The sequence below is a fragment of the Brevibacillus sp. DP1.3A genome, from assembly GCF_013284245.2.
In the GTDB taxonomy this organism is placed as follows: Bacteria; Bacillota; Bacilli; order Brevibacillales; family Brevibacillaceae; genus Brevibacillus.
In genome coordinates this window covers 4,660,645-4,718,315 of record NZ_CP085876.1, presented here as the reverse complement: position 1 = coordinate 4,718,315, position 57,671 = coordinate 4,660,645, and the positions used below count along the sequence as shown (strand labels likewise).

Genomic DNA, 57,671 nt, shown 5'->3' with positions numbered 1-57,671 from the left:
GGCTACACGCGAGAAACAACAGCTTTTGGCAGAGAGCATGGTAATTGCTCTTTTGTCAGTTGAGGCGAATTACGGTAAATACGTAAAAGTAAATGATCGTAAATGGCAGGGAGGTGTCTGATATGAACATGCTGTTTAACTTGGACCTTCAGTTTTTCGCATCGAAAAAAGGGGTAGGTTCCACAAAGAACGGTCGCGATTCCATTTCCAAACGTCTGGGCGTGAAACGTGGCGACGGGCAATTCGTTACTGCTGGTAACATTCTCGTTCGTCAACGCGGAACAAAGATTTACCCAGGTGCGAACGTAATGAAAGGCGGAGACGACACTCTGTTTGCAACTGCAGATGGTGTTGTTCGTTTCAAGCGTCTGGGCCGTGATCGCAAACAAGTTGTGATCGAGCCAGTAGCTTCCGAAGCGTAAATATTTGTTAAGAAAAACCCAGCGATATAGCTGGGTTTTCTTTTTGTCTGGCTCTTTTTTATGGTACAATAGAGGGGAAAGATATTCTTATCGACTTGGGTGAATGTGATGGGGGACGAGCGGAGGCTGTTTACGCATCAGACAGACCAGTTGCTGACCGTTCTGAACAGGCAGCGGCATGACTGGTTGAACCACGTTCAGGTTCTGCTCGGCTATTTGCATTTGAACCGTACTGAACAAGGAGAGGCACACTTGAAGCGCATCGCTCAGATGGCGATGCAGGAATCGATGGTTGCCCGTTTGAATAGCTCCTTGTTGTCCGTCTTCTTCTTGACATTTAACGCACTGAACAAGGATTTGCTTTTAGAAGTAGACGTGTGCAATCATGTGGATCTCACGCGAATAGTTTTGGACGAGCAAGACTTGTTTCAGTTGGTGTCAGAGATATTATGCACAGTGAACGATCAAGTAGACCAAAGCGGGTACGAACCAGCCAGCATGCAGGTAAGCTTGCAGATGGATGAGCGTGGCGTTCATTTTCGTTTTGACCTGGCCGGTGTACTTCGTGCATCCGGAATGGAAGAATTGGAAAAGCTGATACGTAAAAGCGAACAGAGTACGGTGGAGGTCACCGAGTGGATACATACGGAAGAAGAATGGGTCCTGAAATTGGTGGTCCCATTCGCGGAATGAAAGAGGTGACACCATGTTTGTCGATCAGGTAAAAGTATATGTAAAAGGCGGGGACGGTGGTAACGGAGCTGTCTCCTTTCGCCGGGAGAAGTACGTACCGCTGGGTGGTCCAGCAGGTGGAGATGGCGGTCTAGGTGGAGATGTCGTGTTTGTCGTGGATGAAGGTCTGCGTACACTGGTAGATTTCCGCTATCAACGACATTTCAAAGCACCTCGCGGAGAGCATGGCCGCAACAAATCTCAGCACGGAGCAGGCGCGGAAGATATGGTCGTGCGCGTGCCACCGGGAACAACTGTCATTGATGATGATACCAAAGAAGTGATTGTCGATCTCGTAGAGCAGGGCCAACGTGCTGTGATCGCAAAAGGTGGACGTGGTGGACGAGGCAATATTCGTTTTGCCAACTCTTCGAATCCAGCCCCACACATCTCGGAGAACGGAGAGCCAGGTCAAGAGCGTTACATTGTCATGGAGCTCAAGCTGATTGCAGATGTGGGCTTGGTTGGTTATCCGAGTGTTGGAAAATCCACGTTGCTGTCCAGTGTAACAGCGGCGAAGCCAAAAATTGCGGCGTACCACTTTACGACGCTGACACCGAATCTGGGTGTTGTAGACTTGGGCGAGCAGAGCTTCGTAATGGCTGACTTGCCAGGATTGATTGAAGGCGCACATGAAGGTGTGGGTCTTGGTCACCAATTCCTGCGTCACGTAGAGCGTACGCGCTTGATCGTCCATGTGATTGACATGGCAGCGGTAGATGGACGCGATCCATACGAGGATTATTTGCAGATCAACCGCGAGCTGACTATGTATAACCTGAAGCTCGAAGATCGTCCGCAAATTGTAGTCGCGAACAAAATGGAACTGCCAGAAGCAGCGGAAAACCTGCGTATTTTCAAGGAAAAGGCTCCAGATGTAAAGGTGTATGAGATCTCTGCTGCAACCCGCAAAGGCGTACAGGAATTGATGTATGCAATCGGGGATATGTTGGCGACCATTCCGGACAAGCCTACTGTTGAAGAAGTTGTGGAAGTGGAAGAGCGTGTCGTCTTCCGTGCAGAAAAAGAACCAGACGAATTCGAGATTACGCGTGATAACGATGTATTTGTTGTTAGCGGCGAAAAAATCGAGAAGCTCGTACGCATGACCAACCTCACCAGCTATGATGCAGCCCAACGTTTTGCAAGACAAATGCGCAGCATGGGTGTAGATGAGGCCCTGCGTAAGCAAGGAGCAAAAGACGGGGATACCGTTCGGATCGGCAAATTAGAGTTTGACTTTGTGGAGTGACAAAAACCATGATTGATATCCCATCACTGAACCCATTTATGGGGGATAAACGACTCCAACGCGGTGCGACGCTGCCGCTAATCATCTCCAAGCAGGTGAAGACACCTGTCCAAGTTTTGGTTGAACATGCAAAGGGCAATTATCTCGTAGTTTCCTATGAGGTGAAGCCTGAAACGAAAGCAGAGCTTCTCGGATCAACTGTACGCATTCGTTGGGAGACGGATGCGGCAGTGAATACCATTGATTTGGAAGTAGTTTCGGAGCAAACGGTTTGGCCGATCAAGCTTTTAGGGATGATTCCGATTAGTGTAGGGGTAGAAATTACACAAAAGCGCAAGCAGGATCCCATCTCTCCAGATCTCGGTATTTCTGTCCCTTACAAGGTGATGGGAGCTAGACCGATCGAAGAAAAAGGCGAGGCAGTGTTGCTGAAATTCTCTCCTACCCGTCTTGTATTGGGTACAGACGGTTATGTGTCGAAGGGCGATTTTCTCCACTTGTCTTTCAAGATACCCAAGCAAGCGCAGGAGATCGTCATGATGGCGAAAATCGTGGAAAAAACGTTCCAAGACAAGCAATCGATCATTGAATTAATCTTTACGGATATCAATGAAAAGCACCATGAACTCATCAAAGATTACTATAAAAAGCTCTCAACTACCGCTTCTTCCTAAGGAAGCGGTTTTTTTCCTTTGATGTTCCTGTGAAGAAGGTATATAGTAGGGTACATAGAGTTCTAAATCGAGCCTGTTCACTTCATGATTTGTTGTGTACGCTTTCCTGAATAAATACATGTGAAATCATTCACTTTTGATTATTCGAATCCGTTGTCTGCTTTATTTTGTGAAAAATGTTACAAACGATTTTTTACCGGATTTTCAGGGAGAATAGCGGCCGTTACTCGTATGAACAGGCATCGAGAATGAAAGGCCTCTATTCCAAAGCAAAGGAGGACGTTTTTTTTATGTCTCAAACAACTACGCAACAAGCTCAAGCTGCTGCTGAAGTAGCAAGCACTGCAACTCTGGCACCAGCGCAGCAACAAGATGTACTCGATCAGTTGATGAAACCAGAAATTCAAGAGTCACTGAACGTATTGGTGGCGAACCTGCCTAAATTGGCAGAACTGACAACTCTTTTGACCAAAACCTATGATTTGGTACAAACAGTAGCAAATGATCATGTGTTGATCGACGACATCAAAGGCGGAATGGAAGAGTTCGTAAAACCGATCTCTGACAAAGCGAAAGGTATTGCGCAAGCAGCCATTGAAGCCAATGACCGTGTTCATGTAGAAGAGTCTACTATCGGATTGTTCGGTATTCTCAAAATGCTCAAGGATCCGCAAGTACAAAAAACATTGCGTTTCGCACAAGCATTCCTGGAAGTATCAGCAGAACGTCAACAACAAAAACGCTAGTATTTTTTATTATTGATTGTAAGACATGGACGGAGGATTGGGCATGGCGAAGCATATTCTGATTCTAGGCGGCGGTTATGGCGGTTTGCTCAGCGCATTGACTGCACGTAAATACATGACGGCTGAAGAAGCGTCGATCACGGTGGTAAACCGTTTTCCTACTCACCAAATTATTACGGAACTGCACCGCTTGGCAGTAGGAAACCTGTCTGAACAAAACGTGGCGCTCCCTCTGGAAAGATTGCTGCGTGGCAAAGAGATTAACCTTGTAGTAGACTCGGTAGAAAATATTGGTCTCGATTCCCAACGCGTAACATTGGCGAGCGGCGAGTCCATCAAATACGATGCTTTGGTAATTGCGCTGGGTAGTGAAACCGCATTCTTTGGAATCCCAGGTCTGCAAGAGTACAGCTTCACACTGAAGTCTGTAGAAGAAGCAAACCGTCTGCGTGCACACCTCGAAGAGCGTGTGATTGAATACAAGACGAGCAAAAATAAAGCAGATGCTACCTTCGTTGTAGGTGGTGGCGGTCTGACAGGTATCGAGCTGGTTGGGGAATTCGCTGATATGTTGCCAAATCTGTGCCACAAACACGGCGTAGACTTTGCAGACGTATCCATCTACTGCGTAGAAGCAGGTCCATCCATTTTGGCTGGTTTTGCTCCTGACCTGGTTGAGCGTGCGAAAACGAGCTTGGAAAAACGCGGCGTTCAGTTCCTGACAGGCGTACCTGTAACGGAAATGAAAGAAACCACGGTTTGCCTGAAAGATGGCGCTACCATTGAAACCAAAACAATGGTATGGACAGGTGGCGTACAAGGAAATCGCGTAGTAGCTGAGTGCGGCGTGGAAGTAAACCGCGGGCGTGCAACTGTTACAGAATTCCTGCAATCCACTTCTCACCCTGATGTATTCCTCGCAGGTGACAGTGCGGTCGTAATGGGGCCAGAAGGTCGTCCATTCCCTCCAACTGCGCAACTGGCATGGCAAATGGGTGAAGTAGTGGGACACAATCTCTTCGCACACTTCAACGGCACCAAAATGGATACCTTCAAACCGGTATTCTCCGGTACATTGGGTAGCCTGGGCCGTAAAGACGCGATCGGAACAATCGGTGCGAGCCAGCTGAAGCTGAAAGGCTTGCCAGCAACTTTGATGAAAGAGGCGAGTAACGTTCGCTACTTGACTCATATTAACGGTCTGTCCTCTTTGGCATACTAATCGAATCAGGAAAACCCGGGATCAAGAGGTCCCGGGTTTTTTGTGCTTGTTTATCCGTTTCCGCTCGGATCTTCAATCACGTTTGGGGATTGAGCCATCTTTTTGCCCCGCATGTCATTGCCAAACTGTTCGAGACTGCTTGGCTTACCCGCTGGGTGATTGTTACGGCGCTCCGATTTATCTGATTTTCCACGTCCGGCCATTTGCCTTTCACCTCCTCCATACGATACGCATTATTGTGCGCGAAGAAGCTCCCCCTCATGTAATCAAAGTAAACCAAATATGATCCGATGAAAAAAAGTGACGGATAAGGATTGTCACATTACATGCTTTCCGTTATAATGTCCTCTATGAAGAAACAACTGTTTTTCTCAGGAGGACACAACGCATGAAAAAGGAAGAAAAATTCTACTTGATTCGATCTGACATCCTGCCAGAATCGATTGCCAAAACGATTGAAGCCAAGAAGATGCTGGAATCCGGCGAAGTGGATACCGTGAATGAAGCGGTTGAACGGGTGGGACTGAGCCGCAGTGCTTTTTATAAGTACAAGGATGGCGTTTTTCCGTTCAATGCGATGATGAGCGAAAAAATCATGACGTTTACTTTCTCTTTGGATCACATGTCAGGTTACTTGTCCAAAGTGCTCACATATGTAGCAGATCAAGGTGGAAACGTATTGACCATCAATCAGACGATACCACTTCAAGGGATTGCTACCATATCCATGTCAGTCGATATGGCTAATCTTCGCGTATCTAGCACGGAGTTTTTGGATAGCTTGCAGCTGATTCCGGGCGTTCGCAAAGCGATGATCGTCGGTAGAGGCTAAGCTAAAAAACAATCAAAGAAAAGGCAGGGGAGAGAGACATGGAGAAGAAGAACATTAAATTGGGATTAATGGGTTTTGGTACAGTCGGGACTGGTGTAGTACGCATTATTCAAGCGCATCAGGAGGATTTGCAAAAGCAAACAGGTCTCAGTATTGAGATTTCCCGTATTCTTGTTAAGGATGCGGAAAAATCTCGCAACATAATATCCATGGAGGGCGCGCTGACCACTGACCCTGCTAGTCTTTTGGATGATCCAGAAATTGAAGTCATCGTAGAAGTAATTGGTGGAATTCACCCTGCAAAGGAATACATTTTGGGTGCCCTCGAACGAGGCAAGCACGTAGTAACGGCCAACAAAGATCTGATGGCGTTGCACGGGGCCGAAATTTTAGCGAAGGCGCAAGAAAAGGGCTGTGACGTTTTTTACGAGGCAAGCGTGGCAGGTGGAATACCGATCTTGCGCGCATTAGTAGAAGGGTTCTCCTCAGACCGTATCGCGAAAATGATGGGGATTGTCAACGGGACGACCAATTACATTATGACCAAAATGAGTCAAGAGGGCGCAGAATATAGCGAGGTATTGAAAGAAGCGCAAGCACTGGGCTATGCGGAGCAGGACCCAACCTCCGATGTAGAGGGCTTTGATGCCGCCCGCAAAATGGCGATTCTGGCAACGCTGGGCTTCCGTGTGCCGATGAAGCTAGAAGATGTAGACGTAAAAGGGATCAGTTCCGTGAGCAAGGAAGATATCGCCTATGGCAAACAACTGGGCTATGAAATCAAGCTGCTCGGACTTGCTCGTCGTGACGAAGAGGCGATTGAGGTAAGTGTGCAGCCAACTCTGGTTCCGAAATCCCATCCACTCGCTTCCGTAAATGGCGTCTTTAATGCCGTGTACGTACATGGGGAAGCAGTAGGGGAGACCATGTTTTACGGGCCGGGCGCAGGTGAATTGCCGACTGCGACCGCCGTTGTGTCTGACCTGGTCACTGTCGTCAAAAACAGAAAGCTAGGAGTGAATGGACGCGGAATGGTTGCTCCATACAAAGAAAAAGTATTGAAAGAAGACAGCGAAAAATTCTCGAAATACTTCCTGCGTATCATAGTTGCCGATAAACGCGGTGTACTTGCTCAAATTACGCAGATGTTGGCAGACAAAAATATTTCCCTTGAGCAGGTCATCCAGCAACCGTTTAACAACGGATGTGAAGCGGAGATTATCATGGTTACACACCTGTCCTCAAAAAGTGATATGGATGCGGTACTGGCTTACATGGAGCAGATGGATATCGTATCAACTGTGCAGAGCTGCTACCGTGTAGAAGGGGGAGACAAATAATGGCTTCTGATCGACAGTCTGGCATCCTGGCACGTTACCGGGAATTTCTCCCGATCACAGAAAAAACTCCGCTGGTCAGCTTGCATGAAGGAAACACTCCTCTGATCCACGCCCCGAACCTCTCCCAACAATTGGGAGTGGAGCTGTATGTCAAGTACGAGGGGCTCAATCCGACCGGCTCTTTCAAAGATAGAGGGATGGTCATGGCTGTAGCCAAAGCGGTAGAAGAGGGAAGCAACACAATCATGTGCGCCTCGACGGGGAATACATCAGCAGCAGCTGCGGCGTATGCAGCACGCTCAGGATTGCGTTGCATCGTCCTGATCCCGAACGGCAATATCGCGTTGGGCAAGCTGGCACAGGCTATCGCCTATGGTGCAGAAGTCATCGCGATTGACGGTAATTTTGATGAAGCGTTGGATATCGTTCGTGAAATCACCGCGAAAGAGCCGATTACACTGGTGAATTCCGTGAACCCTTACCGGATCGAAGGACAAAAGACTGCGGCATTTGAAGTGTGCGATGCGCTGACAGACGCCCCTGACATTTTGGCCATTCCAGTTGGCAACGCAGGTAACATTACAGCATATTGGAAGGGCTTCGAGGAATATTTCGCAGCCAAAAAATCGAGTCGCTTACCTAAGATGTATGGATTCCAGGCAGCGGGAGCAGCTCCATTGGTTCATGGCGAACCAGTAGCCAACCCTGAAACGATTGCGACTGCTATTCGCATTGGAAACCCGGCGAGCAAGGATGGTGCTTTGAATGCCATTTCGAAATCAAGCGGTCTCGTCGATAGTGTAACGGACGAAGAAATTTTGCATGCGTATCATTTGCTGGCGAAGAGTGAAGGTGTGTTTTGTGAGCCTGCCTCGGCAGCATCGCTGGCTGGCATTATCAAGCTGCATGAGGCGGGAAGGCTTCAACCCGGCAGTCAGATCGTGTGCGTGCTGACTGGAAACGGACTAAAAGATCCAAATATCGCTTTGAAGCTGGTAAGTGAAGAGCCGCGCTCTGTTCCAGCGACACATGAAGCTGTGATGGAGCTGGTTGGTCAAAGTGGGAGAGAATTTGTATCATGAACGGGCGACGTGTAAAAGTAACCATACCGGCAACGACAGCGAATATGGGACCGGGATTCGATGCGCTGGGAATGGCTTTCCAGTTGTATTCTGTCGTAGAAATGGAAATTAGTGATCATACGACAGTAGAGATGATGGGCAAGGAGCTACAAGGAACACCGACGGACAAAAACAATCTTCTGTACAAGGTTGCGGCGAGATTGTTTCAAGAAGCAGGTCTCGCCATGCCTGAGCTCGCGATCCGTGCTTCTAGTGACGCTCCCCTGACGAGGGGCTTGGGGAGCAGTGCCGCTGCGATTGTAGGTGCACTTGTAGCGGCCAACCATCTCGCTGGCGAACCATTTACTCGTGAGCAATTGTTTGAAAAGGCAACACGCCTGGAAGGGCATCCGGATAATGCGGGAGCTTCGATGTTTGGCGGTATCATTGTTGCGACGATGCCCGAAGTACCAGGAGATCCCATTCCTTATGTGCGGTTTTCTGCCCCTGCGGGATTGCAAACTCTCGTCGTGATCCCAGAATTTATGCTCTCGACAGAAAAAGCGCGGAACGTCTTGCCACAGGTGTACAGCAGAGAGGATGTTGTATATAATGTGGGTCATAGTAGTTTGCTAGTTGCTGCACTGGCACAAGGCAGACTCGACCTGATGGGGCGGGCAATGTCGGATCGGTTGCATCAGCCGTATCGAGCAAAGCTTGTACCTGGCTTGAACGAAATCCTGGACAAAGCAACTGAACACGGGGCACTGGGGGCTGCTTTAAGCGGCGCTGGACCGACGATCCTCTGCTTTTTCTCTTCGGATGAAGAATTAGAGAAGCTGCGTGCATTTGTGGACAGAGTGATGAAAGGGCACGACATCTCGTACCGCGTGATGATCTTGCAACCGGACGAAAATGGCGTACAGGTAGAACTCCATCAGAGATAGACCATAGTGGATAGGAGTAGCCATGGAGAAGAAACTTGCTTTTCTAGGACCGCGTGGAACGTTTACCGAAGAAGCAGCGCGGATATTGTCGCTCGGACAAAAGCTATCTTTCGTTCCGTACCCAAGTATTATTGAAGTACTAAACGCTGTTTCCAAAAAGGAAGTGGCATACGGTGTCGTACCGATGGAAAACTCCATTGAAGGAACAGTCAATTCTACACTGGATTGGCTCATTCACGAAGTAGATCTGCCTATTTTAGCGGAGCTTGCACTGCCCATTACGCAAAACTTGCTGGTGGCAAAAAGAGAGCACCCCTTGCCTTTGTCCGCGATTACGCGAGTGCTGTCACATCCTCAAGCGATTGCACAAAGTCATAACTTTTTGCGTGAGAATGTGCCAGAAGCAGCAATTGAAACGGTAAACAGTACGGCATTGGCTGCAAAAATGGTGAGTGAGCATCCAGAAGAGCCGTGGGCTGCTGTTGGTACTCGATTGAATGTAGAGATTTATCCGTTGGAGTTTGCGCGTGAACAAATTCAAGATTATTCGAATAACTACACGCGCTTTGTTCTCGTCGGTCAGGAAAGTCTTGATCTACCGGTTTCCCGAAAGGAAAAGACGACGATACTGGTAACGCTGCCGGAAGATTTCCCGGGAGCATTGTATCAAGTACTGGCGGCTTTTGCTTGGAGAAAGGTCAACTTGTCTCGCATCGAATCACGTCCGACCAAGAAAGCACTCGGAAGCTATTATTTTGTCGTCGACATTGAGCAGAAAATGGACGACGTTTTGTTGCCAGGAGCGTTTGCGGAGATTGAAGCCATTGGTTGTCAAGTTCGTCAGCTCGGGACGTATCCATTTTATATGCATCAGACCAATTCCTAGAGGGATTGGTTTTTTCTTTTTCTGCTCCCTCCCAACAAAGGAGTGGCGTCAAGGAGCAAAACGCCCATGACTGCATACGATGTTAGGGAGCTTGGTGCAAGGGAGGAGAAAAACATTGAGAATACACATCGTCCAAAAAGGCGATACGATGTGGAAGATCGCCAAAAGATATGGCGTCGATTACAAAGAACTGTTACGCCTTAATAGTCAATTAAAAACTCCCGATACAATTTATCCTGGAGCGAGAATCAAGATTCCGGCGAAACAAGTTCCTGTCCGACCATCGCAAAGAACGACGCCCCCCCATCCAATGAGTGAGGCGGCCCCTTATGTGAAAGAAAGACCGATTACGGAAGAGGAAGAGATGGAGGTACCGCAACAAATCGAAAGGCGGCCCATTGAGCCGGAAGAATCAGGAGAGGTACAAATCGAATCTAGGGAGGAGACCAGGCCTACTCTACCGCCGGCTCCCATTCCTACGAGGCCACTCAAGGAGATGCCTAGACCTCCCAAAGAAATGCCAAGACCACCAGTCCCTTCTGTTTCACCAGAGGTAGTCAGGCCAACGGCCCCACCAACATTACCACCTCCACCACCAACACAGCCTATTCCAAAACCAACGGAGCCGATCGAAAAACCAATCGAAAAACCAATCGAAAAACCAATCGAGAAGCCAACACCGTATAAACCACCGAACATTTCAGGGAAGCCAAATGTCCTGCCTCCGGTTCCACCTGTTCCTATACGTCCACTCATACCAACTCCACCTCCAACGAGAGTGAGTCCGTATATTTATCCACCAGCGATTCCACCGAATCAAAATGTACCCAACATTCCATATAGACCACCGACTCAGGTCTTGCCATTACAGCCTACACGACCGCCAGCATATGTATGCCCACCTTGCCCACAGCCGAATTATCCACCGCCACGGGTAAGTCCATTGCAACCAATGCAACCAAACTATCCGCCGCCACGGGTAAGTCCGTTGCAACCGATGCAACCAAACTACCCACCACGGGTAAGTCCATTGCAACCAATGCAGCCAAACTACCCACCACGAGTAAGTCCATTGCAACCAATGCAGCCAAATTATCCACCGCCACGGGTGAGTCCGTTGCGGCCGCAGAAGCCGCCTTCAAAGGTGAGCCCACAACAGCAGCTCAAGCCACCTTCAAAAGTGAGCCCGCAACAGAAGCTGAAGCCATCGACGAGGGTAAGTCCAGAGCAAGAGCGCAGGCCAATGCCACAGGTACGTCCATTCCCGCCATTCTCACCGCCGTTCATGCCACCATTCCCAACACCATTCCCGCCATTTCCGCCTTGCCCACCGTTCGTGAATCCGTGGATTGGGCCGTTTTATCCAAATCGACGACCGATTGTGAGTCCAGAACAAATTCGACCAATCAATCCATTTCCAATCGTCCCACCACCGATTAGACCCATGCCGTTTCCTTATCCATGCCCACCACCATTTCCACCCATGCCATTAAAGCGGCCACGAGCGAAGAAGCCTGTGTGCCCGGAACCAGTGGAGTCATCATCATGTGAGTGTTCTTCTGAAGTCCCGGAGTACAGAGGCCGAAAAGGCAAGTACAATCGTTCTCCACAGGAGATTCACAATAACATGATGTTCCCGCCTTCCCCGTGTATGGCTTCCATGCCTGAACAAGGGGTTTGGCCGAACTGGGGAGATGGGCATGAAGATTCCTCTTCTTACTGAGAGGGTATGGGATGAACAAAGGAATCTTATCCACCATTGAAAAGGCTTTTCGCTGTCAAATCTACGGGGTGAAGCCGAAGCGAAACGTCAACCTGTTAAAAACAGACCGGGGCCACTGGATACTCAAAGGATATAAGCAGGTCGAAAAAGCTGTGTGGGTGACAGAGTTAGCGGATGCACTGCATGAGAAGGGCTTTTATCATACCGTGCAGTATGTGGCGAATCAGGAAGGGTCCAAAATTTTTGCATATGAAGACCGTCATTACACCATCATGAAAATGATTGATGGGCATGAAGCAGATAACGCTTCTCTTTTCGATGTTAAAAAAACAGCCGAAACATTGGCCCGTTTTCATGTTGCAGCTCAGGGTTTTCCTATTGCTCATACGTATGCGTATGAAGGAAAACCGGCTCTTTTAGATAAATGGGAGAGCCGCTTGGAATACTTTGAGCGGTTGATGTGGTCGATTGAACAGAAAGGACCCCAGACAAAACTGGAGCAACTCATTTCGCATCAGGCAGATCACGTTCTTCAAGATGGCAAGGAGCTGCTGCAATCTGCCTACAAGTTGCCTTTGACGCCAGAAATGTTTTTAGCCATGGAGAAGGGGACACTCGCGCACAGAGACGTGGCGAGTCATAACTTTTTGCTTACGGAGCGAGGCAATTGCTATTTGATTGACCTTGATACAGTAGGTCATGATCTTCAGCTTGTTGACCTGGTACAATTGATGTCGCGGATGCTATTGATGCAAGAGTACCGCATGGATTCCTTTGTGGAAGCGATGGAAGCCTATAGTAACGTCAACTATTTATCTGATACCCAGATTTGGGCTGTTCATCAATTGCTTCGGTATCCGGATAATTTCTTGCGGGAGGTAACGGGCTTGTATAGTCAGCGCCCAGGCTACCACATGAAGGGCGTCATGCAGCTGATCCAAATGGAAGGCAAAGTGATGGCGAATCGCCAACGCTTTTTAAACGATGGAGAACGAATTTTCCAGCACTCTCCATGGGGTCATTACCATTTTGTCGGATAGTCGGATAAAACAAAACATCCCTCTCGAAAGAGGGATGTTTGTGTTGTTGACAAGCTTACTTGGAAGCAGGCTTGGACAGATCAATAGAGAATTTCGCAAACCCAGATTCCAATACGTTGATGAACTTGATATTGGACAATTTTTCAGCGAATGGTTTCGCGTCAGGAGAAGAAGTGAACGTAACGTTCAGCTTCGCATCTACTGGAGCAAAAGACCAGTTGTTGTCTGCTGCTGGGTCGATATTTTTTTGATTCAGGATGTAGTCGATTACGATTTGACGGTTTTCATCTGGAGAATCGATTACGATGTTTTTGCCATCCAGACCTGGGAACGCACCACCGCCGCTTGCACGGTAGTTGTTGGTTACGACGATGAATTTGTCTTCAGGTTTTACTGGTTTGCCGTTAAAAGACAGGTTTTTGATGCGGTTTGCATCTTTGCTTGCTACTTTTCCATCTACAGCGTATTTGGATGGCTGTGTAACATCGATTTGATAAGTAACACCGTCGATTACATCAAAGTTGTACGTTGGGAAAGACTCGTTGATGAGTGGTTGCTCATCTGTTTTCTTCGCATCGATTTGGTTGAACTGTCCAGCGGAGCGCTCCAACCATTCTTTCACCGTAGCTCCATCGACCAGAACCGCTTTCAATGTGTTCGGGTAGATGTACAGGTCAGATACGTTTTTGATGGCGATTGTACCAGCTGGGATATTGGAGTAGTAGCTTACTCCGTTGCGGCCGCCTGCTTTAAATGGTGCACCAGCAGACAGAACTGGAATGCCTTCGTATTCTGTACCCTTCACGTTTTTCTCAACGAACCATTTTTGTGCATTGGTTACGATTTGGATAGATGGGTCATCTTGTACGAGTGCAAAGTAGCTGAAGATCGGGGAAGATGTTTTCCCTACAGCAGAACGAACCCATTCAACTGTTTTATCGTGATCTTCTTTTACTGCATCTACGATAGCTTTGTCTGCATCAGCCAAGGATGCTTTGTTAGCTTTGTCATAGATCGGAACTACTTTTGTAGCGGACTCAGCCACTTTCCATTTGCCTTTTTCTTGTTTCAGCGTCAGGTCGATCACGCCGAGGTGGTTACCCCAGAAGCCAGGCATAACGGCTGGTTTACCGTTGATCGTTCCTTTTTCTGCATCAATGCCTGGAATTTTATCGAATCCAGGGCCAGGGAATACGGAGTGGGAGTGTCCGAACAGGATCGCGTCGATACCATCTACTTTGCTCAACTGGTAGCTAGCGTTCTCCAATTGAGGACCACCCTCGATAGGGCCGATTCCGGAGTGAGGAACCGCGATGATGATGTCCGCACCTTTTTTCTTCATTTCAGGTACGAATTTGTTGGCGGTTTCCACGATGTCCTTCGCGATTACTTTTCCTTCTAGGTTAGCCTTGTCCCACTGCATAATTTGTGGCGGAACAAAACCAATTACGCCTACTTTGAGTTTTACATCTTTGCCGTTCTCATCTTTAAAAGTACGCTCCAGGATTTCGTAAGGAGTGTACATGTTTTTGTCATTGTCCGGGTTTTTGTCCTTGTCATCTACATAGACGTTGGAATTTATGTAAGGGAATTTCGCGCCCTTCAAGCTGGTGTCCAAGAACTCCAAACCAAAGTTGAACTCGTGGTTACCGATGTTAGCAACATCATAGTCCATCAGGTTCATTGCTTTGTAAGCAGGGTGAGTATCTCCAGCTTTCAACGGGTCGATTTTTGCCACGTAGTCGCCCAATGGGTTTCCTTGCAACAAGTCACCATTGTCGATCAGGATGCTGTTTTTCGCTTCTTCTCTTGCTTTTTTGACCAATGTCGCTGTTTTTGCGAGGCCAAACTCATCTGTGTTTTTGTCTTGATAGTAGTCATAGTTAACGATATTGGTGTGGATATCTGTCGTTTCCAACAGGCGGAGCTTGAGGACAGAACCTGTTTGCGCGCTTACAGGAGTAAGAGGAAATGAAAGTGCGCCAACAACCAAAGAAGTGCTGAGGAGGAAAGCAGTCAGCATTTTTTTGTTCGTTTTTTTCATGTTTGAAATGACCTCCATAAGTTTACAATAATGCCAAGCAAAAATAGTTTATCATTAGATTTAGACGCTGGAAAGATAGCTAGATGAAATAGTATATTAATTTTTTGTATTGACAAAAATAAAAAAATATAACGTCAATCCTCCATTGGTCGCGTATGTCCCTCTTTCTTTGTGGTAATGATAGGAAGAAAAGCCTGTATAAAGAAGGGGTTCTATGTGACTGAGAAGAAAAAGTGGATGGTTTACGCGACGTGGGGTGCAGCATTAGCCACGGGCGTCGTAGTCGGCATCCTGTTAGTAGGAAAGGACGGAAACGATTCGGGTCTGGCTCGTTTACTGAACCATACAGGCAAAGCGGATGTAGTCGTAGGTAATTCGTATGAACTGGTTTTAGCTCGCCATTATTTGTGTGGGGTGCGAGATGAAGAACATGTGTCAGTTCGTACCAATCAACTGGCAGACATCATGGGCAACTATAATGGATGGGAAATTGTACAAGCAGAACCTGTCAAGATGATCTTAATGAAACGCGAGCAGGATATAGCGCCAGCATGCAAGGAGAATGGACATATCGGAATAGCTGCGGACGGCATGCTTACTCTCTTTCATGGTCTGCCTGCTGAACAAGATGTCGTGCAAACCTTTTATCGAATCGATACTGCGAAAATGGAAGCGAGTCTGCCAAAAGAGGAATGGGAGAATCTGAAACGGGGGATTCGCATTCGTAATTTGGCTGAGTATAACAGTGTATTGTCCACCTATGGCGAATACCAATGGAGTGGCCGATGAAAACGGTTGGACCAAAAGAAATCCCTTTCGAGCCTTTCGTGTAACAAGCACATATTGGACTGGAAAGGGATTTTTGTTTCCATTGCTATGGATTCAGTTCAACCGCAATGATTCGCCAACGTTCCCCCGGTACTTCGCGGCGCAAAAGAAATTTCCATGTCCGTCGAAAATTACCGCCTTCCCGGGCGATGTATGTGAGCCGAACAGGAACCTCTATCAAGAGGGGACCGCGTTCGTCTGACGGGATGACGATTTCTGACGATCGCACAGATTCGATCACGGACAGCCCTTCAGGAAGTGAGAATCCGTCCGTTGTCATTCGCATCGCATGGGTGTCGTGCTCATGCAGAGCGGTGAGGAAATAGCCGACGAGCTCTTCAGGAGACGCCCCTTTTATTGTAGTCGCAAGCGCTCCGGAGGCCTTGAGAATCATCATGCTGTGACTGGGATCGGGCTCTGTGCGTCGATGGGTAGAACTGCCGAAAAAGTGGATGCAAAAATGCCCCGGGAATTCATTTCCTTTAATCGCACCAGCGCCATGTGGCATTCCGTGCATGGATGCTGCAAAATAAGTACCGTCTACCTCTACCAGAATGGCTCTGCGCTTCCACGACCATTTCCCCTGGTAAATGTTCTTCATGATCTGTGTATCCTTGCGTGTCAACGGTTGGACATCGGCATGGCGACTGCCTGCTCTGCGCTGGACATCAAAACGATGACCTGTCTCTAAATCAATCACGGTACCGAACTCCATCCGTTTCAACGTTTTTTTCACCTGTTCCCAAGGAATGGCTTGCGCAAAATGGACGGCCTCTACGGACTTGACCATTTCTTCGATCCTTTGGCGAACATCGTTTGCCAATACATAACGACGAGGCATTTCTGTTTCATAAAGCTGGCCATCATGATCATATATATACGTTCGTTTTTTTACGGTCAATGTAGCACGTACCCAGTGCGGGTTATAGGAGGCGACTTCGGTAGTAGAGCCCAATAGCCGCTTCGTAAATTGCTTTTGATCACGGAAGGACATAGTCGTTTGGAAGGAGGACTCTGGGGACACCGAAACGGTGACCGTGATGTCATTCTTGACCTTGGCAAACACAGAGTGCGGCATTGACAGTGCGATTACGAAGAGGCATATACAAAAAATAAGGACTTTGCTTCGCAACAACCAACACCTCCACTGCTTATCGTTTCAATAAGATGTCTGGTTCATGTGGCGTAAATCTTGGTATCATAACACCATTGCGCTTACGCCATACTGATTTCATACGGTGATCGAAGGAGGAGTCTTTAGACCATGTCTACCATGCCAAGAGGTAGCTACAAAGACCAGTTCCATCAGCGTTTGTACGTTCAGTTGAACCAGGGGCACAACAAGCTCAATTACCAACAGATCAACAAGATCAAAGAGCACATGCAGAGTGGCGTAGACGACTATGCCCACATGCAGCATGATGTGTCAGATTCAATCGGAATGAACAAACACTAACAGACACCGTATAACCCGCTCCTTTTACGAGGAAGCGGGTTTTTATATGGAAATACACGTTCGCTTTTTGGGTGCTTTGTGTTACAGTAGAGAGTAGAATCTTTGCTCACGGAGAGTGGACTATGCGCATTTTAGGAATTGACCCTGGCATTGCGATTGTTGGCTTCGGGGTTGTGGATAAAGAGGGCAGCCAATTGCGTCCCGTCCAATATGGGAGCATTCAGACAGAAGCAGGATTGCCAGTGCCACTTCGATTGAAACAGATTTTTGAGGCAATGCAGAGCCTTCTGGAAACATATCGTCCCGATGAAATGTCCGTCGAAAAGCTTTTCTTTAATAAAAACGTGACGACGGCCTTTACAGTTGGTCAAGCGCGAGGGGTTATTATACTTGCAGCAGAGCTGGCTGGTGTGCCGGTCTATGAATATACCCCAATGCAGGTCAAGCAAGCCGTGACTGGATACGGGGGAGCAGAGAAGAAGCAAATACAGGAAATGACGAAGCTCCTATTGCGGTTAAAAGAAGTACCAAAGCCTGACGACGTGGCGGACGCATTGGGCATTGCTATTACGCACGCACAGTTTCGCGCGTTCATTTCCATTTCGGAAGGGGTCAAGAAATGATTGATTTTGTAGAAGGTACACTTAGTTATCTCGATTCGGAATACATAGTTATCGAAACGGGCGGAATTGGTTATCGACTGTTTTGCCCAAACCCGTACCAATTCGTTCGGTATGAAGGCAGCAAAACCAAATTGTTTACCCACCACCATGTGCGGGAGGATGCCATTCTGTTGTACGGTTTCGCTACCCGTGACGAACGCGATTTATTCCGCAAGCTGCTTGATGTTAGTGGAATCGGTCCAAAGGGCGGATTGGCCATTCTGGCTGCGGCGACGCCTGAGCAGCTGGTGATGGCGGTTCAACAGGAGAATGTTACCTATTTGACGAAATTTCCGGGGATTGGGAAAAAGACTGCCCAGCGCATTATCCTCGATTTGAAGGATAAATTGGTAGGATACACACCATCTGCGATTTTGACTATTGCAGCGGGTGATTTGACAGCAGGCGAGCAAGCTGTGTCTGCGCTGAACGAAGCACTCGATGCATTGACTGCACTGGGTTACTCTGATGGTGAACTGCAAAAAATCAGAAACAAGCTGTCTGAGAAATCAAAAGAGGGCGATGGTGTAGAAAAGCTCATCAAACAAGGGCTTGCGTTGCTCATGAGGGGGTAGGATTTTGGATTCTCGGATCATCACGACGCATATGAATTGGGAAGAAGAGGCGGCGGAGCTGAGCCTCCGTCCCCGCTATTTAAACGAATACATCGGTCAACAGCACGTGAAGGAAAACCTGAAGATTTTTATTGAAGCAGCCAAAATGCGGAAAGAGTCGTTGGATCACGTGCTTCTGTACGGTCCACCTGGTCTGGGGAAGACAACCCTGTCGCAAATCATCGCAAATGAACTGGGTGTGAATATCCGCACGACGTCTGGTCCGGCAATTGAGCGTCCGGGTGATTTGGCAGCGATTTTGACGAATTTGCAAGAAGGCGACGTCCTGTTTATTGACGAGATACACAGGCTCAACCGAAGCGTCGAGGAAGTATTATATCCGGCTATGGAGGATTTTGCGCTGGATATCATTATCGGTAAAGGGCCAAGTGCTCGCAGTGTCCGTTTGGATTTGCCGCCGTTTACATTGGTCGGGGCCACGACGCGAGCTGGAATGCTGTCTGCGCCGCTTCGCGATCGCTTTGGGGTTGTAAATCGCCTGGAGTTTTATACAGTCCCGGAACTGACCTTTATCGTTTCGCGTGCAGCCGACATCCTGCAGGTCGTCATTCGAGAGGGCGGAGCAGAGGAGATTGCCAGACGTTCACGGGGAACCCCCCGGGTGGCAAACCGTTTGCTGAAGCGGGTTCGCGATTTTGCTCAAGTAAAAGGCGAAGGCGTCATTACGACAGAGATTGCCAAAGAAGCGCTGGAAAGATTGCAAGTGGATGCTTGCGGTCTGGATCATATCGACCATAAACTATTGCTAGCGATTATTGATCGCTTTGACGGCGGACCGGTTGGACTGGATACGATCGCAGCAACAATCGGAGAAGAGTCGCAAACGGTGGAAGATGTTTGCGAACCATACCTCATGCAGATTGGCTTCATGCAGCGGACGCCGCGGGGGCGTGTTCTCACCCCGAGTGCGTACCAACACTTTGGGCGGGAGATGAAATCGTGAATCCTGTAGCCAAGCTACTGATTATTGGTGGTGCTGCTTTAATCGTAATCGGTCTTTTGTGGCAGGTAGGAGGCAGATTTTTGCCGCTGGGGCGTTTGCCGGGAGATATCGTGGTAGAAAAGGAAAACGTAAAGTTCTACTTTCCGATTGTGACTTGTATTGTGATTAGCATCGTCTTGTCTCTTGGCATGTATTTATTCCGGCTGTTTAAATAGGCAAGTGTGAAGGCCATCGGAGCTCATCGTTCCGGTGGTTTTTTTGCGTGCGGGCGTTTGGTCTCATTTTACGAAAAAGGCAGGAGATCAGCCTGCGATTGTCGAAAAACATGGGAAGACATGCCAATTTTTGTTGAAAATCAGGTGGAGAAAGGACAATGGACGACATGAGAAAGAAATGGATGGGGAAAGTCCTTTCGGTGGGCCTGCTAACAGTAGTTCTCGTAGGAGGACAAGTACCAGCGCAGGCAGCCGGCGACAATATCAGAGTTGCGCTATTTGTGGATATGGGACAAGGCTATCGGGGAGTAGTTCCTTCCGTGACGCTAACTGCTGAAAATGGAATGGAAGTCGTACTCAATGGACCCGAAGGCAAGACAGATTTACCCGAATTAAAGGGAGATGCAGCTCGTTACCGAGTTGATGAATATCATCTGATCGTTGCCGAAACGGGTGACTGGAATCGTGCACAGCAGATTGCACAGCAAATGAGCCAACGCAAATACGAGGGCTCAATCCAGGTGGCAAAGCGCAACGGTCAGACCGTCTATCAGGTTGTAAGTGGAACGTATGACACGTATCAGGCTGCTGCCAATCAGGCAAAAACAGTTGCCCAGGCAATCGGGCAGAATCCGCTGGTAAAAGGTCCACATCGACTTGAAGCGGGTAAATTCAAAAGCTTAAAGGAAGCACAAGAATGGCAAGCGTCATTTGAAGTAGCAGGCATTCCTGCTTATCCCGTGATGCTATCAGATGGGGATAAAGTCAAATATGCGGTATGGATCGGTGACGAGGTTAGTCCTGATGCTGTGAAAGAATTGAAACGAAGAGCAAACGCCGCATTTCCTTCTTTCTCCTATCAGGAGTCAGACAGCCAATCTTATGTTATATTGAAGCAGGATGTATACGGATCACCGGATGAAGTGATTTGGAAGTATGTATTCTCCCCTCAAGTAAAGCTGACTGTCGAAGCGAATAAAGCAGGCGATGAATCGGTGATTGGCGTTGTGGAACGAGAGCAGCGCACATATCGCGGTGAGATGGAGCTATCGGAATACAATGGTCACTTGACGCTAGTAAATGAGCTGCCAATGGAAGAGTATCTGTATGGAGTCGTTGGCTCTGAAATGGCTCCAGGCTGGCCGATGGAAGCATTGAAAACACAAGCAGTTCTGTCGAGAACTCGTGCTGTGTGGCAAGGTAATAAGTATGGAGTTGCCAATGTATCCGACACGGTTTTCGAACAGGCGTATTATGGCTATACAAAAGAGTCTGATGATGTACGTGAGGCCGTCGACGATACAGAAGGTGATATCATTTACTACCAAGGCAAGCCAGCGGAGTCACTCTTTTACTCCAATGCAGGCGGTATGACGGCGGACGGCACAGAAGTATGGGGCAATCCGGTTCCTTATTTGCGATCTGTCGAGAGTAAAGACACATATCCAATGGACAATGCGAGCGTATGGTACCGCGTGGCTGTAGCAGATGGAACGCTCGGCTATGTAAGAAATGATCTGGTAACGGAAACAGGCCAGAGCAATTCAGAAGGAAAAAGAATGGCGGTCATTTCGACCGAGAATACCAATTTGCGCTCAGGCCCAAGTACAACGACTCATCGTGTGTTGTCCGTACTCCCTACTGGCGCAGAAGTAACGATCCTCTCAGAAGTAAAAGAAGAAAATGCGTATTCGTGGACGCGTGGTCCGTTTACCGCTACAGAGGTTGCAGCCATGATCAATGCCGCGCATGACAAGAACAAAGCTCCACGCATTTCAGGAAACGTAACGAGCCTGAAAGTGACAGAACGTGGTCCATCTGGACGTGTGATCGCGATGGAAGCAAACGGCACGCCGATCGTCGTTTCTTCACCCGATGCTTTCCGTTCTGTTTTTCAACAAGGTGGCTCCCCTCTGCGCAGCACGAAGTTTGAAGTAGAAATGGTCAATGGCTCGCAATTCATCTTCCGAGGTACTGGCTTTGGGCACGGACTTGGTGTTTCCCAATACGGAGCTCGTGCGATGGCAGAGGAAGGGTATGACTACAAAGATATCTTGCAACACTACTACCAGGATGTGACAATCGAAAAGTAAGTCGTTTGCCACAAGATCTACCGCAAAAAGGAGTAACGATTTCGTGGACGTGCAACAATTTGATTTTGATTTGCCGGAGCATTTGATTGCCCAGCACCCGCTAGAAGACCGAACATCATCGAGATTGCTCATGCTAGAGAAACAAACAGGTAATATCGTTCATCAGCAATTTACCAATTTAATCGATCACCTCAAAGCAGGGGATGTACTCGTCATGAATGACAGCCGCGTTTTACCTGCCAGATTGATTGGAGAAAAGGCTGAGACTGGTGCAAAAATAGAAATCCTTTTGTTGAAGTCACTTGGTGACGATCGCTGGGAGACGCTGGTGAAGCCCGGGAAGCGGATGAAGCAGGGGACAGAAGTGGTTTTTGGAAACGGTCTATTGCGTTGTGTTTGTGAAGACGTGACAGAGATGGGTGGACGAATCGTGCGCTTTTTGTACGAGGGAATTTTTTATGAGATTCTCGACCAATTAGGCTCGATGCCTTTGCCCCCGTATATTCACGCACAACTGGAGGACAGTGAGCGTTACCAGACAGTCTATGCGAAGGAGCGCGGCTCAGCAGCAGCTCCGACAGCCGGCCTCCATTTCACGAAGCCGTACTTGGAGCAAATCGCTGCCAAAGGTGTACAGCTGGCTTACGTAACTCTGCATGTGGGACTGGGGACTTTTCGCCCTGTTTCAGCGGATTCCGTGGAAGAGCATGTCATGCACGCGGAGTACTATGAGATTCCCGAGGAAACAGTAGAGCTGGTGAACCGGGCAAAAGCAGAAGGTAGAAGAGTAATCGCTGTCGGGACGACATCATGCCGCACATTGGAGACAGTAGGGCGCGCGAATGGAGGAAAGCTGGTCGCAACCTCTGGTTGGACGGATATTTTCATTTATCCGGGCTACACGTTTTCTATCCTAGACGGGCTCCTGACAAACTTCCACTTGCCGAAGTCTACGCTCGTCATGCTCGTGAGTGCTCTGGCTGGAAAAGAGAATGTGATGCGTGCCTACAAAACGGCTGTGGAAGAGGAGTATCGCTTCTTCAGTTTTGGCGATGCGATGTTCATTTTATAAAAATGTGAACAACCCACCTGTATAAGTGTATACTTATTAGTCAGGTGGGTTTACTTCATCCAGAAGTTTTTCTATAATAGGTAAGACTTACATACATAGCTTGAGGAGTGCAAAGATTTGGCTGTACGCTACGAGTTAATCAAAACATGCAAACAAACTGGTGCACGTCTCGGTAAGTTACATACCCCTCATGGGACGATTGACACCCCTGTCTTTATGCCTGTCGGTACACAAGCGACAGTAAAGACGATGAGCCCGGAGGAGTTAAAAGCGTTAGGCGCGGGCATCATCCTCAGTAATACGTACCATTTGTTTCTACGTCCAGGGCATGAAATTGTTCGTGAGGCAGGTGGACTGCACGGCTTTATGAATTGGGACCGTGCGATTCTGACTGATTCCGGCGGTTTTCAAGTATTTAGCCTTAGTAACCTCCGCAAGATCACGGAGGAAGGAGTATCCTTCCGTTCCCACCTAAACGGCGAAAAGCTGTTTATTGGTCCTGAAGAGGCTACACAGATTCAAAACGCGTTGGGTGCCGATATTTTCATGGCATTCGATGAATGTGCTCCTTATCCTGCGGAGTACGATTACGTAAAAAAATCAATGGAGCGAACAACCCGCTGGGCAGAGCGTTGCCTGAAGGCGCATACTCGTCCAAACGAACAAGCGTTGTTTGGAATCGTTCAGGGTGGCATGTTCAACGATTTGCGCGCACAAAGTGCACGCGATCTCGTTTCCATGGATTTCCCAGGATACGCGATCGGTGGTTTGAGCGTGGGAGAACCGTTTCCTTTGATGTATGAAGTGCTGGAGCATACCGTTCCATTGCTTCCGACAAGCAAAGCCCGCTATTTGATGGGGGTTGGTTCACCTGATGCTCTTATCGAGGGAGCGATCCGCGGCATCGACATGTTTGATTGTGTGTTGCCGACAAGAATTGCCCGCAATGGGACATGCATGACAAGCCAGGGAAGACTGGTCATCCGCAATGCAAAATACGCGCGCGACTTTACCCCGCTTGATCCAAATTGCGATTGCTACACCTGCAAAAATTACACACGTGCTTACATCCGACATCTGGTCAAGTCGGAGGAAACTTTTGGTATCCGATTAACTACCTACCATAACCTGCACTTCTTGGTGAAGTTAATGGAACAGGTGCGTCAGGCGATTGCCGAAGACCGCTTGCAAGATTTCCGCGACCAGTTTTTCGCTCAATATGGTTTGGGTGAAGATAGATCTTTTTAATCGAGGGGGATTTTTTTCATGGATGGCTTAACTCAGTTTTTACCGATTATCATCATGTTTGCGATTTTTTACTTCTTGCTGATTCGTCCGCAACAAAAGAAGGCAAAACAACGCAACGCTATGCTTGCAGCTATTAAAAAAGGCGACAAGATCGTAACAATCGGTGGAGTGCATGGAACGATCCAAGACCTGTCTGATGATACTATCACTTTGCGTATTGCTCACAACGTAAACGTTACGTTCGATCGTGGTGCGATCAACAGCGTGGTTTCTTCCAGCAACGAACCAGCAAAGAGTGAACCAGCGAAGAGCGAAGAAACAAAAGAAGAATCCAAATAATACATGCGAAAAGCAGGTGGGTCATCCACCTGCTTTTTTTCTGTCTTGCTTTAGCGGCGAGGCTTGATAACTTTAGGTTTACCGCCTTTATGCTTGTTGTTGGAATTGGCCGAATTCACGCCGAGAATCCCACCTAAGGCAGCCACTCCAAAAGCGCCGAACAAGAACAGGAAGGCCCCCCATTGCATCGGGGCGTTAAAGCCGAGGAAGCCGATTAAGAGGATGAAAAGGAAGTAAGTGAGTCCGGTAAGTCCGCCGTAGTACCAGCCCCTGCCGCCGCACCGACGTCCAGTAACGAATCCCCCGATCAAGAGGGCGATGGCATTGATCACGTACGTAAAATAGGGCAGTGTGCCTTCCCGTATCGAGGTGAAGCTAAGGAGCAAGGTCGCGAGCAAAGCTCCAATTAAAACGAGACATGTCGTATACAATAGACCTGTCAGTACTGAGGTAGATGCACTTCGCACGGTATGTACCCCCTTATTGGAAGTGTTTGTACATCTATATGAGAGGCTTGGCTCACGTATTCATCTTCGCGTTGAACATTGATAGGAATTTTCGTATGATGGATGGGGAACGAGACGGGGGTGAGGAAGATTGATCAAAACGTACTTTTATAACCACTCTGAACAGAAGATGTTTCACGATGTTGATCTGGCAACGAAGGATCAATGGCTGAAATCACCAGAGGATCTACTCTGGATCGATCTGTATGATGTGGGAAACAATGAACTGCCCTATATTGCCAAGATTTTCGACTTTCACCCGCTGGCAATTGAGGACTGCCTGCACGTCAGTCCACGTGCCAAGGTAGACAAGTACGATGACTACTATTTCTTCGTTTTTCACGCCCTGCGTTACAATGAAGAAAGCGATGACGAGATCACAACGGTAGAACTGAACGTTTTTCTCGGTCCTAACTACATCGTGACGATCCACAAGTCTCCGATGAATACCATCGGTCGGATCGCTGCCATGTGTCACCGCAACATTTCTTACTTGAACAGAGGTCCTGACTATTTGCTGTATGCCATTGTAGACGGGATTACCGATGAATATTTTCCCATTATTGATCGGATTAGTGTGCGGATTGACGAGTTGGAGGACGAGATTTATGAACATCAGATGGAGGAAATTACCGAAGAGTTCCTGGCGTTGAAGCGAACGATTATTTTAATCAGGCGTGTGATCATGCCACAAAAAAGAATTTTCGCGAACGTCAACGGCCGTTACTCCTTCGATATTTCCGAGGAAAACGTTCCGTTCTACACCGACCTAACAGACCACTTGGAGCGGATTTCGGATTCAACGGAAACCTTCCGTGATCTGGTTAACGGTGCGTTGGATACGTACTACACCATCATTAGCGCCAAAACAACGGAGACGATGCGGGTTCTTACGATCATCTCTACGATCATCCTTCCGTTGACATTTATCACCGGACTATTCGGGATGAATACTTTTGCATGGCTGGGTGAAGAAGCCGAACCGTATATGCTGATCGTGGCACTCGTGATTATGCTAGCCATGACGTTTACTATGCTTCACATTTTCCGCAAGCGAAAGTGGCTGTAATTGGTGCTAATACTTTCCCTGCCCCCTGTTGAACACTAGTATCAAATGTTCTTTGGGGGGCAGCGTAAGTGGATAATCTTACAATGGTGTTACTTCGCACCCTTTTCTCGTATTTTTTCCTCCTGATCTTAGTACGGTTGATGGGAAAGCGGGAATTGGGAAAGCTGTCCGTTTTTGATGTAGTCATCTCGATCATGCTTGCAGAAATGGCTGCATTAGCGATTGAGGATGTCGATAAGCCTGCTCTTCGATTTTATTTGCCGATGCTGTTAATTGCCTTATTGGAAGTCGCCTTCGCTTATCTGTCATTAAAGAGCAAGAAATTCCGCGATACAGTGGACGGCTCTGCCGATTTGATTATAGAAAATGGGCAAATCAGGGAGCAGGCGATGCGTCGCAATCGCTTGAACATGGATGATTTGATGGTACATCTACGGCAAAAAGACGTAAAAAACATTGCCGATGTTGAATTTGCGTTGTTGGAGCCAACCGGACAGATGAGTGTGTTTTTAAAGGAGCAAAAAGAAAAGGTTACGAGGGAAGATTTATCGTTGATGAAGAAGCCACAAGTCGGTCCTGTCTCGTACAAAGGTCTGCCCATCCCTCTGATTCTCGATGGCAAAGTGAGAACGGAGGCACTGAACAAGATCGGACAAAACCAGCTTTGGCTGAAACGAGAAATCCGCAAATACGGAATCAAAGACATTCGAGAAGTTTCTTTTTGCAGCATTGACGAACGTGGCATCATGTATTTGGACAAAAAAGACAAGCCGCTGCAATAAGCGCTAGCGGCGAGGGAAGAACACGGCGAGTTGTTCGCCAATCCACGGAATGCGACGCACGTCTTGCTTGCCCAAAACGCGCATGGCGACGAGTAGGACAAAGTACAGCAAGGTGCTAATGAAGGTGCTTGCAGTCAATAGCTGTCCAATCGATACGTCCATAAACCAATGCTTGGCAATGTAGGAACCGGAATAACCCATGAGTAGCATGGCGATCGCGATTTTGCTGAATTCCCGAAGGTCGACCGTAAAACCAATTTTTTTGATCAGGCTAGCAAAATGCAATAATGTTCCAAGTGTAATGCCGATATTAAGAGCAATGACAGCGCCATGAATGCCGAATGCTGGATGTGCCGTGAAAAAAAACATGGCGACAGTTTTGATGATGGCACTGATCAACGTATTTCGAAAGACGACCTGGGCGTAATCGAGGCCTTGCAAGGCGGCTGCAAGCGGTGCTTGGAAAAACAGGAAGACGGAGAACGGTGCCAGCTCTTTTAGCAGCACGCCAACCTCCCGATACTCATTGCCGTAGAGCAGGACACATAAAGGTTCTGCAAAAATGGTGAGCAAGACGGTACAAGGTGCTCCGATGACGAGTGTAATCCGCATGGCTTGATAAATGCGGCGATGCACGAGTGGAGCATTTTTTTGATAGGCCGCTTCCGCCACGGCAGGAACGAGGGAAACGGACAAGGAATACGTTAAAAAAGTGGGAAAAAGCAACAAAGGAACGGCCATCCCGGCAAATTGTCCGTACAAACCAGTAGCCGTCGAGGTGGTAAAACCAGCAATGACGAGCGCGTACGGTACGAGCATAGGCTCTAGCACGTAAGCAATGGAGCCGATGATGCGACTTAGCGTTACAGGGAGTGCGACGTGGATGAGTTGCGACAAGCTCTTTTTGCTAGCTGAAACCGTCATGAGCAGGGGCTTATCCAGAAGCTGAGCTGCTGCTTTTTTGCTGCCTTTGCGATACTGCCAGAGAATGTACAAGAGTCCGGCGGCTTCTCCAAAAATAATGCTGGCGACAGCACCTGCTGTGGCGTACTCAATGCCTGCCGAAAGAAATGACATCGTCATGACAACGACCAGTGCCATGCGGACGACTTGCTCCACAAGCTGAGAGACCGCAGTAGGGATCATGTTTTGCTTGCCTTGGAAGTATCCTCGCAGGACAAGAGAAATACCGGAAATCGGGATGACCGGTATGGCCGCAAGCAGTACAATGTGTGCACGAGGGTCCGCGAATAGCATTCCTGCAATCCATTGGGAGAACAAGAGGAGCAGGACACAGATGACGAGGCTAATCCCGCCTGTGACCGACAAGGCTACTAACAGAAACCGGCGAGTCAGTCGCGGATTATTAGCCGCTTCCGTCTCTGCCACTTTCTTTGCAATGGCAACCGGAAGTCCGAATGTCGTCACAGTAATCAGAAAGTATAAAAGGGGCACAACCATCTGATAAAGCCCCATTCCTTCCGCTCCGATAATGCGCGACAACACGATCCTGTGAGCAAAGCCAAACACTTTGGTAATGCCACCAGCAATAATGAGGATGACCGTTCCGTAAAAGAAGGATTGTTTCATGGAAGGCTCCTTTGCAAGGATAAATTCACTCAGTAAAGAATATGGACGTGCCGCTGTCGGCATGACTACTTTGAGGGGGAAATTGGGATGGACCAAGCGCAAAAACAGGAATGGTATGGGCAAGTCGCAAGTCTTTGTGTAAGCAAGGCAGAGGAATTTGCTCTTTTGGGGTACGACAATGTGGCAGCTGAGGACGTTTGGGAATGTGTCACGAACGGCTACAAAGAAATGCCGCCGATACACCAGCTTGTCAACGACATTTTGTCATTGAAGCCAAACAAGTATATGAATTACCTCATGATTCAAATGTACAAAAATTCTTAGTGAAACTTCTTCTTATCTAAATCGTATAGGTAAAAATGCGGATTGCAGATAAGGGGTTGGTTACCATGGTTCGCTTTTCCAGCATGAATTGACACGTTTTTTCTTACTTCGCTATAATGGGCATATTGGTTTTCGTGTCGACGACGAGGCACGGCTAGGAAAGAGGGGTATTACATGATTAAATGGAGCAGGCTTGTATTGTTCCTGGTTGTGGTGGGCTTGTTGGGCGGTCTGTTTACCACGACTGGACAAGTAGCAAGCAATATCACACTAGGATTGGATTTGAAGGGCGGCTTTGAAATTTTGTACCAGGTAGAGCCCTTGAATGAAGGACAAAAGGTCGATACAACATTATTGGCTGCAACAGCGCAAATGGTTGAAAAACGGGTGAATATCGGTGGCGTTACTGAACCAGAGGTAAACGTCGAGCTGCCGGACCGAATCCGTGTGAGGATTGCCTCCCATGATGCTGATCAGGAAAAGCTTCGCGAGTTGATCGGCAAGCCAGCCGTACTTACGTTCCGTGACGTAGAAGGCAAGGTAATGATGAAAGGTAGCGATTTGGCTCCGGGTGGAGCAGCAGTCGGTTACGACGAACTGAAAAGACCGTTGGTTACCGTCAAATTTAAAGAACCGAAACTTCTAGAAGACGTGACTCGTGCAAATCTTGGTAAGCCAATGGGAATCTTCCTAGATGAAACCATGCAGACCAGTCCGACGATTCAGTCTGTCATTTCCGGTGGTAGTGCACAAATTACCGGTGACTATACGCAAGAATCGGCTCAAGAATTGGCTGACTTACTTAACTCCGGTGCGATGCCGGCGAAACTGATTGAGAAACAGGTAACATCTGTAGGCGCTACACTTGGTGCGATGTCCTTGGAGAAAACCTTGTATGCAGGATATATAGGTGGAGCATTTATCCTTATATTCATGTTGGTGGTTTATCGTTTGCCAGGGCTGGTCGCCAATATTACACTGGTAGCTTTCATCTATCTCTCCTTGCTATTCCTTGATTGGATGGATGCGACGCTTACACTGCCAGGGATTGCCGGTTTCATTTTGGGAATCGGGATGGCCGTGGACGCGAATATTATTACCTACGAACGTATTCAGGAAGAGATTCGTTCCGGTAAGACGATTCTATCTGCATTCCGTGCAGGTGAACGACGTTCCTTGGTCACCATTTTGGATGCACAGGTTACGGCTATGATCGCAGCTGTGGTATTGTATTTCTTCGGGACTAGCTCTATCCAGGGCTTTGCGATTATCTCGATGCTGACAACGATCGTAAGTATTTTTACAAACGTTTTTGCCTCTCGTTTCCTCCTCGGCTTGTTGATCCGTACGAACCTATTCAAGAAGCCGTCTTGGTTCGGGGTAAAGGAGAGTGAAATTGGTGAGTTATAGAGCACTAGAGTACGCTGATAAGTACAACATTGTAAAAAACCGTAAGAAGTTTTTTGTGATTTCATGGATTATTCTTGCGTTGGGCCTGTTGTCCATGTTCACTCTTGGGTTGAATCTCGGGGTTGATTTTAAAGCAGGTACACGTCTGGATATGTATATCGGGAAAGAGTTCTCGACGACTGATATTGATGCGATCGTCCGGGAAAAGCTACCAGAGACATCTTTTTCTGATGTGACAGCATATGGGGAAAAACAGGCTTTTACACGCTTTGAAGAAACCATTCCACCGGAAAAGCTGGCGGAGATTGAACAGGCATTGATAGCCAAGTATGGTGATCAGGTAACCAAGCAAGAGTCTACAGTTGATCCGATTATTGCACAAGAATTGGTACGCAATGCGGGTTTTGCAATTTTGTTCGCTGCACTTGGGATTGCCATCTACGTAGCGTTCCGCTTCCAGTTCTTGATCGGGGTCGCGTGTGCGATTGCTCTCCTGCATGACGTATTTATCCCGATTGCGTTGTTTTCCGTGTTTCGACTCGAGGTTGACTTGACCTTTATCGCAGCGATCTTGACGATTGTTGGTTATTCGTTGAACGATACGATTGTTATTTTTGACCGTATCCGTGAAAATGAACGCGTGATGAAGACCAAGACAATTGAAGACCTGGAACACCTGGTAAACGTGAGCTTGTGGCAGACAATGCGCCGCTCTGTCTTTACCGTGGTAACCGTTTTGGCGACAGCCGTTGCGATTGTGTTCTTGGGAAGCGAAGGGATTCGCAACTTCTCCCTCGTACTGATTTTCGGATTGCTCAGTGGTTCCTACTCTTCGATCTTTATCGCTGCGCAAATCTGGGTCTCTTTGAAAAAGAGAGAAATGAACAAGAAGCGCTTTTCAACAGCTCCAAACGAAAGCTAATCCGAAAGCCGTGGGGATATTCCCGCGGTTTTCTCCTTTTTTTACCGGAGAAAGCCTCACTATTGTCAGGCTTGTGCTCCATCCACTATAATGAATGAGGATTGGAGGAAAGCCCATGCTGAAAGCGAAAACACGCTGGAAACTGGCCACCTATGATGAGCAGCTTGCTGCTACTATTGCCGCAGATTGCCAGCTTACTCCGCTCGTATCCAAGCTATTGGTGATACGTGGCATTGACACATCACAAAAGGCTCGTGATTTTTTGCAAGCTGGTCCAGAATTGTTTCATGACCCTTTCTTGCTGGATGGAATGGAACAAAGCGTGCATCGCATTCAACAAGCCATTCAAAAGCAAGAACCGATTTGCATATACGGCGATTACGACGCCGATGGGGTTAGCTCCACATCGCTAATGGTACATCTACTGCGCCAACTCGGCGCTGTTTTTGACTACTACATTCCCAACCGTTTTACAGAAGGGTATGGGTTACATAAAGACGCATTGGCGCATCTGCATCATAGCGGCTATAAGCTGATTATCACTGTCGATACAGGGATTAGTGCAGTGGAGCAGGTAGCGTACGCGAACCAGTTAGGTCTTGACGTCATTGTAACCGACCATCACGAACCTCCGGCAATCATCCCGGAGGCATTTGCTGTGATTAACCCCAAGAAGCCCGGCTGTTCGTACCCGTTTGATATGTTGGCGGGAGTGGGGGTCGCCTTTAAAGTGGGGCATGCCTTGCTGAAAGAACCGCCACTGCATTTGGCTGATTTGGCTGCATTGGGGACGATAGCGGATCTGGTGCCGTTGGTAGATGAAAATCGCATTCTTGCTCGAGCAGGATTAAAGCGCTTAAATCATACAAGGAACCTTGGTCTGCAAGCCTTAATCCGAGTTTGTGGGTTGGCCGATACCGAGCTGTCTGCGGGACATGTAGGCTTTGCGCTAGGACCGCGTCTGAATGCGAGTGGAAGGCTGGAGACGGCTGAATCCGCTGTGAAATTGCTGACGACTTCGGATGTGGACGAAGCAGAGAAATGTGCCCAGGCGCTGGACGACTTAAACCGCGAACGTCAGGAAATTGTCGCAGCGATGACTGAGGAAGCTGTACAGATGGTGAATGAGCTGTATCCGCCTGACCAGAACAATGTTCTCGTTCTGGCTAAAGAAGGCTGGAACGTGGGCGTGGTAGGGATCGTAGCTTCCCGTTTGGTCGAGCTTTTTTACCGTCCAACGATTGTGCTTGGCATTGATCCGGAAAAAGGAACGGCAAAAGGTTCGGCAAGAAGCATTGCAGGTTTTGATATGTATGAAGGTCTGACTGCTTGCAAGGAATGGCTACCGCACTATGGCGGTCATACAATGGCAGCGGGAATGACCTTGCCTGTAGAAAATCTCGATCTATTACGCCAAAAACTAAACGAGCTCGCTGGGGAGTGGTTGTCCACTGAAGACTTCACGCCGATGACCAAAGTGGACGTTGCGATGAGCATGGAAGAGATCAGTTTGACCGCGGCGGAGCAACTCGAACAGCTTGCCCCATATGGAATGGGGAATCCAACACCGCTCGTTTTGTTAGAAGAAGTAGAAACACAAGGTATGCGCACTATTGGGCGCGATGACAATCATTTGAAGTGTACGTTGAACAAAGCGGGCACCTCTTTGGATGCAATTGGCTTCAACTGGGCACATGTAACAAAGAGAGTAACGCCAAAGGCACGTTTTCACGTATTGGGTGAAGTGTCTGTAAACGAATGGAACGGAAATCGAAAGCCTCAGCTGACGATTCGTGATTTGTCTGTTGGACACCAGCAAGTGTTTGACTGGCGTGGCAGTCGTGACAAGATAGAGAAATGGCAGCAAGTGATGGCGGAGTCAAATTCGGTGACCATCCTGTTTCGCGAGGAAAGCTACGAGCCACTGGCAGCGAAAGCGTTTAGCGATCAGGTGAATTCTTTGTTCGTGGTTGGTCGAGAGGGGACGAACATCACAGCCTCTTCCAACGTGATTTTGTATGACTTGCCGAAGCGTCGTTCCGAATTGGAAGTGGTTCGTGTCTTGCTCAAACAAGCGGAGCGTATATACTGTTTGTTTGGTGATCCGGATTTAGGAATGGAGCGGCTTTCCTGTCCGGGCCGCGATCATTTTAAACAGTTGTACCAGTTTTTCGTCCAGGTGCCAACTGTTAAAAAAATCCACTTGGATGCATTGGCCAAAAAGCTGCAATGGAAAAGAAATCTATTGGACGGCATGATCGCCATCTTTATGGAGCTGGAGTTTTTAGTAGAAGAGGCCGAGCAGTACACGCTCCAGGCCAACTCTGCGAAAAGGCCACTCGAGAGCTCTGTGCTCTACGCGAATTGGAAGGAAGAGACACAGCTTGCAACGGATTTATTGCTCTCTTCTTCTGATGCAATGATTCAAGCGCTTCATCAATTGGTGGAACCACCCACCGTTTAGGAGGAATTTTTCATGGATTTTAAACAATACATTCGTGTTATCCCAGATTTCCCACAACCAGGTATTCGCTTTAAGGACATCACCACTTTGTTGAAGGATGGCCCTGCTTACAAAGCAGCGATTCAAGACTTGGCTGTCTTCGCTCGTGAAGTACAAGCAGACGTGATTGCGGGTCCAGAAGCACGTGGATTCGTAGTCGGTGCTCCATTGTCGTACGAAATGGGAATTGGCTTTGTACCGATCCGCAAGTCTGGCAAGCTGCCATATGAATCCATCAAGGCCGATTACGACCTGGAGTATGGAAAAGATGCACTGGCTGTACACGTAGATGCTATCCAACCAGGTCAGCGTGTTCTGATTGCAGACGATTTGCTGGCGACAGGTGGAACCATTGAGACAACAATCAATTTGATTGAGCAACTCGGAGGTAAAGTAGTAGGAGCAGCCTTCTTCATCGAACTGTCCTACTTGGATGGACGTAGCAAAATAGGTGAAATTCCTATCAAATCGCTGGTTCAATATTAATTGATGCAACAAGGAAAAACGGGTGAAATGCCCGTTTTTTTCTTTTTTCTGGGGCTGTACATACTTTACAGGGGAATTCAGCTTTACAAGACGAACGACATACAAGATAATAGGATGAAATAGACAGACATGATACGTGCAAGTAAGCCTTCGCCTGCGCCAAAATGCTTGGCAAAGCCCAAGTTTTCTAGACGTATAGGAAAGTTCAAGTGCTTCACAGTGCGAAATGCGTCCAGGCTTAAACTTTCCGGAGCGCATCACGAAGTGCCTCAGCGTCTGCTTCCGGCAATACTTCGGTGAAACTTTCCGCTATAATGCGGTCGCTCCTCCGTGAGAAGGCCTCGAACGAGGTTATTTTACTGAGAGGATAAGGGAAGGGAACTATGATTACCGGCATTGATGAGATAGTAAAAAAAGCAAGCACCTATTTATCACAATCGGATATGGACCTGATTACACGTGCCTATCAGCTTGCCGAAAAAGCGCATGAAGGGCAAATACGCAAATCAGGCGTTCCTTACATTATGCACCCAATCGCTGTGGCGGGGATTCTTGCAAACCTGCACATGGATGCCGTTACGATTGCGGCTGGATTTTTGCATGATGTCGTGGAAGATACTGAGATTACGCTTGACCATCTCCGTGAACAGTTTGGACCGGATGTAGCTCTCCTGGTAGATGGAGTGACCAAGCTGGAAAAAATTAAATACAAGTCCAAGGAAGAGCAGCTCGCCGAAAACCACCGCAAGATGCTGGTTGCCATGGCACAGGACATCCGCGTCATCATGATCAAGCTGGCAGACCGTCTGCACAACATGAGGACGCTTCGGCACATGTCCGAGGAGAAGCAACGCGAGATTTCCGATGAAACGCTTGAAATCTTTGCGCCACTTGCTCATCGCTTGGGGATCGCTTCCGTCAAATGGGAACTGGAAGATACGGCGCTTCGCTATTTGAATCCGCAACAGTATTATCGGATTGTGAATTTGATGCAAAAGAAACGGGTGGAGCGCGAAGCCTACCTGAATGAAGCATCGGATACGATCAGAGAAAAGCTGGGCGAGTTAAACATCGAGGCAGAAATTTCGGGACGTCCGAAGCATATCTACAGCATCTTTAAAAAGATGACGAGACAAAATAAGCAGTTCAACGAGATTTATGACCTGCTTGCGTTGCGGATCATCGTGAATGACATCCGCGACTGTTATGCCGTTCTCGGTATCGTGCACACACTGTGGAAGCCCATGCCAGGCAGATTCAAAGATTACATTGCCATGCCAAAGACGAACATGTACCAATCTCTTCATACTACAGTGATTGGGCCAAAAGGTGAGCCATTGGAAGTGCAAATCCGCACGTGGGATATGCACCAGACAGCTGAGATCGGGATCGCGGCTCACTGGGCGTACAAGGAAGGCAAAAGCATCGTGCAAGGTTCGTTTGCAGAGAAGCTGGGTAGTCTGCGGGAGATTATCGAAGGTGGATCGGAAGAAGCTCCGAACGCGCAAGAGTTCATGGAGAGTCTCAAGCAGGATCTTTTCTCCGATACGGTTTTCGTCTTCACGCCAAAAGGCGATGTAGTCGAGCTGCCAAAAGGCTCTGTACCGCTGGACTTCTCCTATCGGATTCACTCTGCGGTAGGAAACAGAACGATTGGCGCCAAAGTGAACGGCAAGATTGTCCCGCTCGACTATGCGATGAAAACAGGCGATATCGTCGAAATCCTGACCTCTAAGCATTCGTACGGGCCTAGTCAGGACTGGCTTAAGATGGCCAAATCCGCGCATGCTCGCAATAAAATTAAACAGTGGTTTAAAAAAGAGAAGCGGGAAGAGAACGTCGCCAAAGGTCAGCAGATGGTGGAAGCGGAGATCAAGTCGCGCAGCTTTGATGTAAAAGAAGCGATGACGGAAACGAACCTGAAGGAAGCGGCAGCCCGGTTTAATTTCCAAGGGGCAGAAGACATGTTTGCCGCAGTCGGCTATGGCGGCATTACGGCTTCGCAAATTGCGACTCGTCTCCTAGACAAACTCCGTCGGGAGCGCGAAGAACAAAACCCGACCATTCCTGAGGTCAAACCGAATCCAGCAAATCATTCTGCCAAGAGTGAGTCTGGCGTCAAAGTCCGTGGCTTGGATAATTTGCTCGTCCGTATTTCGCGTTGTTGTACACCTGTCCCAGGCGACCAGATTATCGGTTTCATTACTAGAGGTCGTGGGGTATCGGTGCATCGACTGGACTGTCCGAACGTACTAACAGACGAATGTACAGAGCGTCTAATTGATGTCGAATGGGATACCGATTTCAAACATAATTTCCATGTAGAGATCGAGATCACGGGCAATGATCGGAGCGGACTGTTAAACGATGTACTGCAGGTTGTGGCAGAGACAAAGACGAACATTGCGGCTGTCAGTGGCAAGTCCGATAAAAACCGAGTGGCAACGATTCATATGACCATTTCGATTAGCAATGTGGATCATTTGTTGAAAGTAGTAGAGCGCATCAAGCGCATCAAAGATATTTATTCGGTTCGCCGGATACTGAGCACCTAATCCCTCGTGGATTGGGTGTTCTTGTTTAGCTAACAGGAAGGATGAGTCAGTGTGAGGGTTGTCGTACAAAGAACGAGAGAAGCGAGTGTTACCGTGGCAGGAGAGATCGTCGGACAAATTGATCAGGGCTTAATGCTGCTGGTAGGGATTACGCATGAAGACACAGAAAAAGAAGTAGAATTTGTCGCAGACAAAATTGCGAACTTGCGTATTTTTGAAGACGAGGAAGGCAAAATGAACTTCTCTGTTTTAGATAAGGGTGGTCAAATTTTGTCCGTATCACAATTTACGCTGTATGGCGATTGCAGAAAGGGCAGAAGGCCGAACTTCATGGCTGCCGCACGACCAGAGCAGGCTGAACCGCTGTACGAGCTGTTTAACGCCAAACTGCGTGAAAAAGGGCTCCAGGTGGAAACAGGACGCTTTGGCGCAATGATGGACGTACGTCTGTTAAATGATGGCCCTGTCACACTGATTGTGGAATCGTAGACACAGCCATGGGGGGATGAAAACATGGCCAAAGAAGCATTGGTGATCGGTGCGAGTGGCATGCTTATAGAGGTCTCCCGCTGGCTGGCTCGCCAAGGTTATCAAGTAACCGTGCTTGGCCGTGATCCAGTCAAATTAAGAAGTGTCAGAGACGGTTCAACTCATCCAGAGTCGTTTCATATGCTGCCACAAGACTATCACCAGACAGAAAGCTTGCGGGAGGCTATGGCCGAGCTCGTAGAGAAGAGAGGGCCGATGGATGTGGTTGTCGCGTGGATTCATTCGACTGCACCGCATGCACTCTATGTGATTGTGGAAGAACTGTCGTGTCCTGAGAAGCACTGGCAATTGCTGCATGTGTGTGGGAGCGGTGCTTGGAGGAATCCACCAATAGAACCTACATCAGAAGTTTGTATATATCGGCGGGTCGTCCTCGGGTTTACATGTACAGGTGAGCATTCCCGCTGGCTGACGAATGATGAAATTGCGGTTGGGGTGATTGACGCTCTGCAAGCAACTGAACGGCAAATAATCGTCGGTCAGGTCGAGCCGTGGGAAAAACGCCCGACGTATTAATCCAGATAGCGAAGACAAAAACAAAAACGATTGCATCCGGCAATCGTTTTTTGTCGTTTCAGTACTAAATTGGGTCAGTGAATGAAATTGGTTGCAGGGAGGATCAGATTTTTGCCGATCAGATTTGCGGAAATCGGCTTTTTCCCGACTTCTCGTGCCCATATCGATAGCTGCCCGACATGGTGGATTTCATGAGCGATCATGTGCCGCATAATTTCACCCCATGTGTACGTAGCGATACTGCCGTCTGGCTTCGTGTCCTGAAAGGCTCTTGTTTCCATACTTTCATCCCAATTGCGCAAAAATTGAAGCACATCCGGGCGAAAAGTCGCCTCCAGGTCACGAACCTTTTCCAACCGGTTGTGAAGGTCGAAGCTTTCTTGAAAATCAGGCCTTCCCAGCATGACTTGAATCCAGCTCCATTCTACATCAATAACATGGAACAGTGTGTGCAAAATACACCCGACACCACCGATGCGCGCACGTAGCAATTCTTCCATTGGGACATCCTCGCACCACTTCAGCCATTCTTCACGAACCATCCAATTGTACTCAAACATCGTTTTAATAGAAATCACTCCATTTTCAAAGGTTAACTTGTGATCACCTGCGTCCATACCGTGCGTTTGTTGATGTTGTGATTGATTTTCATCCGTCATCACTCCTTTCGATGCCTTATGATATTCGCAAATCCTCTTGGAATTCCTGCCTGACTTGCCTTGATGCGATCGGGTGCGCCATAAAAGAAATCCCCATATGAGAGAGCTTAAGCCAGCTTCTTTCGCATGGGGGTTTTTTATAAGAGAGGGATCAGCCTCCCTGATTGCTTTGTGTATTAAAGTACTGGACAATCCCTTTGAATAGACCTTCCGCTGCAAGATCCTGTTGTTTCTCGGAACGTGCGCGAATCTCATCGTTGTAGTTGGATAAGAAGGAGATCTCGGCCAAAATGGATGGCACCGGGTTTTCGCGTAGAACGAAATAGTTTCCGTAACGATAGTTCATATCCTTGTAGCTAGTCGCTTTCACCAGTTCCGTTTGAACCAGGGAGGCGAGCTTGCTAGAGTTACCTTGGCTGTAGTAGAAAATAATCGAGCCATTCGTTGCTGAGTTTGGATGCGTATTATGATGGACGCTGACAAAAATATTAGCCTGATTTTGAATCGCGATGTCGACGCGCTGTTGCAGGGTCAGTTTGCGATCATCAGCCCGTGTCATGATGACCTTGGCACCTGCGGCTTCCAGCTTGTTTCGCAGGAGCATAGATACTTGCAGATTGACCGTTTTCTCTAAAGTAGAGAAGCTAGACCCAGTCGAACCACCATCTGTACCACCATGACCAGCATCGACGACGATGACTTTGCCGACAAGTTCATTACTGCGTACCACAGCTGGCGCACCATTAGCAGAAACGAGCCAGCCAGCAATGTAGCCTGTGGAGCCGTCAGGGAAGTTTACTTGGAACCACTCGCCTGATTTATTGGCAATCCCGTATTTCTCGCCAGGCTGTACCTGTTTGATAACATTGTGATCGGTACTCGGACCAGAACGAACATTGGTATCTGGATTCATGATCGTCACGTATGGGCCACTCGGAGTAGGCATGCTTGGTTGGTTCACCGTAATGTGCCAGCCTGCCACCCAGCCAGTTATTCCGGCCGCCGTGTTGATGCGGTACCAGTCTCCTTGTTTTTCCAAAACAGTTAGCTTGCTTCCGACTGGAAGTGTAGCTTGAATGGCACTGGTTGTGTTCGGTTCACTGCGCAGATTCAATCCGTCCGTTTTTACTGTGGCGGTTTGACTTGAAGAAGATGGTTGCCCAGTCTGAGGTTGCGTGCTTCCATTTCCATTTTCGGGCAGAGTCGGTTGACCTGTGTCAGGGTTGGTTTGATCGGTGGAGAGCCAAGCGTTGACTCCGTCGTATGGAAATTGAATCCAACCATTTTGTCTGTTCAAGACCGTGATTTTCTCGCCCGCATGTAGTTGACCGATAGCAGGTGTACTGGCATCTGGCGTGGCGTATACGTACGGAGCGAAATCCAAGGTTAGGCTGGCTCCTTGTACGGCAGGAGGCTTCGGTTGTGATCCTGTGCCCGCAGGATTGGTTGTTGGGGGTGTGCTACCAGTAGAGGGAGGAGAAACTGCTTGTCCCGCACCTACTTCTTTTACAAGCCAGTTTGCTACCCAGCCTTTTGTTCCTGCGTTGAGTTGAATTTGGAACCATTCGCCACTCTGTTGCACGATGGGGTAGCGCGTACCTGGATTGATTGTTTGTACGACTGCATAAGTCTGACCGGGTCCAGAACGAACATTGAGATTCGTTGTGGTGCTCTCCACGTGCTTGGCAGATGCAGTTGCTGGTTGCTGTTGCTGTTGCTGTGTGCTGACGAGCCAGTTCGCTACCCAACCGTTTTGACCGTTCGGAAGCTTTACCTGAATCCAGTCATTTTTGGTGGAGATGACGGGCAGCACGGTTTTGTTCGGCAGTGTAGTGACGATAGCGTCTTGGAGGCTAGGACCTGAACGGACGTTGAGCTTGTCCACGGTGACCTGAACAGAACCGGCGGCCCAAGCTGCAGAAACGGGGAGGGAAATGGCACAGACGACAGTCAGGAGACTCCTCAGGATCTTTTGACGAACAAACACGATAGACATCCTTTCCGAAATACGTAGCTTTTTGAATTCATTGCTCTCTTGCATGTTTTTACCAAAATAATCACTTCGCTATTTCTCCTGCTTTTTCCTGCAAAATACGACAAAGTTCTGCATGAATTCCCTGATTGCTTTTCATCAGGGAAGGCAATACTAGATTTTACTAGATGCTAGCGCACGCAGCTTTTCAGGAGGAATTCATCGTGAGACAGTCAAAGAAGGAAACATTCGCGCAAGGATTGAATCGGCAGTTTTTGTCTGTTGATTTTCAAGACGATTTGGAGAAAGAAATGTCACTACAAAATGTAGAAATGGCCCAAGATTTTCATCCAGGCCTGCGGGATATCCAACACCCTCGGCAAAAACGAAAGTGACCTTGCACACGATGCCACAACTTGTCTAGTTGACCCGAGTAATTCTCGTCGGCTATGATGAGGAGTGGCATTTTTGAAAAAAGCAGGTGAACTCCATGATACAGATCATATGTGAGGGACACGCATTCGAGCGGGAACTCTCCTTAATTCTCGCGTTATTTTATGAAGACCCAGCGCTCACTTTTGTGCCCGAGTGGACAGGTGAGGCTGATTTGAAAATCAAGCTGGCATTGACTGTGCACGAAAATGGAGTCGTAGCTTCAGGAGAGCTATACGATGGCAAACGAAGCATTTCCCATCAGGTGGAGCGTGACTACGTAGCACGTGATGAAAAAGCGATGAAAAAGACGGCCAAGCAAGCTCTTTGTTATGCGCTGTTATTGATGCTGGAAGAATACACGGGCATGGAGCAAGGCTGGGGTATTTTGACCGGGATACGCCCGACGAAACTGCTGCATCAGTTGAACGCCGCTGGTGTAGACAGACAGGAAGCACACAAGAGATTGCAGCAGGATGTGATTTTGCGTCCATACAAGCTAAAGCTTTTGCAAGAAATCGTAGACAAGCAGCTCTACGTCGTGCCTGATTTGTATCAAATTGATCGCGAATTGTCTGTGTATATCGGCATCCCCTTCTGTCCGACGAAGTGTGCGTACTGTACGTTTCCTGCTTACGCGATTCGCAGTCATACGGCTTCGGTTAATCCGTTTCTCGAAGGTCTCCATTATGAGATGGAGCGGATGGGAGAGTGGCTTCGCGTGAATGACCAGCGGATCACGTCCATTTATTTCGGTGGCGGAACTCCTACGAGTATTACCGCGGATGACATGAACCAGCTGTTTGAGACGATGCATCGCTCATTTCCACACATGGGAGATGTGCGCGAGCTGACGGTTGAGGCGGGAAGACCCGACACGATCACTCGCGAAAAGCTTGATGTGATGAAGCAGTGGGAAGTGGATCGGATCAGCATTAATCCACAGTCGTTCACGCAGGAGACGCTCCAGGCAATCGGACGTCATCACACCGTCGAAGAGACGATTGAGAAATACCATCTGGCTATGGAGATGGGCTTGACTAATATTAATATGGACCTGATCATCGGGCTACCAAACGAAGGCGTAGCCGAGCTGGCGTACAGCCTTCAAGAGGTAGAAAAGCTAATGCCTGCCTCGCTGACGGTTCATACGCTGTCTTTTAAAAGAGCATCAGAAATGACGCAGAACAAAGACCGCTACAAGGTCGCCAGTCGGGATGAGATCAGCAAAATGATGGAGATGGCCTCCGAGTGGACAGCGGCGAACGGCTATGACCCATACTATTTGTATCGGCAGAAAAACATTTTGGGAAATCTGGAGAATGTCGGATATGCCAAGCCAGGGCAGGACAGCATCTACAACATCATGATCATGGAAGAGGTACAAACCATCCTTGGTCTCGGATGTGGTGCAGTATCCAAGCTGATGGCCCCAGGAAGCGGAAAGCTGACGCGCTTTCCGAATCCGAAGGACCCGAAAACGTACAATGACACGTACAAGGTTCTGGTTGAAAACAAGCTCCGTGATTTGGATGAAATCTATTCGGGTGCGAGAACGGCTGGACAGGTATCTGGCAAGTAAGTGATGGATATACTTGTTATTAATAAAAAAAGTTTTATTTGAGCGCCTGTTGACGGCTGTTGGCGGGTTTGCTATGATTCACATTAAGCTTTTTTATTGAATAAGAAATGATCTGATGACGGGAACAAGTATCTAGGAACCGGATACCCAGAGAGAAAGCGCCGTGGCTGAGAGTGCTTTCGTATAACGGCTTGGTGAATGACATCCCTGAAGACCGCAGTGAACGGCTGAAAGAAATCTCTTTCCCCAGTAACTGGCAGGCGTGTGCCGGCGTTAACGGCTAATAAGTGGGATAGCCTTTTTATGATGGAGGGCTATTCAAACAGGGTGGCACCACGGGAGTATAACCAGTCTCTCGTCCCTGACATGCGGCGATTTGCTAAATGTCAGGAGACGAGGGACTTTTTTATTTGGTCATAAAGGTTCCTTGATCCTGAAGGTTTGGCTTTAGCCCGAGTTTTTGAAAAGACATGGAGGTTCGAGAGGAATGACAAGAATCCAGATCCCACGCGGTACGCAGGATATCATGCCTGGTACTGTAGAGCTGTGGCACTACGTGGAGGCCAAGGCCCGCGATCTGTGTCGCCGCTCCAATTACGCGGAAATTCGCACGCCGCTGTTTGAGAGCACAGAGTTGTTCCAACGGGGTGTTGGCGAGACGACTGACATCGTGGAAAAAGAAATGTACAGTGTAGCCAATCCGCGCAGTACGGATGCTCTCACGCTGCGTCCAGAAGGGACAGCGGGTGTTGTTCGCTCCTACGTGGAAAACAAGCTGTACGGTGTGCCTAATCAGCCTACCAAGCTGTACTACCTGGGACCGATGTTCCGTCACGAGCGTCCGCAAGCAGGCCGCTATCGCCAATTCGTCCAATTCGGTGCAGAAGCGATCGGTTCAAGCGATCCAGCGATCGATGCAGAAGTCATTGGCCTTGCGATTCGTCTGTATCAGGAGCTCGGATTGACTGGACTTTCTGTGGAATTGAACAGCGTAGGTACGGTAGAAGACCGGGCGCATCACCGTGAGCATTTGCTCGCACATTTGAACGGTGTTCGCTCCGAGCTGTGCGAGGATTGCCAATCTCGTATCGATCGCAATCCGCTGCGCGTGCTCGATTGCAAAAATGAAAAATGCAAAACACTGACGATGGACGCTCCGTCCATTTTGGACTACTTGAGCGAAGAATCCGCGGCTCACTTCGAAGCCGTACAAAACTACTTGACCGCGCTGGATATTCCGTTTCATGTGAATCCGCGTCTGGTTCGCGGCTTGGACTACTACACACTGACCGCATTTGAAATCAAAATGGCGGAGATCGGTGCGGTAGAAACGCTTTGTGGCGGCGGGCGCTACAACGGACTGGTTGCAGAGCTGGGCGGCGACGATATGCCAGGCATCGGCTTCGCACTCAGTATCGAGCGTCTGCTGTTGGCTCTGGAAAAGCAAGGTGTTCAACTGCCGATCTCGGGTGGCATCGATTGCTTCGTAGTGGTGCAGACACCAGAAGCGAAAACAACAGCTTTCGTACTCGTCGACCAATTGCGCCAAGCAGGGATTGCGGCTGAGCTGGATTATCTGGATCGGAAAATGAAAGCACAGCTGAAGCAAGCAGATCGTTTACAGGCTCGTTTTACGGCGATCATCGGTGAGTCTGAATTAGCAAATGGCACGGTTGTTCTAAAGGAAATGGCAACAGGCGAGCAACAAGAAGTGAAACGCGAGGAACTCGTTTCGGTACTCGCTGCAAAAGTAAATCCATAAAACAAATTGTTGGGGGAAATGATCATGTCTTGGCAATATCGCACCGTACATGGTGGAGAAGTAACAACAGCACACGTTGGGCAAGAAGTCGTACTGAACGGATGGGTACAAAAGCGTCGCGACCTCGGAGGCGTCATCTTCATTGACTTCCGTGACCGCACTGGCATCGTCCAAATCGTATTCAACCCAGAGTACAACAAAGAAGCTTGGGAAGCGGCTGACAAGGTTCGCAGCGAATACGTACTGGTTGTAAAAGGGAAAGTTGTAAACCGTGCACCAGAAGCAATCAATCCGAAGCTGAAAACCGGCGAAGTAGAAGTGCACATCTCTGAAATCGAAATCTTGAACGATGCAAAAACGCCTCCGTTCCTGATTGAAGACGAGATTGAAGTAGATGAACAAGTTCGTCTGAAATACCGCTACTTGGACTTGCGCCGTCCTGAAATGCAGCGCTCCCTGATTTTGCGCAGCAAAGCAGCGAAAGCGTTCCGTGACTACTTGGATGAGAACAACTTCGTGGAAGTAGAAACACCAATTCTCCAGAAGAGCACTCCTGAGGGCGCACGTGACTACCTCGTGCCTTCCCGTGTACATCCAGGCGAATTCTACGCACTGCCGCAATCGCCACAGCTGTTCAAACAGCTTCTGATGGTATCTGGTTTGGAGCGCTATTACCAAATCGCTCGTTGCTTCCGTGACGAAGACCTGCGTGCTGACCGTCAGCCTGAATTTACCCAAGTGGACATTGAAACCTCTTTCCTGTCTATGGAAGAAATCCTGCCGATGATGGAAAAGATGGTCGCTCACGTATTCAAGCAAACGGTTGGCGTAGACGTACCGACTCCATTCCCTCGTCTCACGTATGCGGATGCAATGGCGCGCTACGGTTCTGACAAACCAGACGTACGCTTCGGCATGGAGCTGACAGACGTATCTGATCTGGTTGCGACAAGTGACTTCAAGGTGTTTGCAGCAGCTGTAGCTGGCGGCGGACAAGTAAAAGCGATCAACGCAAAAGGTTGCGGACACTACTCCCGTAAAGAAGCAGACGACCTGGGTAAATTCGCTTCCCGTTATGGCGCGAAAGGCTTGGCTTGGATCGGCTTCAAAGACGGCGAAGTCAAAGGACCAATTGCGAAGTTCTTTAAAGAAGAAGAACTTAACGAGATGAAAGCACGCTTGGCGGTAGAAGAAGGCGACTTGCTCCTGTTCGTTGCTGACAAACCAAAAGTAGTAGCAGATGCACTGGGTGCTCTTCGCTCCAAGCTGGGTGCTGAACTCGGTCTGATTGACCAAAGCCAGTTTGCATTCCTTTGGGTAGTAGACTTCCCACTGGTTGAGTGGGATGAGGATGCAAAACGCTACGTTGCCCTGCACCATCCGTTCACACGTCCAAAAGACGAAGACCTGCACCTGTTCGACACCGATCCAGGTCAAATGCGCGCACAAGCATACGATATGGTTCTCAACGGATACGAGCTCGGCGGAGGTTCCATGCGGATCTTCAAGCGCGACGTGCAAGAAAAAATGTTTACGACACTTGGCTTTACACTAGAAGAGGCGCGTAAACAATTCGGCTTCCTCATGGATGCATTCGAATACGGTACACCTCCACACGGTGGAATCGCTCTTGGCTTGGACCGTTTGATCATGCTTTTGGCTGGCCGCACTAACCTGCGTGAAGTCATCGCATTCCCGAAAACAGCAAGCGCGAGCGACCTGATGGTAAATGCTCCAGATGTAGTAGACGAAAAACAATTGAAAGAGCTGTCCATTGCAACAATTGTCACAGAAGAAGAAAAGGTGGAAGCGTAATCGACTTGCGCAACTGCATTGCTCTTTGATACATTGGTAATACTATGATGAAAGCCCTGCGATGCTCGTGACATCCGATAGTTTTGAGCCACAAAGTTTGTTTAGGGAGTTTTTCGTCCGTGATTGTAAAGGCATGCCTCCTTAGAGTGGACGTCTGTAACAGTTCGGCAAGACACCCACCTGCGATGAGCAGGTTCAAAACTAAGGAGTAACACGACATAATGGGGCTCCTTTTTTCTATTTCAATCCTACTTTTCCGATTGACTATAAGTAAGTGTTAAACTACCCCAATAATCTCGCTTGCGAATGAAAGGTGACACGAAATATGCTTCATCAATTTTCTCGTTGTGAATTGGCCTTCGGTCCCGAAGGTTTAGAAAAAATGAAAAATAGCCGCGTTGCTGTATTAGGAATTGGTGGAGTCGGTTCCTTTACAGTAGAAGCACTCGCGCGTACTGGTGTAGGCAAGCTCATTTTGGTAGATAAGGATGTAGTAGACATTACGAACATCAACCGCCAAATTCATGCGACGCTGAACACAGTCGGTCAAAAAAAGGCTGAGCTCATGAAGGAGCGTATTGCGACGATCAATCCAGAGTGCGAGGTCGTAACACTCAATATGTTCTACAATGAAGAAACAGCGCATGAGCTATTTGAGCATGAACTGGATTATATCGTGGATGCCATGGATACCATGTCCGCCAAGCTCCATGTAATTAAAGAAGCGAAGCGTCGCAATATCCCTATTATTTCTAGCATGGGTGCGGCCAACAAAATGGACCCGACCCGTTTTGAGGTTGCCGATATTTCCCAAACGAGTTATGATCCGATTGCAAAGGTCATTCGTCGTGAGCTGCGGAAAAGCGGTATCTACAAAGGGGTTAAAGTTGTATATTCCCGTGAGATTCCCGTAACCGTACGTGTAGATGTACGCGAACAGATCGTTTCCAACCCGAATTCACCGATTAGCAAAGTGCGGATGCCTCCAGCAAGTAATGCTTTCGTGCCTTCTGTGGCTGGTTTAATTTTGGCCAGTGTAGTGGCAAGAGATATTTTGGAGTGGCAGCCTGTAAAAGGATAGTGGAACATGAATGATTTATTCACGTTTGCCTACGACCAGCAGGGTGGCGGCAAACAGAAGCCATTGGCTGCACGGATGCGGCCACAATCGATTCAGGATGTAATCGGGCAATCGCATATTTTGGCTCCTGGAAAGCTCCTCCGACGAGCGATCGAAGCAGATCAAGTGTCCTCTGTCATTTTTTACGGACCTCCAGGTACAGGGAAAACAACGCTGGCAAAAGTCATTGCCCGAACCACACGCACGCATTTCTCCGAGTTAAATGCCGTTACGGCTGGTGTCGCTGACATCCGTAAAGTGGTGGATGCAGCAAAGGAGCGGCTCGTCATGGACAGTCAGCGGACAACGTTGTTCGTAGACGAGATTCACCGCTTCAACAAATCGCAACAGGACGCCCTTCTTCCTTACGTGGAGGAAGGCACGATCATTTTGATTGGCGCTACGACGGAGAATCCTTTTTTCGAGGTGAATCCGGCGCTTTTGTCGCGTTCACAAGTGTTTTCCCTTCAATCGCTTTCTCATGAGGAATTGAAGCAGGTCATGGATCGGGCACTTACTGATGAAGAAAATGGATTGGCGGAGCTATTTGTTACCGTAGAACCGGAAGCGGCAGAGCATTTGATTCAATACGCGGAAGGGGATGCCAGACGTTTGCTGAACGCATTGGAGCTGGCAGTGACAACAACACAACCAGGATCGGATGGGCGAATTACCGTGACGCTGGACGTCGCTGTAGAATCCATTCAGCGCAGGGCTGTACGTTACGATAAGAGTGGGGACAACCATTACGACACAATCTCCGCTTTTATTAAATCCATTCGTGGTTCTGATCCGGACGCAGCTCTTTACTGGCTAGCGAGAATGATCGATGCTGGAGAAGATCCGCGGTTCATTTCTCGTCGTTTGGTCATTTCGGCTTCAGAGGACATCGGAAATGCTGACCCGCAAGCGATCACAGTTGCGATTTCCTGCTTTCAGGCGGTAGAATTGGTGGGAATGCCTGAAGGGCGTATCCCTTTAGCACAAGCGACGACGTACCTGGCAACCGCCCCCAAAAGCAATGCCGCTTACAACGGAATTAATTCTGCGTTGGATCGTATCCGAACGGATGGGCACAAGCAAGTACCGATTCATCTGCGAGATTCTGCTTACAAGGGAGCTGCGAAGCTGGGACACGGTCAGGGATATCTGTATCCGCATAACTATCCCTATGGGTATGTACCTCAACAGTATCTGCCTGACGGTGTAAACTACTCGTTCTACCAGCCAAAGGACCACGGCTATGAGCGTCACATTCGCCGCTTCCAGGAAGAAAGACAGAAGATGGACGGAAGTGGATTGCCAAGGAAAAACTCCCCCGAATAATAGGGGGAGCTACCATTTACGTGCGGACACTTCCGCCTGGTTTATTGGGCAAATCACCGTTTTCATTCGGTTGTTTGCTCTGCTCACTCGCACCGTAACGGGCTTTGTGAGCAATCGTGCCTGCGGGTTGGTCGTACAAGGTGTCGGACGGGTGGTTGCGACCTCGTTCCGAGCGTTTGTTCGTCGTCATCTGCATATCACCCCCTAAGATGTTAGTGTGTCCCACGATACTGAGGACATGTAGGGGGGCCGGCGCGTATTACCGATACAAAGAGGAGAGTTGTTAACGTGAAGATTTCGACGAAAGGACGTTACGGGCTGACGATTATGATGGAATTGGCCAACCGTTGCGGAGAAGGGCCGACTTCACTGCGGAGCATCGCCCAAAAACACGATTTGTCCGAGCATTATTTGGAGCAATTGATTGCACCTCTGCGTAACGCGGGTTTGGTAAAAAGCATTCGTGGCGCATATGGCGGTTACGTTCTGGCAAAGCAGCCGGATGAGATTTCTGCTGGCGATGTGATTCGCGTGCTGGAAGGACCGATCAGCCCCGTGGAATTTGCAGAGGAAGAAGATCCGGCTAAGCGTTTTTTATGGCTGCGCATTCGGGATAGTATTTCTGCTGTTCTGGATTCGACATCCCTTCAGGACTTAATCAGCTTTGAAGACGATGGTCCTGGCGATAATTATATGTTTTATATCTAGAATATAAGTTGGTAGAAGGTGACAGCAGTGTCAGATCTAATGTATTTTGACCATGCAGCTACTACGCCTGTCCATCCGCGGGTAGTTGCTGCTATGACTCCCTATTTGACTCAAGTATACGGTAATCCATCTAGTGTCCATGGTGCAGGTCGCGAAGCGCGAAAAGCGCTGGAGCATGCGAGGGACACGATTGCCGACTTTATGGATGCTGATCCGCAAGCGCTCATCTTTACGAGTGGCGGGACAGAAGCGGACAATATGGCAATCATCGGCGCTGCAATGGCACAGCGCGAACGTGGTCGTCACGTCATTACTTCGCAAATCGAGCACCATGCAGTCTTGCATGCTTGTGAATTTTTGGAGCAGGCAGGATTTGAAGTGACATACTTGCCCGTTGACCAGACAGGCATGGTCCGCTTGGAAGACCTGAAACAAGCGGTTCGCCCGGATACGGTACTGGTGTCCATTATGTACGGGAACAACGAAGTAGGAACGATCCAGCCAATCGAGGAAATCGGTACCTTCCTGCGTGAAAAAGGGATTGTTTTTCATACGGATGCCGTACAGGCTTTTGGTGTACTTCCTATCCATGCACGGAAGCTGCCTGTTGATATGCTCTCGGTATCCGCTCATAAAATTAATGGTCCAAAAGGAGTCGGCGCTTTGTATTTAGCGCGTAAGGTTCCGTTTTCCCCGATTTTGCACGGCGGTTCACAAGAACGCAAGCGCAGAGCGGGAACGGAAAACCTGGCCGGGATTGTTGGGTTTGCCGAAGCGACAAAGGTCGCTGGCGAGGAAATGGCCGAGCGGGTTGAAAAGTATGGGCAGATGAAAGCAGAGATGATCGCAGTCTGGCAGGAAGCAGGCATTACGTTCTGCCTAAATGGACATAGCGAACAGACATTGCCGCATATTTTAAATGTGTCCTTCCCAGGTGTTCATACAGAAACCATGCTGATGAATCTGGATATCGCCAAGATTGCAGCAGCGAGTGGCTCAGCTTGTACATCCGGATCATTAGAGCTGTCACACGTTCTAATAGCGATGCATGTGGACGAGAAGATTGCTCATTCAGCCATTCGTTTCAGCTTTGGGATTACGAATACGGTGGAAGAGGCAAAGCAGGCTGCTACAGCGATTGCAGCGATTGTAAAGCGTTTGGTACGCGAATAAAGAAGGATGAAAGCCGTTTGGATGAAGCCAAGCGGTTTTTTCATTTGAGCAAAAGTGGGTTTCTTATTGGAGTTTGTGGTGAATTGTGGAAGAGGATGGTAGAATGATTCTGTAGTACTAATCCTGAAGAACTATTATAATTCGGATCATCCGATAAGGAGAGGACTTTCATGTTGGCCAGACGCTACTCTATTCGCTACAAACTGGTGTTTACGATACTCATCCTAACCATGCTTCCATTAATGGTCGTCGGCTATATCCAATTTGAAAATGCACGCAGCGCGCTATATAAGCTGGCTGTATCTGACTTGCAATACATAACGGAAATGAAGGCACGCGAGCTAGCTGTTTACGCTCAAGATGCAACGATTAGTGAGGGAAACAGACAGAAAATTAACGAACTAACACGTGAAGTGGCCGAACACTACTACAAGCCAAATGGTATGGTTGGCTACGCCTATATCTTGGATGCGAGTGGAATTGCCATCTTTCATCCAGACCCGAAAGTCGAGAATACCTCTTTGGCGAATGAAGAATTCACGCAAGTCATGCTCGCTCAAAAAAACGGTTGGATCGAATATGAATTTGGAGGCTCTACCAAAGTGGCGGCGTATAAGCAGCTGCCAAACGGGTGGATTTTAGCCATTGGCAGCTACGAGAATGATTTGCTGACGACGATTGAGAGTAGTCGTCCGATGATGTTTCTCCTCAACCTTGTGAGTGCTACCTTAGCGCTCGTCACAGGCATTTTTATTGTCAACAAACTGGTACGACCGCTAAAAGAGTTGGTATCGGCAATGAAGCGTGCAGAGACAGGAGATTTGACCTCGCATGTGACTGTACGTTCCCGGGATGAGCTCGGGGAATTATCGTCGATGTACAACGAGATGATGGGGGTATTTCGCAGCATGGTCAACGAGGTGCAGCGAGTAGCTCAACAGGTCGCGGCAGCTTCGGAAGAATTAACAGCGAGTGCGACAGAAAGTGCCCGTGCCTCCGAACAGATTTCTATGGCTTCTTCGGAAATCGCTACAGGTTCCGAACAACAAAAACAAACGGTGACGGATACAGTACGCTTTTTGTCTCGCATCGGAGAAGATATCCAACTCATTGCGGCCTCGACCTCTCAAGTAAATGCTGACGCGACAGACGCGAATCGAATGGCACAGGTTGGGGAAGGCAAGCTGAACGAGCTTGTACAAGAAATGGATCAAATCACGGATCATGCCCGTCGAACGGAGCAGGTTATCCGCGAGCTTGGCTCTCAATCCGAGCAAATCATCGGAATCATCACGATCATTCGTCAAATATCCAACCAGACGAATCTATTGGCTTTGAATGCTGCCATCGAGGCTGCACGGGCGGGGGAACAGGGACGCGGTTTTGCGGTTGTGGCCCAAGAGGTACGTAAGCTGGCTGAGCAATCGGGTGAGGCTGCAGAAGAAATCGCAAGCTTGATTCATACGATCCATACAGATATTCTCGCGGCTGTATCGGAAATGGGAACGACTGCAGTCGCTATACAGGATGGACGCGAAGGAGTGGCGCAGGCAGGAGACAGCTTCCAGCAAATATTGGTGGCCGTTCAAGACGTCAGCCAGCAAGTACATCGTATGAACGATGCAGCCCAAGCGATTCATCGCGATACAGTTCAATTGGTGAGTCACTCCGAAAAAATAGCTGGACTTGCGGAAATAGCGGCCAGAGATACGCAGGAAGTGGCAGCAGCGTCTGAAGAACAGTCAGCAACGTCTGAGGAAATGACGGCAGCATCAGAAACGCTTGCGAAAATGGCCGAGCAGTTGTCAGAACAAGTAAAACGATTTACAATTTAAGATGAGCATATGAGAAATCCACTTTCAAGAGAAGTGGATTTTTCCTTTCTGGAACGGTTTTTATGTAAGGAGGCGTTTAGATGGACGAGCAGCAGTCAATCTCGCTGTTTGCAGAAAACTTCATTAGAGGATTTGTTTCTCAAGAAATTTTTTACAAGGAAGAAACGTGGTACGGAGTTATCCGTCTTAAGATAGAAGAGACTACCGAATCGATTAAAGAATCGGAGGTCATTATTGTTGGTAATTTTCCTCGCCCGCATCCAGATGAGCTGTACACCTTTTACGGTGAATGGAAGACACACCCTCGTTTTGGGCAGCAGTACGTAGCAAATCGCTATGAACGTGAAACGCCAAAAACATTGGCCGGGGTTGAGCGTTACTTAGCCAGTGGCTTGTTTCAAGGGATTGGAAAGAAAATGGCCAAACGAATTGTCGAGCAGCTCGGGGTAGATGCGCTGTCAATTATTGCGGACTTCCCGGAGCGATTGGCTGAGGTACCAGGCATTTCTGAACAACGTGCCAAAACGATCTATGATTCAGTAGTCGAGCATCGTTCCTTGGAAAGTGCCATGGTTTTCTTGTACGACTTCGGCATTGGTGTGAACATGGCGCTGCGTATTTATCAGACCTACAAGCTGGAAACGATGACAGTGCTGAAGGAAGAGCCTTATCGGTTGATTGAGGATGTCGTAGGAATCGGCTTTAAGCGGGCAGATGACATTGCACGAGCAACTGGAATCGCTGCTTCCTCAGAAGAACGTGTGAAGGCGGCGGCCCTCTTTGTCTTACAGGAGGCTTCGTATTCAGAAGGACATGTTTATTTGCCTGTGGAGGAGCTTTGTGAAAAAACGCTAGGCCTTCTCGAAGAGTGCGGGGGGCACGTCTTTTCTGGAGACGATATTCGACTGGCCGTGGAAGCTCTGTTTGTGTCGAGCAAAATTGCCTGGGAAGATGAGCGGGTGTATTTGCCCTCGCTGTTTTTTGCCGAGCTCGGTATTGCCAAAAGACTGCGTCACTTCGCTGAGCGGGATGAATTCGGCACGTTCCCGACATCAGAATTATACCGTGCATTAGGGGCGGTTGAGGATGAGCTGGGGATTACGTATGCCCAGACACAGCGTGATGCCATTGAACAGGCGATCAAAGCAGGTCTGATGCTTTTGACAGGGGGACCTGGTACGGGGAAAACGACAGTCATTCGTGGGATCTGTCGTGTCTTTTCTCAGCTTCATGGATTGTCTCTGGACTTGAAAAAATACAGCGAAGAAAATCCGTTCCCGATCGTTCTTGTGGCTCCTACTGGACGTGCAGCAAAACGTATGACAGAGACTACGGGTTTACCAGCGATGACCATCCATCGCTTGCTCGGTTACAAAGGGGAGAGCTTCGAGCATGACGCGGAGCACCCAATCTGTGGCCGGCTATTAATTGTGGATGAAATGTCCATGGTCGATATCTGGCTCGCAAATCAATTGTTTCGTGCGGTCCCAGACGACATGCAGATCATCATGGTAGGTGACCCAGACCAGTTGCCTTCCGTAGGACCAGGCAACGTCCTGTTGGATATGATTCGATCTGGATTGCTACCGCTGGTACAGCTGACAGAAATTTATCGGCAAGCAGAAGAGTCCACCATTATTCGCTTGGCCCATGATGTACGCAAGGGGAATGTACCGGCAGATTTGCTTCACACCACCCCGGATCGGCGATTCTTCACAAGTTTGCCACAAGAAGTTCCTGAAGCAGTGAAACAAATTTGCTTCGGAGCCGTAAAAAAAGGATATACGGCAAAAGATGTTCAGGTATTAGCCCCTATCTATAAAGGTAATGCCGGTGTGAACCGGTTGAATGAAGAATTGCAGGAGCTGTTTAATCCGAAAACACCGCAAAAGCGTGAAGTTACTTTCGGAGAGACGACTTTCCGTACTGGAGACAAGGTTCTGCAATTGGTGAACAATGCTGAAGAACAGGTGTTTAACGGTGACATGGGTGAGATCGTCGCCATCTTTTTCCCGAATGAAAATGCGGAGAACCAGGAGATGCTGGTCGCTGCTTTTGATAACAGGGAAGTGGTGTACAAGCGTTCGGATTATCATCAGCTGACGCTTGCCTACTGCTGCTCGGTTCATAAGTCTCAAGGCAGCGAATTTCCGATTGTGATCATGCCGTTTGTCAAAAGCTACTACCGTATGCTCAGACGCAAGCTGGTCTATACCGGGATTACCCGGAGCAAATCATTCCTCATCATGTGTGGAGAGCCGGATGCGTTCCGCGCTGCTGTAGAGTCTGATGAGGAGGGGGTACGGTACAGTTACCTAGAGGAACGGCTAAAGCAAGAGTGAAGTTGGAACCATTTGCGCCGAATGGACGTGTCCATTTCGCCTGATACTAACAAGGCGGAAGGGGGATGTCCCACATGCGCAAGGCAATGGATGCAGTCGGATTGCCAGTTGTTTGCCTACAAACAGGGGAGACGATTGGAACCGTGCGTGACATTCTTTGCGACTCCACTTGGCATGTACGAGGAGTCTTGCTGAGCGAACAGGGCTGGTTCCAATCAGGTACCTATATTCCTACCGAACATATTCATGCGGTCGGGGAGTCCTGCCTTACCGTATCGGGAAAAGACGCGATCACGCCCTTACCTAATCTCGCCGGACTTGAGCCTGTCGGCATTGTGACGGGAAAGATGAAGTTAAAAGGAAAAGCGGTGATAACCGCATCCGGAGAGTGTTTGGGGAGGCTGGAAGACGTTTACTTTTCAGCCAACTGGGAGAAACTTGTAGGGTACGAACTATCGAATGGCTGGCTTGCAGATATTACGGAAGGACGAAAGCGCCTCCCTGCACCAGCATCCGTTATCATCGGGGAAGAAAACCTGATCGTGCCGGACTAGTTCGTGGCCAGGCGTGAAAGGGAGGAAAAGCGTGATGCGTGTCATATGCCCGAATTGCAGTTCCAAAGACGTAGGAAAGATTGGAACCAATCAATACTATTGCTGGAACTGCTTTATAGAAATGAGCGTTTCCAATGAGCAGATCGCTTCTGTCTACCAAGTTGAGGAAGATGGATCTTTGCATTCGCTCAACGATCTGTTTATTGAGGATCAGACAGTAACCGCTCACTTGAATATGTAGTGGATTTGAGCGGCAAAACCAATGGAGGTGGCACGCTTGTTCATTCGAGGCCTGTTGCGGGTTCTAGCCACAAGCGGAATTGTGGCGATCATTGGCTATTGGATGGCTCCGCGACGTCGCAGTCGGTTTTCATTGAATTGGAATCAGTTGCCCTTCTCCATGCGTGATGTAACGCGTATGTGGAAATCAGGTCGCAAGCTGATGCGTGCCGTTACTCGTTAACAAAAAATGTGAAGTGGAACATAAATAAACACCCGAACATACACTGTGTTCGGGTGCTTTTTTTTCGACATACATGAAAAAGCTCCGTCGCGGAAACGACGGAGCCTTGCTTTGCATTAAGATTGTTCTGCCAAACGTTTTTGCTGTTGGCTTTTCATGCGTCCGATCAACAAGACACCAACCACAACAGCTACGATGAATACCCATTTGACCCAAGGGTAAGCGGCAAAGAATGGTGTGAGGAACTTCTCACTTGTTACCATGCTCGCAGCGGTATACGCCAATACGGCAGAACCGATATAGATAACAATCGGATATTTCTCGATCAGCTTCAAGATCAATGTGCTACCCCATACCATGATCGGAACACTGATGATCAAACCGATAACTACCAGAAGGAAATCACCATGTGCTGCACCAGCAACCGCGATAACGTTATCCAAGCCCATTACTGTGTCGGCTACGATAATCGTCCAAATCGCTGCTCCAAGTGATCCACTTGCCTTCATATTCTCATGACCATTATCTTGAATCAACAACTTGAGGGCGATCCAAATGAGAATCAAACCACCTACAAGCAGCAGACCAGGAATTTTCAGTAACCAAACGACAGCGAGTGTCGCCAATGCACGAATGACAATGGCACCAACCGTTCCCCAGATGATAGCTTTCTTTTGCTGATGAGCAGGCAGGTTACGAGCCGCCATCCCGATGACGAGGGCATTGTCCCCGGCCAGCACCAGGTCGATGATAACGATAGAAAGTAATGCGGTCCAAAACTCAGGGCTTAACAATAAATCCATTTCTCTTCCTCCTCCTAATCCATTTTGGAAGCGAATAATCCGCTGGCCGTTTTCTTGATACCTCCTATAGTGTGTGTAAAGGGGCGAAAAAGAAAACGACCTTTCCCGGGACAGGAAAAGGTCATTGAAAAAACAAAAATAGACCTATTACCTGGTCGGCAAAGGTCTTGCTTACAACATTTACGAAAATGTTGCCAACATAGCCGGGGAAAAATCCCGTAATGACGACTATGTTGCGAAAAAGCTACTCCCCTTTGGAGATATCCTCTTGTAATTACATACTACTGAACACGAAATTGTGTGTCAATAGGTTACATGAAATTAATGTGAATGAGACAAGCTAAAAAAGATGTATGCAAATAGGGAGGAGTTGGGGAACGTGGATGAACTTCGGCGAAGTCGTCTATTTGCTGCTGCTGTTTGGCTCATCGCACTATTGGTCATTGGCAATCTACTTTGGCTGCTCCGACCAGTCCTGTCACAGTTGTTTTCGCTCATAAAAGAAGTACTCGTTCCCGTCATATTGGGACTCGTCATCGCTTACTTGCTCCATCCGGTCGTGCAATTGCTAGAACAAAGAAGAGTTCCGCGCTTAATGGCAGTCCTGCTCATTTATGGCTCATTTGTACTGGTGATTACTATTGCGATCATTAACGCCATCCCTGTTTTTACGAAACAATTGGTGGAGCTGTCAGACGATATTCCCCGCCTGATGGATTGGTACTATACATGGATGAGTGAGTGGGAGGCACGAAAGTATTTCTTGCCGGATAGCATCTCGAAGGGTGTGGACCGGGTGATCATCCAGTCGAATGAGGGAATGTCTCATTCTGTATCGAAAATCGTGGATAATGCTCGGCATTCGATGGGAAAACTGTTCGCTTTTGCTATTGTGCCGTTTATCGCTTTTTACTTTTTGAAGGATATGAAGCAATTGCATGAGACGGGGATGTCGATTGTTCCAAAGGCTTATCGGAAGCAAGTGCTGATCGTCCTGCGTGATATTAATGAATCCTTGGGGAAATACATACATGGACAAATGATTGTCGCCCTGATCGTAGGCGTTTTCGCATACTTGGGCTACTGGTGGATCGGCATGCCGTATCCTTTTGTATTGGCTGCATTCGTATGTCTCACCAACATCATTCCGTACATCGGACCATTGATTGGGGCGGCACCGGCAGTTGTGATCGCGATTACGATTTCCACCAAGACACTATTACTCGTTCTCGTTGTCAATCTCATCATTCAAATCGTGGAAGGGAACATTTTGTCCCCAAACATCGTTGGTCGTTCTTTGCATTTGCACCCGCTTCTCATCATCTTGGCACTGCTGGTAGGGGAGACTGTAGGGGGGATCATCGGGCTTATCGTTGCTGTCCCGATTCTTGCCGTTTGCAAAGTGATCGTCAGCCGAATCGCTGTCATGATGCATGAAAGTTGACAGTGATCAGGTAAAATATTTATAATATGGACAAAGTGATTTATGTGAAATCAATGA

The 57,671-nt window shown here is 48.4% G+C and carries 58 protein-coding genes, 1 other RNA gene and 1 pseudogene (1 of these 60 running past the window's edge); 50 read left to right on the top strand and 10 right to left on the bottom strand.

Annotated elements, in window-relative coordinates; all coding sequences use genetic code 11:
* From HP399_RS21620 to HP399_RS21590, 7 genes are all read left to right on the top strand, one after another.
* Positions 1 to 121: the 3' portion of a ribosomal-processing cysteine protease Prp gene (locus HP399_RS21620; protein ID WP_048032113.1), read on the top strand. 230 nt of this gene lie to the left of the window's left edge; the window shows 121 of its 351 coding nt (coding positions 231-351); its start codon lies beyond the left edge, outside the window; its stop codon occupies positions 119 to 121.
* 7 nt (positions 122 to 128) lie between these two features.
* Positions 129 to 422, top strand: a complete 294-nt coding sequence (gene rpmA, locus HP399_RS21615; protein ID WP_005832382.1) for a 50S ribosomal protein L27 — start codon at positions 129 to 131, stop codon at positions 420 to 422.
* A gap of 108 nt (positions 423 to 530) precedes the next feature.
* On the top strand, positions 531 to 1,115 hold the full coding sequence (locus HP399_RS21610; RefSeq protein WP_173618927.1) for a Spo0B C-terminal domain-containing protein: 585 nt from the start codon (positions 531 to 533) through the stop codon (positions 1,113 to 1,115).
* Between the two features lie 13 nt (positions 1,116 to 1,128).
* Complete coding sequence (obgE, locus tag HP399_RS21605) at positions 1,129 to 2,406, top strand: GTPase ObgE (protein ID WP_173618926.1); 1,278 nt, start codon at positions 1,129 to 1,131, stop codon at positions 2,404 to 2,406.
* Positions 2,407 to 2,414: 8 nt separating this feature from the next.
* Positions 2,415 to 3,080 (top strand): PilZ domain-containing protein, encoded by a 666-nt coding sequence (locus HP399_RS21600; RefSeq protein ID WP_173618925.1) that lies wholly within the window; start codon positions 2,415 to 2,417, stop codon positions 3,078 to 3,080.
* Between the two features lie 290 nt (positions 3,081 to 3,370).
* On the top strand, positions 3,371 to 3,826 hold the full coding sequence (locus HP399_RS21595; protein ID WP_007728644.1) for a helical membrane plugin domain-containing protein: 456 nt from the start codon (positions 3,371 to 3,373) through the stop codon (positions 3,824 to 3,826).
* Positions 3,827 to 3,869: 43 nt separating this feature from the next.
* Entirely contained in the window at positions 3,870 to 5,048 is a 1,179-nt protein-coding gene (locus HP399_RS21590; RefSeq protein WP_173618924.1) for an NAD(P)/FAD-dependent oxidoreductase, read from the top strand.
* A 50-nt stretch (positions 5,049 to 5,098) separates the two neighbouring features.
* On the opposite strand, the gene HP399_RS21585 is transcribed toward HP399_RS21590, so the two are convergent.
* Positions 5,099 to 5,251 (bottom strand): hypothetical protein, encoded by a 153-nt coding sequence (locus tag HP399_RS21585; protein WP_007728640.1) that lies wholly within the window; start codon positions 5,249 to 5,251, stop codon positions 5,099 to 5,101.
* A 185-nt stretch (positions 5,252 to 5,436) separates the two neighbouring features.
* Here HP399_RS21585 and HP399_RS21580 point away from each other — a divergent pair, with 185 nt between their 5' ends.
* From HP399_RS21580 to HP399_RS31190, 6 genes and pseudogenes are all read left to right on the top strand, one after another.
* Entirely contained in the window at positions 5,437 to 5,880 is a 444-nt protein-coding gene (locus tag HP399_RS21580; RefSeq protein ID WP_173618923.1) for an ACT domain-containing protein, read from the top strand.
* A gap of 38 nt (positions 5,881 to 5,918) precedes the next feature.
* Positions 5,919 to 7,220 carry a homoserine dehydrogenase gene (locus HP399_RS21575; protein ID WP_173618922.1) on the top strand — a complete coding sequence of 434 codons (1,302 nt, stop codon included), beginning with the start codon at positions 5,919 to 5,921 and terminating at the stop codon, positions 7,218 to 7,220.
* Entirely contained in the window at positions 7,220 to 8,302 is a 1,083-nt protein-coding gene (gene thrC / locus HP399_RS21570) for a threonine synthase (RefSeq protein WP_173618921.1), read from the top strand. The genes HP399_RS21575 and thrC overlap by 1 nt, the downstream gene beginning before the upstream one ends.
* Positions 8,299 to 9,228, top strand: a complete 930-nt coding sequence (gene thrB, locus HP399_RS21565) for a homoserine kinase (RefSeq protein ID WP_173618920.1) — start codon at positions 8,299 to 8,301, stop codon at positions 9,226 to 9,228. Before thrC ends, thrB begins: the two co-directional genes overlap by 4 nt.
* 22 nt (positions 9,229 to 9,250) lie before the next feature.
* Entirely contained in the window at positions 9,251 to 10,114 is an 864-nt protein-coding gene (gene pheA / locus HP399_RS21560) for a prephenate dehydratase (protein WP_173618919.1), read from the top strand.
* A 79-nt stretch (positions 10,115 to 10,193) separates the two neighbouring features.
* Positions 10,194 to 10,316: pseudogene (locus tag HP399_RS31190) on the top strand (LysM peptidoglycan-binding domain-containing protein); the annotation flags it as partial.
* A gap of 125 nt (positions 10,317 to 10,441) precedes the next feature.
* On the opposite strand, the gene HP399_RS21550 reads toward HP399_RS31190, so the two are convergent.
* Positions 10,442 to 10,870: a hypothetical protein gene (locus tag HP399_RS21550; RefSeq protein ID WP_228088316.1), complete on the bottom strand. Its 429-nt coding sequence runs from the start codon at positions 10,868 to 10,870 to the stop codon at positions 10,442 to 10,444.
* A gap of 147 nt (positions 10,871 to 11,017) precedes the next feature.
* On the opposite strand from HP399_RS21550, the gene HP399_RS21545 reads away from it, so the two are divergent.
* Together HP399_RS21545 and HP399_RS21540 are read left to right on the top strand one after the other, a co-directional pair.
* Positions 11,018 to 11,554 (top strand): hypothetical protein, encoded by a 537-nt coding sequence (locus tag HP399_RS21545; protein ID WP_228088314.1) that lies wholly within the window; start codon positions 11,018 to 11,020, stop codon positions 11,552 to 11,554.
* Between the two features lie 294 nt (positions 11,555 to 11,848).
* Complete coding sequence (locus tag HP399_RS21540; protein ID WP_173618917.1) at positions 11,849 to 12,877, top strand: phosphotransferase; 1,029 nt, start codon at positions 11,849 to 11,851, stop codon at positions 12,875 to 12,877.
* A gap of 55 nt (positions 12,878 to 12,932) precedes the next feature.
* Here the strand turns inward: HP399_RS21540 and HP399_RS21535 are convergent, their stop codons facing one another.
* The gene (locus HP399_RS21535) at positions 12,933 to 14,921 is read right to left on the bottom strand and encodes a bifunctional 2',3'-cyclic-nucleotide 2'-phosphodiesterase/3'-nucleotidase (protein WP_173618916.1); all 1,989 of its coding nucleotides are present in this window, start codon (positions 14,919 to 14,921) and stop codon (positions 12,933 to 12,935) included.
* A gap of 216 nt (positions 14,922 to 15,137) precedes the next feature.
* Between HP399_RS21535 and HP399_RS21530 the strand changes: the two genes are divergently transcribed.
* The gene (locus HP399_RS21530) at positions 15,138 to 15,710 is read left to right on the top strand and encodes a BofC C-terminal domain-containing protein (RefSeq protein ID WP_173618915.1); all 573 of its coding nucleotides are present in this window, start codon (positions 15,138 to 15,140) and stop codon (positions 15,708 to 15,710) included.
* Positions 15,711 to 15,795: 85 nt separating this feature from the next.
* Here the strand turns inward: HP399_RS21530 and HP399_RS21525 are convergent, their stop codons facing one another.
* Positions 15,796 to 16,881: a hypothetical protein gene (locus tag HP399_RS21525; RefSeq protein ID WP_228088313.1), complete on the bottom strand. Its 1,086-nt coding sequence runs from the start codon at positions 16,879 to 16,881 to the stop codon at positions 15,796 to 15,798.
* A gap of 132 nt (positions 16,882 to 17,013) precedes the next feature.
* Between HP399_RS21525 and HP399_RS21520 the strand changes: the two genes are divergently transcribed.
* The 9 genes from HP399_RS21520 (at position 17,014) to yajC (ending at position 24,412) form a co-directional block, all read left to right on the top strand.
* On the top strand, positions 17,014 to 17,205 hold the full coding sequence (locus tag HP399_RS21520; RefSeq protein WP_173618913.1) for a hypothetical protein: 192 nt from the start codon (positions 17,014 to 17,016) through the stop codon (positions 17,203 to 17,205).
* A gap of 122 nt (positions 17,206 to 17,327) precedes the next feature.
* Positions 17,328 to 17,828, top strand: a complete 501-nt coding sequence (gene ruvC / locus HP399_RS21515; protein ID WP_012685580.1) for a crossover junction endodeoxyribonuclease RuvC — start codon at positions 17,328 to 17,330, stop codon at positions 17,826 to 17,828.
* Positions 17,825 to 18,442 carry a Holliday junction branch migration protein RuvA gene (ruvA, locus tag HP399_RS21510; RefSeq protein ID WP_173618912.1) on the top strand — a complete coding sequence of 206 codons (618 nt, stop codon included), beginning with the start codon at positions 17,825 to 17,827 and terminating at the stop codon, positions 18,440 to 18,442. The genes ruvC and ruvA overlap by 4 nt, the downstream gene beginning before the upstream one ends.
* Before the next feature lie 4 nt (positions 18,443 to 18,446).
* The gene (ruvB, locus tag HP399_RS21505) at positions 18,447 to 19,445 is read left to right on the top strand and encodes a Holliday junction branch migration DNA helicase RuvB (RefSeq protein WP_173618911.1); all 999 of its coding nucleotides are present in this window, start codon (positions 18,447 to 18,449) and stop codon (positions 19,443 to 19,445) included.
* The gene (locus HP399_RS21500) at positions 19,442 to 19,660 is read left to right on the top strand and encodes a DUF2905 domain-containing protein (RefSeq protein WP_012685583.1); all 219 of its coding nucleotides are present in this window, start codon (positions 19,442 to 19,444) and stop codon (positions 19,658 to 19,660) included. Before ruvB ends, HP399_RS21500 begins: the two co-directional genes overlap by 4 nt.
* 158 nt (positions 19,661 to 19,818) lie before the next feature.
* Positions 19,819 to 21,753 carry a SpoIID/LytB domain-containing protein gene (locus HP399_RS21495; RefSeq protein WP_173618910.1) on the top strand — a complete coding sequence of 645 codons (1,935 nt, stop codon included), beginning with the start codon at positions 19,819 to 19,821 and terminating at the stop codon, positions 21,751 to 21,753.
* 43 nt (positions 21,754 to 21,796) lie between these two features.
* A complete protein-coding gene (gene queA / locus HP399_RS21490; RefSeq protein ID WP_173618909.1) occupies positions 21,797 to 22,825 on the top strand; it encodes a tRNA preQ1(34) S-adenosylmethionine ribosyltransferase-isomerase QueA in 1,029 nt (342 codons plus the stop codon).
* A gap of 117 nt (positions 22,826 to 22,942) precedes the next feature.
* Positions 22,943 to 24,073: a tRNA guanosine(34) transglycosylase Tgt gene (gene tgt / locus HP399_RS21485; protein ID WP_173618908.1), complete on the top strand. Its 1,131-nt coding sequence runs from the start codon at positions 22,943 to 22,945 to the stop codon at positions 24,071 to 24,073.
* 18 nt (positions 24,074 to 24,091) lie between these two features.
* Positions 24,092 to 24,412: a preprotein translocase subunit YajC gene (gene yajC / locus HP399_RS21480; protein ID WP_173618907.1), complete on the top strand. Its 321-nt coding sequence runs from the start codon at positions 24,092 to 24,094 to the stop codon at positions 24,410 to 24,412.
* A 50-nt stretch (positions 24,413 to 24,462) separates the two neighbouring features.
* Here the strand turns inward: yajC and HP399_RS21475 are convergent, their stop codons facing one another.
* Positions 24,463 to 24,879: a TIGR04086 family membrane protein gene (locus HP399_RS21475; protein WP_173618906.1), complete on the bottom strand. Its 417-nt coding sequence runs from the start codon at positions 24,877 to 24,879 to the stop codon at positions 24,463 to 24,465.
* A gap of 130 nt (positions 24,880 to 25,009) precedes the next feature.
* Here HP399_RS21475 and corA point away from each other — a divergent pair, with 130 nt between their 5' ends.
* Both corA and HP399_RS21465 read left to right on the top strand, forming a co-directional pair.
* Positions 25,010 to 25,987 carry a magnesium/cobalt transporter CorA gene (gene corA, locus HP399_RS21470; RefSeq protein WP_106839332.1) on the top strand — a complete coding sequence of 326 codons (978 nt, stop codon included), beginning with the start codon at positions 25,010 to 25,012 and terminating at the stop codon, positions 25,985 to 25,987.
* A gap of 68 nt (positions 25,988 to 26,055) precedes the next feature.
* On the top strand, positions 26,056 to 26,769 hold the full coding sequence (locus HP399_RS21465) for a DUF421 domain-containing protein (protein WP_173618905.1): 714 nt from the start codon (positions 26,056 to 26,058) through the stop codon (positions 26,767 to 26,769).
* Positions 26,770 to 26,772: 3 nt separating this feature from the next.
* Here the strand turns inward: HP399_RS21465 and spoVB are convergent, their stop codons facing one another.
* The gene (spoVB, locus tag HP399_RS21460; protein ID WP_173618904.1) at positions 26,773 to 28,359 is read right to left on the bottom strand and encodes a stage V sporulation protein B; all 1,587 of its coding nucleotides are present in this window, start codon (positions 28,357 to 28,359) and stop codon (positions 26,773 to 26,775) included.
* Positions 28,360 to 28,446: 87 nt separating this feature from the next.
* On the opposite strand from spoVB, the gene HP399_RS21455 reads away from it, so the two are divergent.
* The 8 genes from HP399_RS21455 (at position 28,447) to HP399_RS21420 (ending at position 37,624) form a co-directional block, all read left to right on the top strand.
* Complete coding sequence (locus tag HP399_RS21455; RefSeq protein ID WP_106839329.1) at positions 28,447 to 28,683, top strand: post-transcriptional regulator; 237 nt, start codon at positions 28,447 to 28,449, stop codon at positions 28,681 to 28,683.
* Between the two features lie 174 nt (positions 28,684 to 28,857).
* Positions 28,858 to 30,093, top strand: coding sequence for a protein translocase subunit SecD (gene secD / locus HP399_RS21450; protein WP_173618903.1), 1,236 nt, complete (start codon positions 28,858 to 28,860; stop codon positions 30,091 to 30,093).
* Positions 30,083 to 31,015: a protein translocase subunit SecF gene (gene secF / locus HP399_RS21445; RefSeq protein WP_173618902.1), complete on the top strand. Its 933-nt coding sequence runs from the start codon at positions 30,083 to 30,085 to the stop codon at positions 31,013 to 31,015. Before secD ends, secF begins: the two co-directional genes overlap by 11 nt.
* Positions 31,016 to 31,130: 115 nt before the next feature.
* Entirely contained in the window at positions 31,131 to 33,479 is a 2,349-nt protein-coding gene (gene recJ / locus HP399_RS21440) for a single-stranded-DNA-specific exonuclease RecJ (protein WP_173618901.1), read from the top strand.
* Positions 33,480 to 33,491: 12 nt separating this feature from the next.
* Complete coding sequence (locus tag HP399_RS21435) at positions 33,492 to 34,004, top strand: adenine phosphoribosyltransferase (protein WP_017247577.1); 513 nt, start codon at positions 33,492 to 33,494, stop codon at positions 34,002 to 34,004.
* 383 nt (positions 34,005 to 34,387) lie between these two features.
* Positions 34,388 to 36,559 (top strand): RelA/SpoT family protein, encoded by a 2,172-nt coding sequence (locus HP399_RS21430; RefSeq protein ID WP_173618900.1) that lies wholly within the window; start codon positions 34,388 to 34,390, stop codon positions 36,557 to 36,559.
* Between the two features lie 51 nt (positions 36,560 to 36,610).
* Positions 36,611 to 37,048, top strand: coding sequence for a D-aminoacyl-tRNA deacylase (gene dtd, locus HP399_RS21425; protein ID WP_173618899.1), 438 nt, complete (start codon positions 36,611 to 36,613; stop codon positions 37,046 to 37,048).
* A 24-nt stretch (positions 37,049 to 37,072) separates the two neighbouring features.
* Positions 37,073 to 37,624 (top strand): short-chain dehydrogenase, encoded by a 552-nt coding sequence (locus tag HP399_RS21420; protein WP_173618898.1) that lies wholly within the window; start codon positions 37,073 to 37,075, stop codon positions 37,622 to 37,624.
* Between the two features lie 74 nt (positions 37,625 to 37,698).
* On the opposite strand, the gene HP399_RS21415 is transcribed toward HP399_RS21420, so the two are convergent.
* Positions 37,699 to 38,193: a DinB family protein gene (locus tag HP399_RS21415; RefSeq protein ID WP_173619253.1), complete on the bottom strand. Its 495-nt coding sequence runs from the start codon at positions 38,191 to 38,193 to the stop codon at positions 37,699 to 37,701.
* 241 nt (positions 38,194 to 38,434) lie between these two features.
* Entirely contained in the window at positions 38,435 to 40,324 is a 1,890-nt protein-coding gene (locus tag HP399_RS21410; protein WP_173618897.1) for an N-acetylmuramoyl-L-alanine amidase family protein, read from the bottom strand.
* A 155-nt stretch (positions 40,325 to 40,479) separates the two neighbouring features.
* Here HP399_RS21410 and HP399_RS21405 point away from each other — a divergent pair, with 155 nt between their 5' ends.
* The 7 genes from HP399_RS21405 to HP399_RS21375 all read left to right on the top strand — a co-directional run bounded on the left by HP399_RS21405 (position 40,480) and on the right by HP399_RS21375 (position 48,292).
* Positions 40,480 to 40,650 carry a hypothetical protein gene (locus tag HP399_RS21405; RefSeq protein WP_173618896.1) on the top strand — a complete coding sequence of 57 codons (171 nt, stop codon included), beginning with the start codon at positions 40,480 to 40,482 and terminating at the stop codon, positions 40,648 to 40,650.
* A gap of 95 nt (positions 40,651 to 40,745) precedes the next feature.
* Complete coding sequence (locus HP399_RS21400) at positions 40,746 to 42,269, top strand: coproporphyrinogen III oxidase (RefSeq protein ID WP_173618895.1); 1,524 nt, start codon at positions 40,746 to 40,748, stop codon at positions 42,267 to 42,269.
* A 487-nt stretch (positions 42,270 to 42,756) separates the two neighbouring features.
* Complete coding sequence (gene hisS, locus HP399_RS21395; protein WP_173618894.1) at positions 42,757 to 44,031, top strand: histidine--tRNA ligase; 1,275 nt, start codon at positions 42,757 to 42,759, stop codon at positions 44,029 to 44,031.
* A 24-nt stretch (positions 44,032 to 44,055) separates the two neighbouring features.
* On the top strand, positions 44,056 to 45,846 hold the full coding sequence (aspS, locus tag HP399_RS21390) for an aspartate--tRNA ligase (RefSeq protein WP_173618893.1): 1,791 nt from the start codon (positions 44,056 to 44,058) through the stop codon (positions 45,844 to 45,846).
* Positions 45,847 to 45,896: 50 nt separating this feature from the next.
* A non-coding RNA gene (ssrS, locus tag HP399_RS21385) (6S RNA) lies at positions 45,897 to 46,078 on the top strand.
* A 93-nt stretch (positions 46,079 to 46,171) separates the two neighbouring features.
* Positions 46,172 to 46,927 (top strand): tRNA threonylcarbamoyladenosine dehydratase, encoded by a 756-nt coding sequence (locus HP399_RS21380; RefSeq protein WP_173618892.1) that lies wholly within the window; start codon positions 46,172 to 46,174, stop codon positions 46,925 to 46,927.
* Positions 46,928 to 46,933: 6 nt separating this feature from the next.
* Positions 46,934 to 48,292, top strand: coding sequence for a replication-associated recombination protein A (locus HP399_RS21375; protein WP_173618891.1), 1,359 nt, complete (start codon positions 46,934 to 46,936; stop codon positions 48,290 to 48,292).
* A gap of 16 nt (positions 48,293 to 48,308) precedes the next feature.
* Here the strand turns inward: HP399_RS21375 and HP399_RS21370 are convergent, their stop codons facing one another.
* On the bottom strand, positions 48,309 to 48,482 hold the full coding sequence (locus HP399_RS21370; protein ID WP_173618890.1) for a hypothetical protein: 174 nt from the start codon (positions 48,480 to 48,482) through the stop codon (positions 48,309 to 48,311).
* A 98-nt stretch (positions 48,483 to 48,580) separates the two neighbouring features.
* On the opposite strand from HP399_RS21370, the gene cymR reads away from it, so the two are divergent.
* The 7 genes from cymR to HP399_RS21335 all read left to right on the top strand — a co-directional run bounded on the left by cymR (position 48,581) and on the right by HP399_RS21335 (position 55,367).
* Complete coding sequence (gene cymR, locus HP399_RS21365; RefSeq protein ID WP_007717608.1) at positions 48,581 to 49,000, top strand: cysteine metabolism transcriptional regulator CymR; 420 nt, start codon at positions 48,581 to 48,583, stop codon at positions 48,998 to 49,000.
* Positions 49,001 to 49,027: 27 nt separating this feature from the next.
* Positions 49,028 to 50,173 carry a cysteine desulfurase family protein gene (locus tag HP399_RS21360; protein ID WP_173618889.1) on the top strand — a complete coding sequence of 382 codons (1,146 nt, stop codon included), beginning with the start codon at positions 49,028 to 49,030 and terminating at the stop codon, positions 50,171 to 50,173.
* A gap of 170 nt (positions 50,174 to 50,343) precedes the next feature.
* Complete coding sequence (locus tag HP399_RS21355; protein ID WP_173618888.1) at positions 50,344 to 52,008, top strand: methyl-accepting chemotaxis protein; 1,665 nt, start codon at positions 50,344 to 50,346, stop codon at positions 52,006 to 52,008.
* 80 nt (positions 52,009 to 52,088) lie between these two features.
* Positions 52,089 to 54,350 carry an SF1B family DNA helicase RecD2 gene (locus HP399_RS21350; protein ID WP_173618887.1) on the top strand — a complete coding sequence of 754 codons (2,262 nt, stop codon included), beginning with the start codon at positions 52,089 to 52,091 and terminating at the stop codon, positions 54,348 to 54,350.
* 74 nt (positions 54,351 to 54,424) lie between these two features.
* Positions 54,425 to 54,904, top strand: a complete 480-nt coding sequence (locus HP399_RS21345) for a PRC-barrel domain-containing protein (protein ID WP_173618886.1) — start codon at positions 54,425 to 54,427, stop codon at positions 54,902 to 54,904.
* Between the two features lie 34 nt (positions 54,905 to 54,938).
* Positions 54,939 to 55,145: a hypothetical protein gene (locus HP399_RS21340; protein WP_007717618.1), complete on the top strand. Its 207-nt coding sequence runs from the start codon at positions 54,939 to 54,941 to the stop codon at positions 55,143 to 55,145.
* A gap of 27 nt (positions 55,146 to 55,172) precedes the next feature.
* The gene (locus HP399_RS21335) at positions 55,173 to 55,367 is read left to right on the top strand and encodes a hypothetical protein (protein ID WP_228088569.1); all 195 of its coding nucleotides are present in this window, start codon (positions 55,173 to 55,175) and stop codon (positions 55,365 to 55,367) included.
* Positions 55,368 to 55,483: 116 nt separating this feature from the next.
* Here the strand turns inward: HP399_RS21335 and HP399_RS21330 are convergent, their stop codons facing one another.
* Positions 55,484 to 56,170, bottom strand: a complete 687-nt coding sequence (locus tag HP399_RS21330; protein ID WP_007717619.1) for a TerC family protein — start codon at positions 56,168 to 56,170, stop codon at positions 55,484 to 55,486.
* 379 nt (positions 56,171 to 56,549) lie between these two features.
* On the opposite strand from HP399_RS21330, the gene HP399_RS21325 reads away from it, so the two are divergent.
* Positions 56,550 to 57,614: an AI-2E family transporter gene (locus HP399_RS21325; RefSeq protein WP_173618885.1), complete on the top strand. Its 1,065-nt coding sequence runs from the start codon at positions 56,550 to 56,552 to the stop codon at positions 57,612 to 57,614.
* Positions 57,615 to 57,671 lie beyond the last annotated feature (57 nt).

What these genes read in the sequence shown, in the direction of transcription:
- HP399_RS21535 (WP_173618916.1), bottom strand. Translation starts at nt 14,921, where the DNA reads ATGAAAAAAACGAACAAAAAAATGCTGACTGCTTTCCTCCTCAGCACT.
- ruvC (WP_012685580.1), top strand. Translation starts at nt 17,328, where the DNA reads ATGCGCATTTTAGGAATTGACCCTGGCATTGCGATTGTTGGCTTCGGG.
- HP399_RS21595 (WP_007728644.1), top strand. Translation starts at nt 3,371, where the DNA reads ATGTCTCAAACAACTACGCAACAAGCTCAAGCTGCTGCTGAAGTAGCA.
- secD (WP_173618903.1), top strand. Translation starts at nt 28,858, where the DNA reads ATGATTAAATGGAGCAGGCTTGTATTGTTCCTGGTTGTGGTGGGCTTG.
- HP399_RS21575 (WP_173618922.1), top strand. Translation starts at nt 5,919, where the DNA reads ATGGAGAAGAAGAACATTAAATTGGGATTAATGGGTTTTGGTACAGTC.
- HP399_RS21455 (WP_106839329.1), top strand. Translation starts at nt 28,447, where the DNA reads ATGGACCAAGCGCAAAAACAGGAATGGTATGGGCAAGTCGCAAGTCTT.
- HP399_RS21585 (WP_007728640.1), bottom strand. Translation starts at nt 5,251, where the DNA reads ATGGCCGGACGTGGAAAATCAGATAAATCGGAGCGCCGTAACAATCAC.
- HP399_RS21495 (WP_173618910.1), top strand. Translation starts at nt 19,819, where the DNA reads ATGGACGACATGAGAAAGAAATGGATGGGGAAAGTCCTTTCGGTGGGC.
- HP399_RS21580 (WP_173618923.1), top strand. Translation starts at nt 5,437, where the DNA reads ATGAAAAAGGAAGAAAAATTCTACTTGATTCGATCTGACATCCTGCCA.
- recJ (WP_173618901.1), top strand. Translation starts at nt 31,131, where the DNA reads ATGCTGAAAGCGAAAACACGCTGGAAACTGGCCACCTATGATGAGCAG.
- HP399_RS21600 (WP_173618925.1), top strand. Translation starts at nt 2,415, where the DNA reads ATGATTGATATCCCATCACTGAACCCATTTATGGGGGATAAACGACTC.
- ruvA (WP_173618912.1), top strand. Translation starts at nt 17,825, where the DNA reads ATGATTGATTTTGTAGAAGGTACACTTAGTTATCTCGATTCGGAATAC.
- obgE (WP_173618926.1), top strand. Translation starts at nt 1,129, where the DNA reads ATGTTTGTCGATCAGGTAAAAGTATATGTAAAAGGCGGGGACGGTGGT.
- HP399_RS21380 (WP_173618892.1), top strand. Translation starts at nt 46,172, where the DNA reads ATGCTTCATCAATTTTCTCGTTGTGAATTGGCCTTCGGTCCCGAAGGT.
- HP399_RS21540 (WP_173618917.1), top strand. Translation starts at nt 11,849, where the DNA reads ATGAACAAAGGAATCTTATCCACCATTGAAAAGGCTTTTCGCTGTCAA.
- HP399_RS21355 (WP_173618888.1), top strand. Translation starts at nt 50,344, where the DNA reads ATGTTGGCCAGACGCTACTCTATTCGCTACAAACTGGTGTTTACGATA.
- aspS (WP_173618893.1), top strand. Translation starts at nt 44,056, where the DNA reads ATGTCTTGGCAATATCGCACCGTACATGGTGGAGAAGTAACAACAGCA.
- HP399_RS21350 (WP_173618887.1), top strand. Translation starts at nt 52,089, where the DNA reads ATGGACGAGCAGCAGTCAATCTCGCTGTTTGCAGAAAACTTCATTAGA.
- HP399_RS21420 (WP_173618898.1), top strand. Translation starts at nt 37,073, where the DNA reads ATGGCCAAAGAAGCATTGGTGATCGGTGCGAGTGGCATGCTTATAGAG.
- HP399_RS21375 (WP_173618891.1), top strand. Translation starts at nt 46,934, where the DNA reads ATGAATGATTTATTCACGTTTGCCTACGACCAGCAGGGTGGCGGCAAA.
- thrC (WP_173618921.1), top strand. Translation starts at nt 7,220, where the DNA reads ATGGCTTCTGATCGACAGTCTGGCATCCTGGCACGTTACCGGGAATTT.
- HP399_RS21590 (WP_173618924.1), top strand. Translation starts at nt 3,870, where the DNA reads ATGGCGAAGCATATTCTGATTCTAGGCGGCGGTTATGGCGGTTTGCTC.
- HP399_RS21610 (WP_173618927.1), top strand. Translation starts at nt 531, where the DNA reads ATGGGGGACGAGCGGAGGCTGTTTACGCATCAGACAGACCAGTTGCTG.
- hisS (WP_173618894.1), top strand. Translation starts at nt 42,757, where the DNA reads ATGACAAGAATCCAGATCCCACGCGGTACGCAGGATATCATGCCTGGT.
- HP399_RS21370 (WP_173618890.1), bottom strand. Translation starts at nt 48,482, where the DNA reads ATGACGACGAACAAACGCTCGGAACGAGGTCGCAACCACCCGTCCGAC.
- thrB (WP_173618920.1), top strand. Translation starts at nt 8,299, where the DNA reads ATGAACGGGCGACGTGTAAAAGTAACCATACCGGCAACGACAGCGAAT.
- HP399_RS21330 (WP_007717619.1), bottom strand. Translation starts at nt 56,170, where the DNA reads ATGGATTTATTGTTAAGCCCTGAGTTTTGGACCGCATTACTTTCTATC.
- pheA (WP_173618919.1), top strand. Translation starts at nt 9,251, where the DNA reads ATGGAGAAGAAACTTGCTTTTCTAGGACCGCGTGGAACGTTTACCGAA.
- rpmA (WP_005832382.1), top strand. Translation starts at nt 129, where the DNA reads ATGCTGTTTAACTTGGACCTTCAGTTTTTCGCATCGAAAAAAGGGGTA.
- HP399_RS21550 (WP_228088316.1), bottom strand. Translation starts at nt 10,870, where the DNA reads ATGAGTGGACGTATAGGAACAGGTGGAACCGGAGGCAGGACATTTGGC.
- HP399_RS21520 (WP_173618913.1), top strand. Translation starts at nt 17,014, where the DNA reads ATGTCTACCATGCCAAGAGGTAGCTACAAAGACCAGTTCCATCAGCGT.
- HP399_RS21430 (WP_173618900.1), top strand. Translation starts at nt 34,388, where the DNA reads ATGATTACCGGCATTGATGAGATAGTAAAAAAAGCAAGCACCTATTTA.
- HP399_RS21400 (WP_173618895.1), top strand. Translation starts at nt 40,746, where the DNA reads ATGATACAGATCATATGTGAGGGACACGCATTCGAGCGGGAACTCTCC.
- HP399_RS21340 (WP_007717618.1), top strand. Translation starts at nt 54,939, where the DNA reads ATGCGTGTCATATGCCCGAATTGCAGTTCCAAAGACGTAGGAAAGATT.
- HP399_RS21435 (WP_017247577.1), top strand. Translation starts at nt 33,492, where the DNA reads ATGGATTTTAAACAATACATTCGTGTTATCCCAGATTTCCCACAACCA.
- HP399_RS21410 (WP_173618897.1), bottom strand. Translation starts at nt 40,324, where the DNA reads ATGCAAGAGAGCAATGAATTCAAAAAGCTACGTATTTCGGAAAGGATG.
- yajC (WP_173618907.1), top strand. Translation starts at nt 24,092, where the DNA reads ATGGATGGCTTAACTCAGTTTTTACCGATTATCATCATGTTTGCGATT.
- HP399_RS21345 (WP_173618886.1), top strand. Translation starts at nt 54,425, where the DNA reads ATGCGCAAGGCAATGGATGCAGTCGGATTGCCAGTTGTTTGCCTACAA.
- spoVB (WP_173618904.1), bottom strand. Translation starts at nt 28,359, where the DNA reads ATGAAACAATCCTTCTTTTACGGAACGGTCATCCTCATTATTGCTGGT.